Genomic DNA, 54,492 nt, shown 5'->3' with positions numbered 1-54,492 from the left:
ATCAGCCTGCGGCAGCGCGGCGGGGTTGCTGCCGCCGGCAGTGCGCGGCCGACTGTCCACCCGGGTGCCGGCTGGCTGTTCGACCTGGGCGAACGGGCGGCCGACCAAGCCCCACCGCAGCGGCTGCGCCTGCGCTGGTCGGGGCCGGCGGAGTTCAGCGCCGGATTCACCATCGACAGCAGCGACAACCTGCGCCAGTGGCGCCGCGGTGGCAGTGGCCAGCTGATGGCCTTGGCATCGTCCAACGGGGCCTTGACGCAACCGCTGGTGATGCTGGACGGCGCACCCGGCCGCTTCGTGCGGCTGGTCTGGGCCGACGCGGGCCACGCCCCGGTGCTGACGGGCGCCGATGCCATCGTCGACCAGCCCGAATCCGTGCAACGCGACGCCCTGACCGAGCTGCGCCTGAATGCCAGCGTCGCCGCACCGAGCGCCGGCGATGCCGCGGCGGCCCGCGCGCTGCAGATCGACCTCGGCGGCGTGCTGCCGCTGCGCCAGCTGGACCTGGCCTTGCCGGCCGGCACGCAGGTGATCCCGCTGCGCGTGCAGCAGCGTTCCCGCGACAACGAGCCCTGGCGCGAGGCAGCGCAGGCCGTGATCTACCGCATCGAGCGCGACGGTGCCGTCAGCCGGTCGCCGCCGGTGGCGCTGAACCTCCACACACGCTACCTGCGCCTGCTGCCCGACGGGCGCGCGCCGGCGATCGATGCCACCACCACGCCGGTGATCCTGCGGGCCGCGCTGGCACGTCTGGTGTTCGCGACGCAGGGCACGCCGCCCTACCGGCTGCTGGTGGGGGCGGCCGATGCCAAGGGCGCTACACCGGGCGCCTTGCCGATCGAGACCCTGGTGCCCAAGCTCGACGACGAACGTGCGCGTTTCGGCCGGGCCGAACTCGGCGCGTTCACCGAGCAGGCCGAGGTGGCGCAGCAGGTGGCACGCGACGAGGCCCTGGCCGCCTGGCGGCCCCGGCTGCTGTGGGCCGTGCTGCTGGTGGGCGTGCTGGGTCTGGGGCTGATGGTCTGGCGGCTGGCGCGCAGCCGCCCGTCTTGATCGTCAGGAAGCCATGGCCGACAAGCCGCCCACCGCTGCGCGCTACTTCGCCACGCCCGACGACTTTCGCGCGTGGTTCCAGCAGCACGCTGCCACCGCCACCGAGTTGCTGGTGGGCTTCCACAAGCGCGGCAGCGACACGCCCAGCATCAGCTGGCCGGAGTCGGTGGACGAGGCGCTGTGCGTCGGCTGGATCGACGGCGTGCGCAAGCGCATCGACGACGCACGTTATTCGATCCGCTTCACGCCGCGCAAGCCGACATCGACCTGGAGCGCGATCAACATCGAGCGTGTGCGCGTGCTCACCGAGCAGGGCCGCATGACGCCGGCCGGCCTGGCGGCGTTTGCCCATCGCAAGGACGCCAAGTCAGGCACTTATGCCTACGAACAAGCCAAGACCGCCGAACTGGACGCCAAGGACGTAGCGGCGTTCAAGAAGCACAAGGCGGCGTGGGCCTACTTCCAGGCGCAGCCGCCGGGCTACCGGCACCTGGTGATCTGGCGCGTCGTCAGTGCGAAACAACAAGCCACGCGCGAGCGCCGGTTGGCGCAGCTGATCGAGGCCTGCCAAGAGCAGCGGCGCATCGAATAGCGCGTCAAATCCCCGGCCATCCAGCGGACTGGGGTGCCGCGTCACACACCCAGGTACTGGGCCATCGCGGCGGTGTCGGCGGCCAGCGTCGCCGAATCACCGGCCAGCACGATGCGGCCCTTCTCCATCACCAGCGCGCGGTCGGTGTGCGCCAGCACGGCCTTGATGTTGCGGTCGACCACCAGCGTGCTGATGCCCGAGGCGCGGATCAGCGCGATCACGCGCCAGATCTCGGCGACGATCAGCGGCGCCAGGCCTTCGGTGGCCTCGTCCAGGATCAGCAGCTGCGGGTGCGTCATCAGTGCGCGGCCGATGGCCAGCATCTGCTGCTCGCCGCCCGAGAGCTGCTGGCCGCCATGGCCGAGGCGCTCGGCCAGGCGCGGAAAGGTGGCCAGCACGTGATCCAGCGTCCAGGTACTTTGGCCGTCAGAGGCCGGGCGTGACGCCATCACCAGGTTCTCACGCACGCTCAGGTTCGGGAAGATGCCGCGGCCTTCGGGCACATAGCCGATGCCGCGCCGCGCCATGCGCTCCGGCGGTTGGCCGGTGACGTCGTCGCCATGCCACTTCACGCGGCCCTGGCGCGTCGGCAGGTAGCCCATGATCGTGCGGATCAGCGTGGTCTTGCCCATGCCGTTGCGGCCGAGCAGGCCCAGCGCCGAGCCGGCCGGCAGCAGCAGATCGACGCCGCGCAGGATGTGGCTGTCGCCCAGGTAGGTGTGCAGGCCTTCGACCTGCAGCATCGGCGCGGCGGGTGCCATCTCAATGGTCTCCCAGGTAGGCCACTTGCACCTCGCGGTTGTTGCGGATCGCCTCCGGCGCGTCGCTGGCGATCACCTGGCCGTTGACCATCACCGTGATGCGTTCGGCGATGCGGAACACCGCGTCCATGTCGTGCTCGACCAGCGCGATCGCATGGCCAGGCTTCAGCGCCTGCAGCAACGTCAGCATGCGTTCGGTTTCTTCGGCGCCCATGCCGGCCAGCGGTTCGTCCAGCAGCAGCACGCGCGGGCGGGTGGCCAGGCACATCGCAATCTCCAGCTGGCGCTTGGCGCCGTGGCTCAGCGCGCTCGCCCGCTGGCCGGCTTGGGCGCTCAAGCCCGCGGCGGCCAGCGCTTCATCGGCGGCCGCGCGGCTGTCGGCGCAGGCGGCCGCGCCCTGCCACAGCGCCCAGGGTTTCGCGAACGCGGCCTGCGCGCACAGCCGCGCGTTTTCGAACACCGTGAACTCGCCGAAGATGGTGGTGCGCTGGAAGCTGCGGCCGATGCCGGCGCGGGCGCGCCGGGGCTGCGGCCAGCCGGTGATGTCGTGCCCGGCCAGCGAGATGCGGCCGGCCGATGCCGGCATCTCGCCCGAGAGCATGTTGATCAGCGTCGACTTGCCGGCGCCGTTGGTGCCGATCACCGCATGCACCTCGCCGATGCGGAAGTCCAGCGCCACGCGGTCGACGGCGGTGAGGCCGCCGAACTGGCGCGTCAGGCCTTCGCATTGCAGCAGCACCTGGCTCACTTTTTGGCGCCTCGTTGCAGCAGGCCGATCAGGCCCTTGGGCAGCAGCGCGACGAAGGCAATGATCGTCACACCCAGCGTCAGCTGCCAGTGATCGGCCAGCGGCCCGACCAGCGCAGCGGTGGACAGCAATTCCTTCAGCAGCACGAAGCTCACGGCGCCCAGCACCGCGCCGCGCAAATGCCCCAGGCCGCCGAGGATGATCACCAGCAGCACCGCACCCGACTCATGCCAGGACAGCATCTCCGGGTTCACGTAGCCGTCCTTGGCGGCGACCAGGAAGCCGGCCAACCCGGCCAGCGCACCGGCGATGACGAAGGCGGCCAGCTTGTACAGCGTGGTCGCGAAGCCGGCCGCGCGCATGCGCTGCTCGTTGACGCGGATGCCGGCCAGCGCATGGCCGAAACGCGAGCGCTGGATCAGCGCCAGCAGCGCATAGGTGCCGACCAGCAGCGCGCAGGCCAGCCACAGCATGTGGCGCTTGTTGTCGGCATCGATCAGCACGCTGCCGCCGATGGCCAGCGCCGGCCGCAGGTTCAGGTAGATGCCGTCGGTGCCGCCGCCCAGCTTGGTGTCGTGGAACACGAAGTAGGCCATCTGCGCGAAGGCCAGCGTGACCATGATGAAGTAGACGCCTTTGGTGCGCAGGCTCAAGGCGCCGACGAACAGCGCATACAGCGCGGCCGCCCCGGCGGCCAGCAGCATCAGCGGCAGCAGCGCGCCGGGCGCGTCGGCCGGCGAAGCCAGCACCGTGGCATAAGCGCCGATGCCGTAGAACGCCGCATGCCCCAGGCTCACCAGCCCGGTGGTGCCGACCAGCAGCTCCAGGCTCAGCGCAAACACCGCCAGCGTGACGACGCGCAGCAGCAGGTCCTGCAGATAGGGCGTCAGCACCAGCGGCAGCACTGCCAGCACGATGATGGCCACCGCCGCGAACAACCCACGCGGGGCCTGCATCAGTAGCCCCGCTTCATCAGGCCCTCGGGCCGCCAGACCAGGATGATGGCCATCAGCACGTAGACGCCGATGCCCGACAGTTCGGCGAAGAACACCTTGCCGAAGGTGTCGACAAAGCCCACCAGCAGTGCCGCGATCAGCGCACCGCTGATCGAGCCGATGCCGCCGATCACCACGACGACGAAGCAGATGATCAGCACATGCCCGCCCATGCCTGGGTACACGCTGGACATCGGCGCGGCGATCATGCCGGCCAGCGCGGCCAAGGCGACGCCGCCGGCAAAGACGATGCGGTACAGCCGCGTGATCGGCACGCCCAGCCCGCGCACCATGTCGCGGTTGCTGGCGCCGGCGCGGATCATCATGCCCAGGCGTGTGCGGTTGACCACCAAGTACAGCGCCAGCCCGATGACGATGCAGGCCGCCGACGCGAACAGCCGGTACACCGGGTAGGTCATCAGGCTGCCCAGCGCGATGCTGCCGGACAGCCAGTCGGGCGGCTTGACGCCATGCACGTCGTTGCCGATCAAGAGCGACCGGGCTTCTTCGAAGACAAGGATCAGCGCCCAGGTCATCAGGACCTGCTGCAGGTGTTCACGCTGGTACAGGTAGCTGAAGAAGGCCCATTCCAGCAGGTAGCCGAACAGCGCGGCGAGCAAGGTGCCGCAGACCAGCATCAGCACGAAGTTCTGGCCGAACAGCGGCGCCAGCGTGAACGCCAGGTAGGCGCCGATCATGTAGAAACTGCCGTGCGCCAGGTTGATCACGCCCATGATCCCGAAGATCAGCGTCAAGCCCGAGGCGACCAGGAACAGCAGCAGGCCGTACTGGACGGCGTTCAGGCACTGAACGGCGAAGGTGGCGAAGTCCAAGGCGGCGGCGTCAGGGGCGGTGGCCGCGGATTATCAGCGAGCGGGACGGCGGGCGCCCACATCTGGACACATTCGACCTGCGCCGTGCATCAGACTCCGCTAGGGCCGGCGACACCTGCCGCGCTGGAAATCCGTCCGTTCGACATCCCCCACTTCGGAGGCCCGTCCGATGACCCGCCCTTCCAGTCGCCGGCGATGGTGGGCCGGATTGCTGACCGCGCTGGCCGGCGCGGCCACCGGCACGCTGCGGGCCGAGGCCCTCAAGATCTCCTGCGGCGCGGTGGGCCAGGAACTGGAGTTGTGCCAGCAGGCCGCGCAGCAATGGGCGCGCAAGACCGGCCACACGGTGCAGGTGGTGGCCACGCCCAACGATGCCAGTGAGCGCCTGGCGCTGTTCCAGCAGGTGCTGGCGGCTCGCTCCGACAGGATTGACGTGTTCCAGGTCGATGTGGTCTGGCCCGGCCTGCTGGCTTCGCACCTGCTGGACCTGCGGCCGTACAGCCAGGGCATCGAGCAGACGCACTTCGCCAGCTTCGTCGCCAACAACACCGTGCGCGGCCGGCTGGTCGCCATGCCTTGGCTGGCCAACGCCGGGCTATTGTTCTACCGCAAGGACCTGCTGCAAAAGTACGGCGAGAGAGTGCCGCTGACCTGGGACGAACTCACCGCCACCGCGCGCCGCGTGATGGAGGCGGAGCGTGCCGCCGGCCATGCCCGCCTGTGGGGCTACGTTTGGCAAGGCCGGGCCTACGAAGGCCTGAGCTGCAATGCGCTGGAGTGGCTGGCCAGCCATGGCGCCGGCACGGTGGTGGCCGCCGACGGCAGGGTCACCGTGCGCAATGCCCATGCGGCGGCGGCACTGAAGACGGCCGCCAGCTGGGTCGGCAGCATCACGCCCAAGGCCGTGCTGAACTACGCCGAGGAAGAAGCGCGCGGCGTGTTCCAGGCCGGCAATGCCGTCTTCATGCGCAACTGGCCCTATGCCTGGGCGCCGGCGCAGGGCGCGGAGAGCGTGATCCGTGGCAAGGTCGGCGTTGCGGCGCTGCCCGGCGGCGCCGGCGGTCGGCCGTCGGCCACCTTGGGCGGTGAATCGCTGGCCGTGTCGCGCTACTCGCGTTACCCGGCGCTGGCGGCCGACCTGGTGCTGTACCTGACCAGTGCTGACGTGCAAAAGCAGCGGGCGCTGGTCGGCGCCTACAACCCGACCTTGCCGGCGCTGTACCGCGATGCCGACATCGCCCGCAGCGCGCCGTTCATCGCCGAGCTGGCCGACACCTTCACCAACGCCGTCGCCCGGCCCACGGCGGCCACCGGGCGGCGCTACAACCAGGTCAGCAACCAGTTCTGGAATGCCGCGCACGACGTACTGGCCGGCACGGCCACGCCGGACGAAGCGCTGGTGCGGCTGGAAGCCACGCTGCAGCGACTCGGGCGCAACGGAAAGTGGAACTGAAAGTGAGCGGCCTGGCACGCGATGGTGATGGCGTGGCGAGCGCCCCGCGCCCCGGTGCACGCTCCGGCCTGCAAGCCCAGCGCCGCCGCCAGGCGCGCTGGATGCTCGCGCCGTTGCTGCTGGTGCTGTCGCTGGTCGCGCTATGGCCACTGCTGCGCACGGTGGGCCTGAGCTTCACCGATGCGCAGCTGGGTTCGGAAACCCCGGCGCAGTTCGTCGGGCTTGAGCAGTACCTCGGCGAGTACGGCGTGCTGAGCGACCGCGACTGGTGGGGCGCCGTGGCCAATACGCTGCGTTTCGCGCTCGTCTCGGTGGCGCTGGAGACGCTGCTGGGCCTGGGCGTTGCGCTGCTGATCCACCGGCCGTCCCCCGTGCGCACACTGTTGCGCGCGGCGATGCTGCTGCCCTGGGCGATTCCGACGGTGGTCTCGGCCAAGATGTGGAGCTGGATGCTGCACGACCAGTTCGGCCTGGTGAACCACTGGCTGCAGAGGGTCGGGCTGATCGGCGAGCCGCTGGCCTGGACCGCGGACCCGGCGCTGTCCTTCGTCGCCATCGTGCTGGTCGATGTCTGGAAGACCACGCCGTTCATGGCGCTGCTGATGCTCGCCGCGCTGCAGGGCGTGCCGGCCGATTGCCACGAGGCGGCGCAGGTCGACGGCGTGCCGGCCTTCGCGGTGTTCCGCCGCATCACGCTGCCGTTGATGCTGCCCGGCATCGCCGTGGCGGTGGTGTTCCGCCTGCTCGATGCGCTGCGCGTGTTCGACCTGATCTACGTGATGACCGCCAACAGCCGGCAGACCCGCAGCATGTCGGTCTATGTGCGCGAGCAGCTGATCGATTTCCAGCTCACCGGCTACGGCTCGGCGGCGGCGACGGCGCTGTTCTTCGTCGTCGCGCTGACCACCATCGTCGTGCTGGCCCTGATGCGCCAGCGCGGCGGCGACAGCGGGAGCCCGGCATGAAGCGGCTGCTGAGCCAAGTCGGCTATGCCTTCGGAGCCGCACTGCTGCTGGCCGTCTCGGTGTTCCCACTGCTGTATGCGATCGGCAGCTCGCTGAAATCGCGCGACGCGCTGTTCGACCCGCGGCTGTGGCCGCAGCATCCGACCTTTGTGCACTACACCAGCCTGTTCCACGACCAGCCCTTCGGACGCAACCTGCTGAATTCGCTGCTCGTCGCCGGCGCGGTGGTGGCGCTGTCGCTGCTGCTGTCGCTGCTGGCCGCCTGGGCGCTGGGCCGGGTGTCGTTCCGCGGCCGCGGGCTGCTGCTGACGATGATCCTGTGCGCCTCGATGTTTCCGCAGGTGGCGGTGCTGGCCGGCATGTTCGAGCTGGTGCAGGCGCTGGGCCTGTACGACAGCCTGGGCGCGCTGGTGCTGGCCGACCTGCTGCTGACACTGCCCTTCACCACCTGGGTGCTGGTGACCTTCATGCGCCAGTTGCCCAAGGAGCTGGAGGAAGCCGCGGCGATGGACGGCATCGGCCCGCTGACGCTGGTGTTCCGCATCTTCCTGCCGCTGCTGTGGCCGGCGCTGGCGGCCACCGGGCTGCTGGCCTTCATCGCGGCCTGGAACGAATTCCTGTTTGCGCTGAGCTTCACGCTGTCGACGGAAGCGCGCACGGTGCCGGTGGCCATCGCGCTGATCAGCGCACCGTCGAAATACGAGCTGCCGTGGGGCGCGCTGATGGCCGCCTCGGTCATCGTCACGCTGCCGCTGGTGGCGCTGGTGCTGCTGTTCCAGCGGCTGATCGTGTCCGGGCTGACCCAGGGCGCGGTCAAGGGATGATGGTGTCTGAAATGAGCGTCCGTGTCGAGAGGCCACATGACCCCACGGCTTGAATTGCGCGACCTGCGCAAGGACTTCAACGGCCGACCGGTGCTGTCCGGCATCGACCTGGGCGTGGCGGCCGGCGAGTTCTGCGTCTTCATCGGCCCCTCGGGCTGCGGCAAGTCGACCTTGCTGCGCTTGATCGCCGGGCTGGACGAGGTCAGCGGCGGTGAGATCCGCATCGATGGCCGCGTCGTCACGCACCTGCCGCCGGCCGAGCGCGACCTGGCGATGGTCTTCCAGGGCTACGCGCTGTACCCGCACATGACGGCGTTGGAGAACATGGCCTTCGGGCTGCGCTACCGCAAGCTGCCGGCCGACGAGATCGAGCGCCGCGTGGCCGAGGCCAGCCGCATGCTGCGCCTGGAGCCGCTGCTGCAGCGCAAGCCGCGTGAACTCTCCGGCGGCCAGCGCCAGCGCGTGGCGATCGGCCGTGCCATCGTGCGCCAGCCGCGGCTGTTCCTGTTCGACGAGCCCTTGTCCAACCTGGACGCGGCGCTGCGCGTCAACACCCGCATCGAACTGGCGCGGCTGCACCGCGAGCTGGGAACGGCCAGCACGGTTTACGTCACCCACGACCAGGTCGAGGCGATGACCTTGGCCGACACCATCGTGCTGCTGCGCCCCGGCGCCGAGCGCGGCCCCAGCATCGCGCAGGTCGGGCCGCCGCTGGCGCTGTACCACCGGCCGGCCAATCTGTTCGTCGCCGGCTTCATCGGTTCGCCGGCGATGAACTTCCTGTCGGGTGAAGTGAGCGGCCTGAGCGAGGCCGCGGTGACCGCGCGGGTCGCTGGCGGCGCTTGCTGGACAGCGCGGGTGCAGCCGCAGGGCCTGGCGCCCGGTGCGCCGGTGACGCTGGGCATCCGGCCCGAGCATGTGCGCATGGGTACCGGTCCGGGCCGCGCCCGCGTGGTGCACGTGGAGCAGCTTGGCGAGCTGTGCCAGCTGTACCTGCGGCCCGAGGGCGGCGACGACGCAGCGCCGCCGCTGCTGGCCAAGGTGGCCGTGGCGCCGGCGGCGCTGGGCGATGCGCTGGCCTTCGACCTGCCGGCCGAGGCGCTGCATTGCTTCACCGCCGACAGCCAGGCGCTGCCGCGCGTGCTGGACTGAGCGCCATCGGCGACAGCGCCCACCACCCCGGACGCAAGGCCGGCGAGCGGGGCGTGGCCGCTGCCGGCCTCAGGACTTGCAGCCGCGGCCGGGGTCGGCGAGCGCCTTCACCGCCACGCCGGTGACCACGTTGTAGTTGCCCTTGGCCTCGCGGATGTAGAAATCCTGCACGGGATTGCGCGAGGTCGACATGCCGAACTTGCCGCGTGGGCTGCCGATCACCGTCTTGCCCATCGCATACAGCATCTCGGGGCGCTTGGTGAAATCGCCACCGACAGCGGTGAGGCCGGCGCCCAGCAGTTGCGCGGCGTCGTAGCCTTGCACCGCATAGACGTCGGCGTTGGCCTTGTAGGCCAGCGCGAAGCCCTTGCGGAAGGCGTTGTTGCGCGGCGTGTCGATGTCGTCGGCGTAGTGCAGCGTGGTGATCAGGCCTTGCGCGGCGGCGCCCTGCGCCTCTAGCGTGCCGTCGGTCAGGAAGCCCGAGCCCATCAGCGGCACGGTCTTGCGCAGGCCGGCGGCGTCGTAGTCCTTGACGAACTTGACGGCGCCACCGCCGGCGAAGAAGGCGAACACCACGTCGGGCTTCTGCGCGGCAATCTCGGTCAACAGCGCCTGGAATTCGACGTTCGGGAAGGGCAGCGACAAGTCCTTCACCACCTTGCCGCCGCCCTTTTCGAAGGATTCGGTGAAGCCCTTCACCGTCTCGTTGCCGGCGGCGTAGTTCCAGGTGATGGTCATCGCGCGCTTGTAGCCCTTTTGCGCGGCGACGACACCGGTGGCGTAGCCCGGCTGCCAGTTCGAGAACGAGCTGCGGAAGATGTTCGGCGCGCACTGCGCGCCGGTGATGGCGTCGGCGCCGGCGTTCGGCACGATCAGCAGCGTATTGCTTTCCTTGGCCGCGCGGGCCATCGCCAGCGCGACGCCGGAGTGCACGGTGCCCACCAGCACGTCGACCTGGTCGCGCTTGATCAGCTTGTTGACGTTGTCGGTGGCCTTGGCGGGGTCGGATTCGTCGTCGACCTTGAAGTACTGGATCTCGCGTCCGGCGAGCTTGCCGCCCTGTTCATTGACGTAGAGGCGGAAGCCCTTCTCGATGTTGTCGCCCAAGGCGGCGAAGGTGCCGGTATTGGGCAGCATCAGGCCGACTTTCAACGGTGCTTTCTGCGGCGCGCTCTGTGGTGCGTTCTGCGCCGAGGTCGACAGCGCCGCGGCCGCTGCGACGGCGGCCAGGGCCAGCTTGATCGGGGTGTGCATGGGGTTTGTCTCCAACGAAGATCAAACCCTTATTGTGGGCCTGCGCGGTGTGCGCTCAGACCATCGGCAACCCGACGTAGTTCTCCGCCAGCACCGTCATCGCGGCTTGTGAGCTGAACAGGTAATCCAGCTCGGCCTGCTGCATGTGCTGGCCGAAGCTGCTGGTGTCGGGAAACTTGTGCATCAGCGAGGTCATCCACCACGAGAAGCGCTCGGCCTTCCAGATGCGGGCCAGCGCGCGCTGTGAATAGGCGTCCAGCCCGCCGGCGCTGCCGCCGTAGTGTTCGCTGAAGGCCTGCCACAGGAAGCCGACATCGCTGGCCGCGAGGTTCAGGCCCTTGGCACCCGTGGGCGGCACGATGTGGGCGGCGTCGCCGGCCAGGAAGAGGCGGCCGAAGCGCATCGGTTCGGCGACGAAGCTGCGCAGCGGAGCAATGCTCTTTTCCAGCGACGGGCCCGTGGTCAGTTCGGCCGCGGTGGCGGCGGGCAGGCGGCATTTCAGCTCGTTCCAGAACGCGTCGTCGGACCAGTTCTCGACCTTGTCGTCCAGTGCGCATTGCACGTAGTAGCGGCTGCGCGTGTGGCTGCGCTGGCTGCACAGCGCGAAACCGCGCTCGTGGTGCACGTAGATCAGCTCGTGGTTGACCGGTGGCACATCGGCCAGTACGCCCAGCCAGCCGAAGGGATAGACGCGCTCGTGCAGGTTCAGCGATGCCGCCGGCACGCTGGCGCGGCAGACGCCGTGGTAGCCGTCGCAGCCGGCGATGAAGTCGCAACTCACGTCGTGGGTGACGCCGTCCAGTTCGTAGTGCACCTGCGGCTGCGTGCCGTCGAAGCCCGAGATGCGCACGTTCTGCGCTTCGTACACGGTGGGCAGGCCGGCGGCGGTGCGCGCGTCCATCAGGTCGTGCGTCACTTCCGTCTGGCCGTAGACCGTCACGCGCTTGCCGGTCAGGCCGTGCAGGTCGATGCGGTGGCGCTGGCCGCCGAAGCACAGCTCCACGCCATCGTGCGGCAGGCCCTCGCGGTGCAAACGGGCGCTGACGCCGGCCTGGTCCAGCAGCTCGACGGTGGTCTGCTCGAGCACGCCGGCGCGGATGCGGCCCAGCACGTAGGCGGCGCTGCGCTGTTCGATGACGATGTTGGCGATGCCGGATTTGGCCAGCAACTGGCCCAGCAGCAGGCCCGAGGGGCCGGCGCCGATGATCGCAACCTGGGTCTTCATGACTCGTCTCCTGTCGTTCTTGCCACAGGTCAAAGCGTAGGCGGTGGAGGGCAATGTCTCAATGGACAGAAGCGGCGAAGGCTTGAACAATTCGAACATGCGCAGCGCCAGCAAACATGCCCCCCCGGCCAGCCTGCCCAGCTACGCGCTGTATGGCGAGCATGGCCAGACCCAGGCGACAGACTGGTTGCACTGCGAATCGATTGCCGACCGCAGCCAGCACCATGCGTGGGAGATCCGGCCGCATCGGCACGAATCCCTCTTTCAAATTCTGCACATCGATACCGGCCGGGTCGAAGCCCGGCTGGAGGACCGCATCGAGGCCATGGCGGGCCCGTGCGTGCTGACCGTGCCGGCCTTGGTGCCGCACGGTTTCCGCTTCGCGACGGACATCGAAGGCACGGTGATCACCGTGCTCGAAAGCCACCTGGCGCATTTGCTGTCCGGCGCCGCCGGGCTGGCCGAGCGGGTGATGCGGCCGCGGCTGCTGCGCTGGCCGGTAGGGGATGTCGACTCGGGCGAGACGGCCGAAGACGCAGGGGCGCTGGCCGAGGCCGTGGTGGCCGTGCGCCGCGAGTTCCACGGCACGGGTGCCTGGCGCGACACCGCGCTGGATTCAGCGCTGCTGCGCCTGGCCGTGGTGCTGGGCCGGCTCGCGCCGCCGCCCAGCGGCGCGCCGGCAGCCGGCGGCGCGCGCGCAGTGGTGCATGTGCAGCGCTTTCGCGCGATGGTCGAGGCGCAGTTCCGCCAGCAGCCCAGCCTGGCCGCGCTGGCGCAGCCGCTGGGCATCACGGCCACGCAGCTGAACCGCGCCTGCCACCAGGTGCTCGGCCATTCGGCGCTGGGCGTGCTGCACAGCCGGCTGGTGCTGGAGGCGCAGCGCGACCTGGCCTACACCACGCTCAGCGTGAAGCAGATCGGGCTCGGGCTGGGTTTCGGCGACGCGGGCTATTTCACGCGCTTCTTCCAGCGTGAGACCGGGCACACGCCGAGCGCGTGGCGGGCGCTGGCGGCGCGTTGAGCTGGGGGCGGCTCAGGCGGCGCGGCGCAGGGAAGGGGTGTCCGGGTGCCGCGGGCGGTCGCCGACGCCATAGAAGACGAACAGGTCAACCCCTGCCGAGGGGTGACGGCGCTGCCGCCGACGGCGGCCCCTTGAGCTCGACGACATTGCCTTCGGGGTCGCTGAGGTAGATCGACGGTCCTTCGCCCTCCGCGCCGTAGCGCTGCTCCACCGTGCCGGCCTCGACGCCGTGATCCTGCAGGTGGCTGCGGACGGCTTGCGCATCGAAAGGCTCGACGCGCAGGCACAAGTGATCCAGGTTGCGGCCCTCGCGGCCCGGCGCCGCACCGCCGGCGCGACCCAGTTGGCTGTCCACCGGCACCAGGTCGATCATCGAGCGGCCGGCGCGCAGTTGCACCAAGCCGATGTTGTCCTGCCTGCGCTCGACCACGCAGCCCAGCACATCGGAGTAGAACTGCAGCATGCGCTCGAGGTCGACAACGCGCAGCACCAGATGGTCGATATCGCGGATCTTGATCGTCATGTCCGCGAGGGTAAGGGAGGGCTCAAACCCGTTCGAGGACCACGGCAATGCCCTGGCCGACGCCGATGCACATGGTGCACAGCGCATAACGTCCACCACTGCGCTGCAGCTGGTTGACGGCCGTGGTGGCCAGGCGTGCACCACTGGCGCCCAGCGGGTGGCCCAGCGCAATCGCGCCGCCGTTGACGTTGACGCGCGCGTCGTCATCGTCCAGCCCGAGCTGGCGCAGCACCGCCAGGCCTTGCGCGGCAAAGGCCTCGTTGAGTTCGATGACGTCGATCTGGCCCAGCGTCAGGCCGGTCAGCGCCAGCACTTTCTGCGTCGCCGGTGCCGGGCCGATGCCCATGATGCGCGGCGGCACGCCAGCGGTGGCCATGCCGACGATGCGCGCGCGCGGCGTCAGCCCGTTCTTCGCGGCGGCCGCTTCGCTGGCCAGCAGCAGCGCGCAGCTGCCGTCGTTGACGCCGGAGGCATTGCCGGCGGTCACCGAGCCGTCGGGCTTGACCACGCCCTTCAACTTGCCCAGCGCTTCCAGCGAGGTTTCGCGCGGATGTTCGTCCTGTTTCACGATCAGCGCCTCGCCTTTCTTCTGCGGAATCGTCACCGGCACGATCTCGGCGTCGAAGAAGCCGGCCTTCTGCGCGGCCACGGCCTTCAGCTGCGAGGCCAGCGCCATGCGGTCCTGCGCGGCGCGTTCGATGCCGAATTCCACTGCCACGTTTTCGGCCGTCTCGGGCATCGAATCGACGCCGTACAACTCCTTCATGCGCTTGTTGACGAAGCGCCAGCCGATGGTGGTGTCGTAGACCGCGTTGTTGCGCGAGAACGCGCTCTCGGCCTTGGGCATCACGAAGGGCGCGCGGCTCATGCTCTCGACACCGCCGGCGATCATCAGCTGCGCTTCGCCGCTCTTGATCGCGCGGGCCGCGCTGCCCAGCGCGTCGAGGCCCGAGCCGCAGAGGCGGTTGATCGTCGCGCCGGGCAGCGTGGCCGGCAGCCCGGCCAGCAGTGCGGCCATGCGCGCGACATTGCGGTTGTCCTCGCCGGCCTGGTTGGCGCAGCCGTACAGCACATCGGCCACCGCGTCCCAATCCACCTTCGGGTTGCGCGCCATCAGCGCCTGCAGCGGGATCGCGCCGAGGTCATCGGTGCGCACGGAAGACAGCGCGCCGCCGTAACGGCCGATGGGGGTGCGCACGGCGTCGCAGATGAAGGCTTGGGTGCTCATGGGGACCATCTCCTTGGGGCTTGATTCGGGTTCAGCGGCTCGGGTTCAACGGATCAACGTCAACGGGTCAACGGGTCAACGGCACGGCGCTCAGGCGCTGCAGTTCCTCGAAGGCCAGCCCGGCGACGATATCTCGTACCTGCGCCTTGCCGTCGACCAGCTCGATCACGGCCAGGTCCGTGTAGACCCGGCGCACGCAGGCCAGGCCGGTCAGCGGGTAGCTGCACGCCTCGACCAGTTTGCTCTCGCCCTGCTTGGTCAGGTGCTCCATCATCACCCAGGTCTGTTTGGCGCCGATGGCCAGGTCCATCGCGCCGCCGACCGCGGGAATCGCATCGGGCGCGCCGGTGTGCCAGTTGGCCAGGTCGCCGCCGGTCGAGACCTGGAAGGCGCCGAGCACGCAGACGTCGAGGTGGCCGCCGCGCATCATCGCGAAGCTGTCGGCATGGTGGAAGTAGCAGCCGCCCGGCAGCAGCGTCACCGGCTGCTTGCCGGCGTTGATCAGGTCGAAGTCCTCCTCGCCCTCGGGCGGCGGCGGGCCCATGCCGAGCACGCCGTTTTCGCTGTGCAGGATGACTTCGCGATCGGCCGGCAGGTGGCTGGCCACCAGCGTCGGCAGGCCAATGCCGAGGTTGACCACCGCGCCGTCGGGGATGTCGTTGGCGATGCGCTGCGCGATCTCGGCGCGGCTCCAGCGAGGCAATGCGGTCATGCGGCGTCTCCCGTGGCGATGCGACGTGGGATCTGCACCACGCGCTGAACATACAAACCCGGCGTCACGACGGTTTCGGGATCGATCTCGCCGAGTTCGGCCACCTCGAAAACGGAGGCCACCGTCACCCGCGCGGCCGCCGCCATGATGGGCCCGAAATTGCGCGCCGTCTTGCGGTAGGTGAGGTTGCCCCAGCGGTCGCCGCGCTCGGCCTGGATCAGCGCCAGGTCGGCGTGGATCGGGACCTCCAGCACGTGACCGCGGCCCTCAATGAAACGCGTCTCCTTGCCCTCGGCCAGCGCGGTGCCGTAGCCGGTGGGCGTGAAAAAGGCGCCGATGCCGGCGCCGGCGGCGCGGATGCGCTCGGCCAGGTTGCCCTGCGGCACCAGTTCCAGCTCGATCTGGCCGGCGCGGTAGAGCCGGTCGAAATGGTGGCTGTCGGCCTGGCGTGGAAACGAGCAGATGATCTTCTTCACCCGGCCGGCGGCCAGCAGCGCGGCCAGGCCACTGTCGCCATTGCCGGCATTGTTGTTGACGATCGTGAGCTCGCGCGCCCCTTGGTCGATCAAGGCCGCGATGAGTTCATGCGGCTGGCCGGCGGTGCCGAAGCCGCCAATCATCACGGTCGCGCCGTCGGCCACGCCGGCCACGGCGGCGGCGGGGGAGTCGCAGAACTTATTGATCATGGGTCATCCAGATTGTTCGTATACAGAACATCAGTTCTAATAAAGAACATTGTAGGCAGCAACACGTCTTTTGTCAGGCGCCGCACGCCGCGTCGTTCAAGTTCTTTCAGGGGATTGCCGAAGTGCCTGGCAAGCCTCTCACCGGCTGGCCTCACTCTCTTCTTGGAAACGACCATGGCGGCGACGACCATCGACATCGACAACCTGCGCGTGGGCATGTTCGTGCACCTGGACCTGGGATGGTGGGCGCATCCTTTTGCGCTGTCGAGTTTTCAGGTGTCCTCGCCGGACCAGATTGCGACGATTCGCGGGCTCGGCCTGAAGCGCGTGCGCTGGAGCCCTGAGAAGAGCCGGCCGCTCGACAACGGCCCATCCGGCCAGGAGCCTGGCGCGGACGCTGCCGGGATTGCGCTGGATGCACTGCTCGACGAGCCCGGCGCCGTACCGCAGACCACCGATCACGACGCCGCACGCCGCCGCGCCGCGCTGGCCGCGCAGCGCCAGGCCGATGCGGTGTGCGCTGCACAGTACGCCGAAGCCGGCCAGGCCTGGAAGGCGGCTGCCGAACAGGTGCTGACGCTGCCGCTGGCCGCCCGCGACACCACCGAGTGGCTGACCCGTTCTCTGCTGGACAAGATGATGATCGACGGTGAGCTGTGCATCCGCGTGCTCGCCGACAGCCCGGGCGAGCGTGCCGCCGCGCATGCGCTGAACGTCACCGTGATCTCGCTGCTGATGGGCCGGGTGTTCGGCTTCGGCGAGGTCGAAATGCTGGACATGGGGGTTGGCGCGCTGCTGCACGACATCGGCAAGCTGGAGCTGCCCGAGCGCCTGCGCCTGCCCGACGGCCAGTTCAGCCAGGCCGAGAACACGCAATACCGCGAGCACGTGGCGCATGGCATCGCCCACGGCCAGCGCATGAACCTGAACCCGGCCGCGCTGAGCGTGCTGGCCCAGCATCACGAAATGGCCGATGGTTCGGGCTTCCCGAACCGGCTGAGCACCGAACGCATGTCGGCCATCGCGCGCATCGTGGCGCTGGTCAATCGCTACGACAACCTGTGCAACCCGGCCGTGCCCTCGCATGCGCTGACGCCGCACGAGGCGCTGTCGCTGATCTTTGCGCAGGCGAAGTCGAAATTCGACACGACGATGCTGAATGCCTTCATCCGCATGATGGGCGTCTACCCGCCGGGCTCGATGGTGCAGCTCACCGATGACCGTTATGCCACGGTGATCAGCGTCAACTCCTCGCGCCCGCTCAAACCCCGCGTGCTGGTCTGCGACACGGCCGTGCCGGTCGAAGAGGCCTTGCTGCTGAACCTGGAAGAAGCCTCCGACCTGGGCATTCGGCGCAGCCTGAAGCCTTCGCAGCTGCCGGTGGCGGTGCAGAACTACCTGTCGCCGCGCCAGCGCGTGGTGTACTTCTTCGAGCCCGCGGTGGCGGACGGCGTGGCGCAGGCGGTGGAGGCGCTCGCCGCGTGAGTGCCGAGCCTGCATCCCCCGCGCCGGCATCGCCGGCCGCGGCGCACGACGCACCGGCTGCGGCCCTGCCGGCCTGGACGCAGCTGATCGCTGCGCTGGCCGATGCGGCCTGGCTGGTTGACGCCCGCAGCCAGCAGGTCTGCGCGGTCAATGCCGCGGCCGCCGGCTTGCTGGGCCGATCGGAGCAGGAGCTGATGGGCCTGTCGGCCACCGGCCTGATCGCCACGCCCGAAGACCTGGCCTTCTGGGACGACGTGGGCGCCGGCCCTGGCGCCAGCCGCTGGCTGGCGTCGGATACCGTGCTGGTCGACGCCAGCGGCCGCCTGGTGCGCGTGAACCGCCGCATCCAGGCGCTGAGCGCCACGCCCGCGGCCACGCACTACCTCGTCACCGTGCAGGACCGCACCGAACAGCAGCGCCAGCAGGACGAGCGCGAGGCGCTGCTGGCCGGCCTGCAGGCCACGCTGGAATCCACCGCCGACGGCATCCTGGTCACCGACCTGGCCGGCCGCATCACCGCCTTCAACCGCCGCTTTGCGCAGATCTGGGGTGTGCCCGAATCGCTGCTGACGCAGCGCAACGACGACGCCGTCTACGACTGGATGCGCCGCAGCGTCGTCGAGCCCGAGGCTTACCAGCGCCGGCTGGCCCTGATCCAGGAAGCCACGCTGCTGCAGGCCAGCGAGCGCGTCACGCTGTTGTCCGGCCAGGTGCTGGAGCGCGTGACGCAGCCGCAGAACTGCCAGGGCCGGCCAACCGGCCGCGTCTGGGCCTTCCGCGACCAGACCGAGCTGGAAGCCGCGAGCCGGCGCATCGCGGCGCTGGCGACCACGGACGGCCTGACCGGCCTGTTCAACCGCCGCCAGATCGGCGAAGCCCTGGCCGATTCGATCCACCAGGCGCGACGCGGCAGCGGCACGCTGGCGTTGCTGATCCTGGACCTGGACCGCTTCAAGCAGATCAACGACAGCCTCGGCCACGAGATCGGCGACCGAGTGCTGCTGGACACCGCGGAGCGCCTGAAGACCTGCCTGCGCCAGGGCGACCAGGTGGCACGCATCGGCGGCGACCAGTTCGCGCTGCTGGTGCAGCGCGTGGACAGCCGCGGCGCCGAAGCCGCGGCGCGGCGGGTGCTCGAAGCCATCTCGCGCCCCTGCGCGGTGGACGGCCTGCAGTTCACGATGACCTGCAGCGTCGGCGTGGCGTTGTTTCCGGTGGACGGGGATGAAGGCGACCAGTTGCTGCGCCATGCCGAAACGGCGATGCAGCGCGCCAAGCAGGGCGGTCGCGCCGGCTTCCGCTTCCACCAGCCGCACCACGACGCCGACCTGCGCCAGCGCATGCGCCTGGACCATGCGATGCGCCAGGCGCTGGCCAGCAACCGCTTCCGGCTGAAGTACCAGCCGCAGATCGACCTGGCCAGCGGCGCGGTGGTCGGCGCCGAAGCGCTGATCCGCTGGCGCGATCCGGAGTTGGGCGAAGTCCAGCCGGCCGAGTTCATCCCGGTGGCCGAAGACTCCGGCTTCATCGTGCCGATCGGCGACTGGGTGCTGGCGCAAGCCGTGCGCCAGGCCGCGCGCTGGCGCCAGGAGGGCCTGGTGATGCCGGTGTCGATCAATGTCTCGGCGCTGCAGTTCCAGCAAGCCGACTTCATCGACCGCGTGGCCGGCGTGCTGCGCGACAACGAACTGCCCGGCTCGCTGCTGGAGCTGGAGCTGACCGAATCGATCCTGGTGCAGGACGCGGACGAAGCACTGCAGCGCCTGTCGCAACTCTCGCTGCTGGGCGTGCGCCTGGCCATCGATGACTTCGGCACCGGCTACTCCAGCCTGGCCTACCTGAAACGCTTCCCGATCGAGCGGCTGAAGATCGACCGCAGCTTCATCCAGGGCATACCGCAGGACGACAGCGATGCCGGCATCGTGCGCGCCATCGTGCAGATGTCCAAGGCCTTGGGCATGAAGGTGGTGGCCGAGGGTGTCGAGACCGAGCCGCAGCGCGCCTTCCTGCTGGAAGCCGGCTGCGACCATTTCCAGGGTTTCCTGTACGCGCCGGCATTGGACGCCTTGAGCTTCGACGAACGCGTGCGCGGCCGCCCGCGCGGCGGCAAACCACAACTGAGCCTGGTGTCACGCTGAACCAGCGTGCTGGTTGCGGCCGCGCGGGCACGTGGTTTGCTGCGCCTTCGCAGACCCTTGCGGGCGCGTGGGCACTTGACCTACATTTTTCCGCTGGGCCACCCCTGCGCAGCTGGAAACATGTCCGCACTCGAAGCCATCGTCCGCGCGAAGTTTCATGCGCTGGACACCCCGACGTCGCTGGTCCTGCCGGGAGGCCAACGCATTGGCCCTGAAGATGCCCGCCTGACCGTGCACCTGAACGACATGCGCGCACTGGCGCATGTGGCCACCGGGCAGATCGGGCGCTTTGCCGAGGACTATGTCGAAGGCCGCGTCGATGTCGACGGCAACATGCGCGACCTGATGGCCAGCGCCGCGGGCCTGGTCGGCGACGACCCGACAGGCGGTACGCGCGCCGGCCCCTGGCGCTGGTGGCGGGGGCTGATGCGGGGCAGCAAGTCGCCGGGCCGCCACAGCGTGGAAACCGATGCGCGCCAGGTGCAGTTCCATTACGACGTGTCGGACGATTTCTACGCGCTGTGGCTGGACCCGCGGCGCGTCTACTCCTGCGCCTACTACGCCGATGCGCAGATGACGCTGGCCCGTGCGCAGGAAGCCAAGCTCGACCACATCTGCCGCAAGCTGATGCTGCGCGAAGGCGAACGTTTCCTGGACATCGGCGCCGGCTGGGGCGGCCTGCTGCTGTGGGCCGCCGAACACTACGGCGTGCGCGCCACCGGCATCACGCTGTCGCGCAACCAGCATGCGCATGTGACGCAGTTGATCGAAGAGCGCGGCCTCGCCGGCCGCGTGCAGATGCAGTTGCTGGACTACCGCGAACTGCCGGAAGACGAGCCTTGGGACAAGATCGCCTCGATCGGCATGTTCGAGCATGTCGGCGCGGCGATGCTGCCGATCTACTTCGGCAAGCTGTACCGGCTGCTCAAGCCGGGCGGGCTGCTGATGAACCACGGCATCACCGCCGGCGGCACGCGCAATGCGCAACTGGGTGCGGGCATCGGCGACTTCATCGAGCGCTACATCTTCCCCGGCGGTGAACTGCTGCATGTCTCGCATGTGCTGCGCGACATGGCCGACGCGCAGCTGGAGCCGCTGGATGTCGAGAACCTGCGGCCGCATTACGCCCGCACGCTGTGGGCCTGGTCCGACGGGCTGGAGGCCCAGCTCGGCCGGGCGCGCGAGATCACCTCGGAGAAGGTGGTGCGCGCCTACCGCCTGTACCTGGCCGGCTGCGCGATGGCCTTCGAGCAGGGCTGGATCTCGCTGCAGCAGGTGCTGGCGGCGCGGCCCTCGGGCGTCGTGGGAGAGGGGCCGATGCGGGGTGCACAATCGGCTTTCCCGTTCCAGCGCGGCTACATCTACCGACCATGATCTACAAGTTCAAGAGCAAGGCCGCGGGCGACCTGATCATGCTGGGGCCGAACGGCGATGCATTGCTGCGCGCCATCGGCCGCGAGCCGGCAGCCAAGGGCATCATCGAGCCGGCCGACATAGCGGCAGCGGTGCTGGGCATCGAACGCGCGATTGCCGCGGACGAAGCGGCGCGCGCCGAAGCCGAGCGCGAAGCCGCCGCCGAAGGGCGCACGTTGAAGGCCGCCGAGGGCGTGTCGTCGCGCCAGCGCCTGTGGCCGATGGTCGAGATGCTGCGCCGCGCGCAGTCCGCCAAGGAACCGATTGTCTGGGGAGTGTGAAATGAAGCTCTGGAGCAACAGCTGGGTCAATGGGGAATTCATTCCCGAGCGCTATGCCGCTGGCAAGCTGAGCGCCGATGGCGTCGGCTTCTCCGACAACATCAGCCCGCACCTGGCCTGGAGCGATCTGCCGGCGGGCACGCAGTCGCTGGTGCTGATCTGCCATGACTTCGATGTGCCCAGCCGCGGCGACGATGTCAACCAGCCCGACCGCGAGGTGCCCGCCGAGCTGCCGCGCGTGGACTTCTTCCACTGGGTGCTGGTGGACCTGCCGCCGAATGTGAGCGGCCTGGCCGAAGGCGAATTCAGCCAGGGCTTCACCCCGCGCGGCAAACCTGGCCCGGCCAGCCTGCATGGCGCACGCCAGGGCCTGAACGACTACACCGGCTGGTTTGCCGGCAACGCCGAGATGGCCGGCCAGTACTTCGGCTACGACGGCCCGTTCCCGCCGTTCAACGATTCGCTGGTGCACCACTATGTGTTCACGCTGTATGCCTTGAGCGTGCCGCGGCTGGCCGTGCAGAGCGCGTTCACCGGCGCCGAAGTGCGACAGGCCATGGCCGAGCAGGTGCTCGGCGCGGCCACGCATTCGGGCACCTACACGCTCAATCGCCGCTTGCGGGGCACGACGCCCTGAGACCCGCGGCTTGAGCGACGCCACCCGCATCATCGCCATCCGCCATGGCGAAACGGCCTGGAACGCCGCCGCACGGCTGCAGGGGCAGCTGGACATTCCGCTGAACGCCGTGGGCCGGGCCCAGGCCGCGCAACTGGCTGCTGCGCTGGGCGACGAAGGCATCGCCGCGGTGATCTGCAGCGACCTGGGCCGCGCGGCGGAAACCGCGCGTGCGCTGGCCGAACCGCTGGGCCTGCCGCTGCAGCTGGACGCGGCCTTGCGCGAACGCGGCTTCGGCACGATGGAAGGCCGCAGCTTCGAGGAGATCGACCGCGACTGGCCCGAGCTGGCCCGGCGCTGGCGCAGCCGCGACCCGGACTTCGCGCCGCCGGGCGGCGAGCGCTTGGCCGACTTCTACGCCCGCAGCGTGGCTGCCGCCGAACGCCTGGCGCTGGCCCATGCCGGCCGCACGATCGCCCTGGTCACCCACGGCGGTGTGCTCGACTGTCTGTACCGCGCCGCCGCCCGCATCGAGCTGCAGGCCTCACGCACTTGGCAGCTCGGCAATGCGGCGATCAACCGGCTGCTGCATTCGCCGGAGGGCTTCGTGCTGGTCGGGTGGAACGATCACCAGCATTTGCTGGGCTTGGGCCGGGACGAGCCTCGGGCCTGATGGCCGTGGGCGCGGTTCGCCGGCCGCCGCTCAGCGCGAGATGGCCCGCCAGGCGTTCTTGCGGGCGGCGATGGGTGTCAGATCGGTCTTGTCATCGGTGACGTTGGTACCGTCGTTGAAGCGGTTCTCGCGGATCAGGTTGTCGCCGGTCTGGACGAGCAGCGGGTGGGCCACGTTGGCCGTGCTCGACAACACCTCGTAAGTCCCTGCGCCGCTCTTGACGTTGACGACATAGCCGTACGACGACTGCGAGCAGTTGCTGCCGCCGCCCACGTTGGTGTTGAAGAACAGCCGGCCCAGCACGAACTTGGGATCGACGTTGACCTGCTGCCCGGCCGGCAGATCGAGGTGCCAGCCGCGCGAGGTAGCCCAGTCCACCGTGCCGGTGACCGCGCCCGAGCCGGTGTTCAGCGTCAAGGCGGTGGTGGAAGAGCGCACATTCGACATCGCCGTGCCTTCGGTGAAGGCGTAGACGCTCTGGATCGACGTGCCGCCGAAGTCGGTGCTGTCCAGCAGCCGGCCGGTGCCGACGATGATCACGGCCTTGCCGCCGATCCGCGTCAGCTGAGGCGCGGTGGTCACCGGTTGCGCGTCGTTCGATGCATTCTTCAGCACCGCGAGCAGGGTCGTGGTGCCGCTGGTGAGATCGAACTTCCAGACATTGCCCAACAGGTCGCCGCCGTAGACATAACGCACCGTGCCATCGTCCTCGCGATAGGCATTCAGCTGTGCCAGCCCGCTTTCGGCGCCCACGGCTCCCGCGGTGCTCGTGAACTCGGTGATCACCGCGCCGGTGGCGGCGTTCAGCATCCACATGCGGCCCTTGCCGTCGCCAATGCTCGCACCGTTGTCGTAGCCGGAGGTCACCAGCACGACGTAACCGTGGGTCGTCGACTTGATGATCAAGGGCTTGCCCACGGTGTACTCCACCTTGGCCGCGTAGCTGCTTTGCGCGGGCGAGGGGAAGGTCCACTTCACCTGGGCCGCGGCCTGGGTTTCGGTCAAGGACTTCGGGCTCGTGACGTCCAGCGCGTAGTAGCTGCGCCCGGCCGCCCCCATGCCGCCGGCGAGCATGCGGGCGGTGTCGGTGTAGCGGCCCAGCGCGGGTGTGGCATCGAGCTTGGTCTTGAACGAATAGGCACGATCGACCGTGGTGCCTATCGCCGACAGGCCGGCGTAGGGCACGAAGGCCCACTGCTCGGCCCCGTCGCTGGTATTGAAGGCGTGCAGCATGCCCTCGCCCGATGCGACGTAGACCACGCCGCTGCTGCTGTCCACCACCGGTTCGGCATTGATGACCGAGCCCATCAGGCTGCTGCGCTTGCGGTAGGTGCTGCCCTCGCCGCTGCGGTTGCCGCGCAGGTAGTCGACCACGCCGGCGTCGGTGTAGGTGGCGCTGCTGGGATTGACCGTGCTGCCGATGTTGCCGGCGGTGAAGCCCAGGCCGTTGCTGCCGTCGGAGGTGAAGACCACGCGGGTGGACCAGTCGCGGGCCTCGAGCAAGTCGTTCGCCGACCAGAGGGCGGTGGTGCTGATGACGCCAGTGGTGCGGTTGACGGCATTGGCCGTCAGGTCGCCCACCCAGCCGGCCGGGTCGTAGCTGGCCAGGTAGGCCTGGCCATCGCCGGCCAGCAGGTTGATCGTGCTCACCGCCACCGCGCTCTGCGCGCCGACCTGGCTCTTGATGTCGAGCAGTCCCGCCTTGATGCCCTGCGCCGTGGTCGTGACGTCGGTTCCGTAGTACATCTGGCCGCGGCCGTTGACCGTGGCGTGCCAGAGGTCATCGACCATGCTGGCCTTGTCGCTGACCGGCGTGGGCCAGGTCGGTGCCGGCGACGAGAACGCATCGGTGCGCGCTGGCCACAAGCTGCCCTTGATGCCCATGGTCAAGCCATAGGTGTTCAGGTGCAGGTTGGTGTTGGTGTCCGGGTTGGTGACCTCGGTGGAGCCGGCCGGCACCTTGCCGGCGCTCAGGTCGCTGCGCAGTTGCAGCGTGAAATAGGCCAGGGCCTTGTCGGCCAGCGAGCTGCTGGTGATGGTCTGGTAAGGCGCTGCCGCACCGTAGGTGGCCTGCGTGTAGCTCGGTGCCGCCGTGGCCGTGTCGTTGGCGAAACCGTCGGTCAGGATGAAGGCCGCATTGCGCTGGCAGGCGTACTGGACCAGGTTGGTGTTGTTCTTGAATCGGTCGTAGATGTAGGAGTACGTGGTGTGGGTCGGCGTGCCGCCGCCACGCTCGTTCAGATAGAAGATGCCGGCGACCGCGCGGCTGTTGCTCGAGGCCACGGTGCTGTCGGCATCGTAGACGCTCGGGTTGGAATTGGAATTGAATGCCACCACGCCCATGCGCAGGCCGGTCATGTCCTCCAGCGTGGCGCCCATCGCGGCGGCCAGCATCAGGCGGCGCTTGCGGTAGTAGGTGAACCAGTTCGCGAAGTTCTGGATCTCGTCGGCATAGACGCGGCCCGAGGGGAAGCTGTTGCCTGACTTGATTTCGTAGCGCTTGATCGTGCTGCCGTCCCACGCGGCCACGCAGGTGCTGCCGTCGATGGTGCAGCTTTCCTTTTTCCAGAAGGTGGCCGGGTAGTAGCTCACCGTGGCGGTGCAGGTCTTGTTCGTCGTGGTCACCGTGTACGGCAAGGTGCCCACGCTGCCGGTGGTGCAACCGGTGCTGGTGGCGCCGGTCGGAACGATCATGCCGGGCGCGAAACTGAACTTCCAGCCGCTGGTGGTGCTGGCCAGGTCGGCCGTCAGATTGATCGTGCCCGAGCCGAGCACCGGATGGGACTTGGCCGCGGTGGTCGATGCGTTCGAATAGCTGACGCTGGCGCCCGACAGGTAGGCCGGCGACCAGGCTGCATAGATCTTCGTCGAATCGTAGTAGAGCGGGTTGTAGTCGCTCGAGCGCAGCCACGCCATTTGCGTGGTAGGTGGAATGCCGCGCAGCGTGGTGTCGGCGAGCATGCGGCTGCCCGCGGCAACGCCGTTCGGAAACAGGTAGGCGAAGGCCAGGTTGGTCGAGTCGTTCAGCGTACCGACCCGGAATGCACCGCTCGGGTACAGCGTTGCGTCGGCGGTATTGCCCCAGAAGAAGCCGTTGTCGGTGCCGTCGATCACGATCTCGCCATCCATCGAGCCCGAGTCGTCCATGCCGAACAAGACGGTCGGCTTGGCCAGCACCGAGGCCTTCAGCGGTTGCTCTGCCAGATTGGTGGTGGCGGCATGCGAGGTGACCTGGAACAACAGGCCTGCCAGCGCGAGCACGGAAACGGTGATCTGTGAGGCGGCTCTCATGGGCTTGCTCCGGAAGGGAAAGGTGTCGTGCGGCGATCAGCGGTTGACCAGGGCCTGCGTCCAGGTCTGCGTGCCGCGCTGATCGGTGACACGCACGGTGATGCGGAACTGGCGCGAGTTCTTGGGCTGGTAGTCCAGCGGGTTGGCGCTCATGTCCTCGGCATCGGTCGTGGATGCCAGCTTGACCAGGCATTCACGCGACGCCACGGTGATCTCGCCGATCGTGCACAAGCGATCCACCGCGTAATTCACCGTATAGCGCTCGACTCCGCCGGCCACCGTGGGCGTGCCATCCCAGTTGATGGCGGGGATGCCGTTGGCATCGACAGGCTGCGTGGTGGCGAAATACCACCCACCGTTGTCGTCGTTCTCGCTGGCAAGTGCCTTCACGGCGGTGAAGGCGGTGTTCCAGCCCACTTCGGCAGCGTGCACCGAGGCGTCCTTGCTGGCCACATTGCCGGTGATCAGGTAGCTGGCCTCGGTCATGCGTGCCAGCGCCAGCGCGCCCAACAGCATCACCGTCATCAGGATCAGCACCATCAGCATGGTCATGCCGCGTTGCGAGCGCAAGGGGATTCGCTTCATGATGTCGCTCGCCTCACAAGCCGTAGATGATGTTGCGCAGCGGGGCGATGACGATCTGCGTGCGATAGCGGTAGCAGCGCCAGTCCGCGACATCGGGTTCGATCTCGTCGCCGAACAGCGTCGGCTTGGAGGTCGAAGCCTCGCATTGGTTGGTTTCCTTGTTGACCTTCTCGCGCTGCGCGCTGCGCATGACGATGCCGATGCGCACGGCCTTGATGCGCAGGATGTTGGTCTGGTCGATCGAGGCCCAGTCGGCGGCCGTGGCCTTCTGCCACGGCAGCACCAGCGGGCTGCGGCTGCCGTCCGTCGCGACCGTGGCCGCCGCCGAGACGCCGTATTCGACGTGGAAGGCCAGCACATTGCGCAGCAGCGTCGAGGTGGTGCCGTCGAGCACCCGGGTCATCTGCAGGGTGCCGCCGTTGACGCTGTAGCGGTTCCATTGCGGTGTGCCGATGAGCGTGACCAGCGAACTCTCCGGGTAGGTCGGGTTGACCGTGAAGATGCCCTGGTTGTACTGGCCGCCGGCATTGAAGGTCAGCGATTCCTTCACATCCACGGTCGGGGCCGCCGGCGTTGCGGTCACCGTTCGCAGCAGGCATGGCGTGCCGACGTTCGGCGAGGCCAGCAGCACCTGCTGACCTTGCGTGACCGGCAGGTAGTTCATCAGCGTCACGGTGCTGCCGTCCGATGTGCCGGAGGTCTTGACCGCGGCGCCGGCCGCCACGTCGCTGCCGTACATGATGTCCAGCACGTCGTTGCTGCCGACGCGGGTGACCTGTACCGGCGCGAAGTTGGCGTTGTCGGCGACAACCGAGGCATTCACGCTGAGATTCAGCTTGGTACACAGGTAGCCGAGGTTGCCGAAGAAGCCGAGGCCGCCATTCGCCACGTCGTTCTTGATCGATGCCAGTGCCGATGCCGTGTTGGCGGCGCCGCCGCCGACACCGATGCCCTGGCGCTGCGCCGCCGTGAAGTACTGGGCGCTGCTGACAGCGGCCAGGCTGACCAGCAGGCCGACCACCAGGCCGACCATCAGTTCGATGATCGACAGGCCGCGTGCCGTGTGTGCGTTCGCGCGGGGAGGGGCGATGAGTGTGTTCATGGCGGGTCAGCGGGGGTCGCTGATCACGGTGTGGGTGCGGGTTTCGGCTGGCGTCGTGCCGTCCTTGGAGGTCCACCGCCAGCTCAGGGTCACGGTCAGCCGGCCTGAGGCCGCGGTGGCCACGGTCGGGTCCACCACGTTGGGCAGACCTGAGGCCAGCACGCGGGCCCGCCAATCCGCCGTGTAGGCCAGCGCGGCAGCGCTTGCCGCGGAGCAGCCGCCGGGCGCCGGCAGGACATAGCAGACGGTGTTGCCGGCGCTGTCGATCAGGGCCGTGTTCAGCAACTCATCGGCCAATTGCGAGGCCACCAGGCGGTGCTGGGCCTCGGTGGACTGTGCGACCAGTCGGCCCTGGAACCCGGTCAGCGACAGCAGCCCGAAGCCCAGCACGGCCAGCGCGGCGATGCCGTCGAAAAGCCCCACGCCTCGTTGGCGCAAATGCAGTGTGTTCATGGGCAGCTCAGCTTGTTGCCGCACAGCAGGATGGCGCCACCGGCGTCAATGCGCAGGCGTGGGCAGCGCTGTTCACTGGAGCAGGTCACGCCGGCGATGCTCATGTCCGCCACGACATCGGTGCCGCGTGGCCGGGTCATGCCATCACTGCCGAAGTCGATGTTCAGCGCGTCCGCAGCGAGGCCTTGCGTGAATGTGCGGGTGCGCAAGGTCGCCGGTACGGTCTGGGTCATGTCGATCACCTGCGTGGCCGTCCCCGTGATCGACAGGCGCACCACGCCGTTGCGCTTGAGCGCCTCGCTCTGTGCATAGAGGGCTTCTGCCATCAAGGCATTGCCGCCCTCGCGCAGCCGCGAATTGGTGATGTAGTCGCCGAAGAACGGTGCCGCCATGCCCGTCAGCACGGCCATGATGACCAGCCCCACCATCAACTCGATGAGGGTCACGCCTCGACGGGTGTTCAGCTGTCGCATGACGTGCCTTTCAGGCTCCAGCACGTCGCGTTCGCGCCGTTGGGGTGTGCCGTGGTGGCGCGCGTGCCGGTGTTGGTGAGCGTGTAGGCATAGCCGACCATCGAACCCGTACCGGTGGCCGTCACCAGATAGGTCTGGCCGGCATTGGCCGTGGCGCAACTGAGCGTGAAGTTGCTGGCGGTTGGCAGCGTGGGCAGACAGACCCCCGCGCTCGCGGCCGTGTCGTAGCGCCCGGTGTCCTGGTAGGTCTGCTCCATGCGCGAGGAGTAGGAGCTCAGTGCGTCGAAGGCGGCTGGAACGCGCGAGCGCATCACGTAGGCCCGGTAGGAGGGCAGGGCGATTGAAGCCAGGATCGCCACGATCGCCACGGCGATCATGAGTTCCACGAGCGTGAAGCCGCGCTGGCGGTATGCAGACATCTTCTGGTTCCTCGTCCTGATCGCCAGCTGTCCATGGCGACATTGGTGAGTTCTTGCACTGTGGCGGGCGCTTGAACCGGTTTCTAGGAGCGGCATCGGCAACTTGCTTGCGCCGCTTGAGGCCGCACTGGAAATCAGATGTATCCCGCCCGACGGACGGTAGGTCTGGCGCACCCGAGTGGCGTCGAGTGGCCATTTGCGATCCGCGGCGGCCCGCGTTGACAGCGTCTGTGGCCCTGCCTATCCTGACCCGCACGGCCCGGCTGCGGCACGGCGACGCAGGCACTCGCCCTGCCATCAGTCTCGGGCCGGCCCGCCTTCTGCAGTCCAAGCAAGACAGCCATGAAAGACGCGCAAATCATCGTTCTGGCCACGCCGGTGTTCCTGGCGCTGATCGCCGTCGAGCTGCTGGTGGGGCTGGCGCGCGGCCGCAACACCTATCGCCTGCATGACGCGATGGCGAGCATCGGCCTGGGCATGCTGAGCCAGGTGGTGGCGCTGTTCACGAAGCTGCTGAACATCGGCCTGTACACGGCGGTGTTCGCCAGCGTCGCCTGGGTCCAGCTGCCGGCCACGTCGGTCTGGGTCTGGGTGGCGGCGCTGCTGCTCTACGATCTGCTCTATTACTGGAAGCACCGCTTCGGCCACCGCATGGCCATCGGCTGGGCCGCTCATGTGGTGCACCACCAGAGCGAGGACTACAACCTGTCCACTGCCTTGCGGCAAACCTCCACCGGCTGGCTGGCCGACTGGCTGTTCTACCTGCCGATGGCCGTGCTGGGCTTTCCGCCGCTGGTGTTTGCCGTGGTGGCGCTGGTCGACCTGCTGTACCAGTACTGGGTGCACACGCAGCAGATCGGCAAGCTCGGCTGGTTCGATCGCTGGTTCTGCTCACCGTCCAATCACCGCGTGCACCATGCCGTGAACGATGCCTATGTCGACAAGAACTACGGCGGCATCCTGGTGCTCTGGGATCGGCTGTTCGGCAGCTTCACCGAAGAGCGTGACGGCGAGCCCTGTGTCTACGGCACCCGCTCGCCGCTGCGCAGCTTCAACCCGCTGTGGGCCAACCTGGAGGTGTACGCGGCGCTGGCACGGGACGCCTGGTTCGCCGGCCGCTGGGCCGACAAGCTGCGCGTGTGCTTCAAGCCGCCCGGCTGGCGTCCGGCCGATGTGGCGGCGCGTTTCCCGAAGCCGGCTTTCGACATCCATCAGGTGCGGCGCTTCGATCCACCCACCGGTCCGCTCGAGCAGGCTGCCGCGCTGGTGGTCTTCGCGGGGGTGCTGGCAGCCACCGTGCTGCTGCTGTGGAATGCGCACACGCTGTCGCTGATGGCCGTGTTGCTCGGTGCGGCCGGCATCGTCGCGGCCCTGAGCGTGCTGGGGTGGCTGGGCGCGGGCCGGGGCCGCGCGCGTCGGGCGTCAGTCGCCGAACGAGCCGCCGCCGGCTGACTCAATCACCGAACAGGCTGCCCGTGGCAGCCTGGGGCGGTGCCACCCCCAGGTGTCGGTACGCCGCCAGCGTGGCAATGCGCCCGCGCGGTGTGCGCTGCAGGAAGCCCTGCATGATCAAGTACGGCTCGATCACGTCCTCGATCGTGCCGGACTCTTCGCCGATCGCCGCGGCCACGTTGTCCAGCCCCACCGGGCCGCCGTCGAAGCGGTGCACCACGGCTTCGAGCAGCTTGCGGTCCATCAGGTCGAAGCCTTCTGGGTCGACGTCCAGCATCTTCAGCGCCTTGTCGGCGATGTCGCGCGTGATCACGCCGTCGGCCTTGACCTCGGCATAGTCGCGCACGCGGCGCAGCAGGCGGTTGGCGATGCGCGGCGTGCCGCGCGAGCGGCGGGCGATCTCGAAGGCGCCTTCGGCCTGGATCGTCACCTTCAGCAGGCCGGCCGAGCGCTTGACGATGGTGCCCAGCTCGGCCGGCGTGTAGAACTCCAGCCGCGCGACGATGCCGAAGCGGTCGCGCAGCGGGTTGGTCAGCATGCCCGCGCGCGTGGTGGCACCGACCAGCGTGAAGGGCTGCAGATCCAGCTTGATCGAGCGCGCGGCCGGGCCTTCGCCGATCATGATGTCGATCTGGTAGTCCTCCAGCGCCGGGTAGAGGATTTCCTCGACCACCGGCGACAGGCGGTGGATCTCGTCGATGAACAGCACGTCGTTCTTCTCGAGATTGGTCAGGATGGCGGCCAGGTCCTTGGGCTTTTCCAGCACCGGCCCCGAGGTCTGGCGCAGGTTCACGCCGAGTTCGGCGGCGATGATGTGGCTCAGCGTGGTCTTGCCCAGCCCCGGTGGGCCGAACAGCAGCACATGGTCCATCGCCTCCTCGCGCTTGCGGGCGGCGCCGATGAAGATCTCCAGCTGTTCACGCGCCTTCACCTGGCCCACGTACTCCTGCAGCAGCTTGGGCCGCAGTGCACGTTCCAGCGCTTCTTCCTGTGGCGACTGCCGAGCAGCGGCCACTACGCGCGGTAAGGATGGTGCGCTGGCGAAATCGTCGGTCTGTATGCCCATACAGCGGATTGTCCACCCAGAACCGCTCAGCGCGACAGGGCTTTCAGCGCCAGCTTGATGCCTTCGCTCACGCCCACGTCGGGCGGCAAGGCCTTCAATGCCGCAGCGGCTTCGCGCTCGTTGTAGCCCAGTGCCATCAGCGCTTGCACGATGTCGGCTTGCGCGTCACTGGCCACCGTCGCGCCGGGAGCGCCGAGGTCGGGGCCGAGCTTGCCCTTGAGTTCGAGCAGCAGCCGCTCGGCGGTTTTCTTGCCGATGCCTGGCACCTTGACCAGCCGGCCGGCCTGCTGCTGCGTGACTGCCTGGCTCAGCTCGCTGACCGACAGGCCCGACAGGATCGACAGCGCCGTGCGCGGCCCGACGCCGGAGATCTTGATCAGCTGCCGGAAGGTGGCTCGTTCTTCGTGCGTCAGGAAGCCGTAGAGCAGCTGCGCGTCCTCGCGCACGACAAAGTGCGTCAGCAGCGTCGTGCGCTCCCCAAGCGGCGGCAGGTTGTAAAAGCTCGACATCGGCACATCGACTTCATAGCCGACACCGCCCACGTCGATGAGCACCTGCGGGGGCGATTTTTCCGCGATAACGCCTGTGAGCCGACCGATCATGGCCGGCGATTATCAGCGCCGGAACAGCCCCAGGCGCTGTGCTTCCAGCGCGGCCTCGGCACGCGAACTGACGTTGAGCTTGCGGTAGATCTGCTTGACGTAGTCAGCGATCGTGTGGCGTGACAGGCCCAGCTGCACACCGATCTCGGGCAGCGTGTAGCCCTTGGCCACGCGCAGCAGCACTTCGCTTTCGCGTTCGGTCAAGGACACCTCGGGCATCGTCGACACCGGCGGCTTGGGCTGGGAGGCAAAGTACTTGATGACCTTGCGCGCGATCGACGGCGACAGCGGCGGCTCACCCTGGCTGATGCGCTGCAGCTGCTCGGTGATCAGTTCGCGCGACTGCTCTTTCAGGATGTAGCCGTAGGCGCCGGCTTGCAGCGCCGGGAACAGGTGCTCGTCGTCGTCATGGATGGTCACCACCACCGATTGCGCATCGGGCTGCACATCGCGCAGCGAGGCGACCACGTCGGTACCGCTGCCGTCGGGCAGGCCGAGGTCGATCAGCGCCAGGTCGAAGCGCATCGCCGAGACATGGGCTAACGCGTCATGCACGCGTGAGCATTCGGTGATGTGGGCTTGGGGGAACACCTGCATGACCAGGCTCTTCAGCCACGCCCGTATCTCGTGCAGGTCTTCGAGCAGCAGGATGTTGTTCATGGCGATGGCAAAACTCCGGTTCGGGCCATCGTAGCAGTCACTTACGCTGCTGTGACGTGTCGATCGAGCGGTAGCGTGAGGCGTATCACGGTTCCGTAGCCTGGGCCTGATTCAACCAGGCACTGACCCTGCAACTGTTTCGCGCGACTCTTCATGCTGGCCATGCCGTGGCCCTTGTCGAGCTTGCCGTCGAGTTCCAGCGGAATGCCGTTGCCGTTGTCCTGGATCACCAGCTGGAAGTCGCCCTCGGCAATGCCGCAGCGCACCGAGCAATGCGACGCACCGCTGTGCTTGATGATGTTGCTGACCGCTTCGCGCAGGATGCGTGTGGTTTGCACGAAAGCCCGCGCCGACAAGGTGCCGGTCACGTCGTCGTCGGGCGGTGAACTCCATTCGCCTTCGACACCGGATTGCGCCAGTCGCGAGATGACCTCGGCGCGCCAGTCACCCAGCGCGTCGGACAGCCGCACCGGCTTGCCGGTGAGGCCGCGCACCGACAGCCGCATCTCTTCCAGCGCCTCGCGCGCGAGGGTCGAGATGCGCTCGTCGTTGCTGGTGTGCACGATGGTCAGCAGCTTCGCGCCCAGGTCGTCGTGCAGGTCGGCGGCAATGCGCTTGCGCTCCCGTTCGGTGACCTGCTCGACCTTCAACTCCGACAGCTGGGCGAAGTTGCGCTCGATCTGCGCGGTGGCCTCGCGGATGCGTATCTCCAACTCCGCGCGACCCTGCTCGGCCGACTCCAGCGCGCGGCCGTACTGCTGCACCAGGCGCAGGCCCAGCGCCAGGAACACCAGCGAAGGCACGAGCTGGGCGATGAAGCCGATGCGTGCATCGGCCTGCGCCTGCAGCGCCAGGAACTCGGTGGCCAGCGCCACGCCGACAACGGCCAGCAAGGGCCCCATCAGCCACAGCTGGCGCGGCCGGCGGCGGTGGCTGTCGACGAGGTAGAACGCGGCCGCGGCGGTGATTTCCAGCGACAGCAGCGTGAACCAGGCCGACGTCGTGCCATGCAGGCGTTGCGGGCCGGCGGCCAGCAGGCTGGCGCCCATCACCACGCATTGCAGCGGCAAGCCGATGTCCAGCCAGCGGAAGCGGCGATCGGCATAACGCATCAGGAACTGCACCGCGGCCAGCGTGATCAGGCTCATCAGCCCGGCCAGCAGCAGCTCGCTGCTGCGGTGGGACCAGGGCAGGTCGGTCAGCCACAAGCGCGACAGCACCAGCGCCCAGCCCAGCATCAGCGCGCCGAAGTAGGCCAGGTAGCTCTGCTTGCGGTTCAGCCAGCCCATCACGAACATGAAGCTGCCCATCAGCACCAGCGTGCCGCTGACGATCTCGGGCAGCCGGATTGCAAACGCCATGCGCCACTGGTGGCGCTGCGCCAGCACGTCGTGGGGTCCCAACTCGACGCGCGACAGCCCGCCGGCGCGCTGCGCCGAGCCCACTTCCGCGAGTGAAAAGCCGCGCACCAGCAGATCGATGGCGTTGCCCTTGGCCACCAGCATGCCCGCTGGTATCGGCACCAGCTGCGGCTGCTGGCAATTGCGCGACACCGGCTCGCTCATGCGGCCGCCGCGGTAGGCCAGCTGACCGTTGACCACCACGTCCAGCGCGCTGCAGGCCCGCTCGATGTACAGCGCGTACAGCGTGCCGCCGCCGGCCGCGCTCTCGACGTCGAAGTTCAGGCGGTAGGTGACGACACCGCTGTGATGCGGCCGCGAGATCGACCAATCGTCCGGCAAGGGCAGCAGGCGCGCCTGGGCCCAGTCGACGGCCGAGCCGGGTTGGGCCGTGGTGGTGAGCGCTTGCAGGAACACCAGTGTCTGCGCCTGGGCGGCAGGTGTGCACAGCAGCAGGACCATCAGCGCCAACAGCAGTTGACGCCAGGCCTGCCGAATGCGCTGCACCCTGCCCGCTGTCTCGGGCTGCGGGCGCATCGGCAAGGTGCAATCGGGCGGCACGGGCAGCACGGGCATGGCCGGCGATTCTGCCGGAAGCGATCTTGCGCGCCGGGCCCGGTATCGTTGGACAATTCGCGCCTGCCCGTACTTTCCGGCCCTGTGCCCACCGAATGCTTCGCCATACCTTCGATCCGGTCGACAACCCGCGCCTGTCCCACCTCTGCGGCGCGCTCGACGAGCACCTGCGCACCATCGAGATCGGCCTCGACGTGCGCATCAGCCGCCGCGAAGCCAGCTTCACGGTCGACGGCGAGCGCGCGGCGGGTGAGCGCGCGATCGAGTTGCTGAAGTCGCTGTACCAGCGCGCCGCGCGGCCGATTCCGGCCGAAGCGCTGCAGCTGGCGCTGGTCGAGGCGCGCAGCACGACGGGCGCCGATGCCGCCGCGCTGCACGGTGGCCACGACATCGTGCTGCACACCCGCCGCGCCGACCTGCGCGGCCGCACGCCGAACCAACTGCACTACCTGCAGCACATCCTGGGTCACGACATCACCTTCGGCATCGGTCCGGCTGGCACCGGCAAGACCTACCTGGCGGTGGCCTGCGCGGTCGATGCGCTGGAGCGCAGCAGCGTGCAGCGCATCGTGCTGACGCGCCCGGCCGTCGAGGCCGGTGAACGCCTGGGCTTCCTGCCCGGCGACCTGGCGCAGAAGGTCGACCCCTACCTGCGGCCGCTGTACGACGCGCTGTACGACCTGATGGGCTTCGACCGCGTGACGGCCGCCTTCGAGCGCGGTGCGCTGGAGATCGCGCCGCTGGCCTTCATGCGCGGCCGCACGCTGAACCATGCCTTCGTGATCCTCGACGAAGCGCAGAACACCACGCCCGAGCAGATGAAGATGTTCCTCACGCGCATCGGCTTCGGTTCACGCGCGGTGATCACCGGCGATGTCAGCCAGGTCGACCTGCCGCGCGGCAGCACCAGCGGCCTGGTCGATGCCGAGCGCGTGCTCGACGGCGTGCGCGGCATCGCGTTCACACAGTTCACGTCGGCCGATGTGGTGCGCCACCCGCTGGTGGCGCGCATCGTCGAGGCCTATGACAGGGCAAAGAAGCCGTCGTGAAACGGGAGTTGCGCCTGTCGTTGCAGTTCGCCGATGCACGCCACCGGGCGCAATTGCCGCGCCACCGCGTGCAGCGCTGGCTGCGTGCCGCGCTCGAAGGTCCGGCCGAACTGACGGTGCGCATCGTGGATGCCGAGGAAGGCCGTGCACTGAACCGCGAATACCGCAGCAAGGACTACGCGACCAATGTGCTGACCTTCGACTACCAGCACGAGCCGGTGATCGTCGCCGACCTGGTGCTCGCCGCGCCGGTGGTCGAGGCCGAGGCGCGCGAGCTGGGCGTGGACTTGGCCGCTCACTATGCGCATTTGCTGATCCATGGCGCGCTGCATGCCCAGGGCTATGACCATGAGCAGGACGACGAGGCGGCCTGCATGGAGGCGCGCGAAACCGAGCTGATGGCCGCCTTGGGCCTGCACGACCCTTATGCGCGCTAATGCGGCGCGCTGATCCGGTTCAGGCTTCGCGCAACAAACGCGCGGCGTCCAGTGCAAAGTAGCTCAGCACGCCATCGGCGCCGGCGCGCTTGAAGGCCAGCAGAGATTCCATCATCACCGCATCGTGCTCCAGCCAGCCATTGGCGGCCGCGGCCTTCAGCATCGCGTATTCGCCGCTGACCTGGTAGGCGAAGGTCGGCACGCGGAACTCGTCCTTCACGCGGCGCACGATGTCGAGGTAGGGCATGCCGGGCTTGACCATCACCATGTCGGCGCCTTCGGCGATGTCCAGCGCCACTTCGCGCAGCGCTTCGTCGCTGTTGCCGGGGTCCATCTGATAGACCTTCTTGTCGCTCTTGCCCAGGTTGCCCTTGCTGCCGACGGCGTCGCGGAACGGGCCGTAGAAGGCGGACGCGTACTTGGCGCTGTAGGCCATGATGCGGGTGTGGATCAGGCCGGCTTCTTCCAGCGCGCCGCGGATCGCGCCGATGCGGCCGTCCATCATGTCGCTGGGCGCGACGATGTCGACGCCGGCCTGGGCCTGCACCAGCGCCTGCGCGCGCAGCACCGCGACGGTGGCGTCGTTCAGGATGTAGCCGGTGTCGTCCAGCAGGCCGTCCTGGCCGTGGGAGGTGAACGGGTCCAGCGCCACGTCGGTCAGCAGGCCCAGCGTCGGGAAGCGGTCCTTCAGCGCGCGCACCACGCGTGGCACCAGGCCCTCGGGGTTGGTGGCCTCGCAACCGTCAGGGCTTTTCAGGGCCGGGTCGATCACCGGGAACAGCGCCATCACCGGCACGCCCAGTGCCACGCACTGTTCGGCCAAGGGCAGCAGCCGGTCCAGCGACAGGCGCTGCACGCCCGGCATGCTGGCCACGTCCTGGGCCTGGTTGTGGCCGTCGAGCACGAACACCGGAAAGATCAGGTCCGAGGGGTGAAGGCGGCTCTCGCGCACCAGTTCGCGGGTGAAGGCATCGCGGCGCAGGCGGCGTGGCCGGCTGACGGGGAAGGGTGGCGGGGTTTGCATCGGCAAAGCTCCAGAGGGCAGGTGCGCGCAGGCTTGGACCCGACCCAGATCAAGCGCTTGGAGGAGAACAAATCCTCGTTTGCCCTGACCGCAGACGGGTGTGCAAACCGGCCTGATCTGCTAATATTGACAGTGAATGATAGCCGCAAGGGTGTCATTCCCTGCTTTTCCTCCCTGAGCAGGTGCCTTACCGTGATGACAGCGTTAAGGCTTGCGACCCCGGCCTGTGGCCGGGGTTCTTTTTTTCTGGCCATCCCGGGCCGCCGCTGATAATCGTTTTCATGAGCAGCGCGTACCTCTGGGTCAAGGCTTTCCATATCGTCTTTGTCGCCAGTTGGTTCGCCGGCTTGTTTTACCTGCCGCGCCTGTTCGTCAACCTGGCGATGGTGCCCAACGACAGCCATGCCGAGCGTGAGCGCCTGCTGCTGATGGCGCGCAAGCTCTACCGCTTCACGAACCTGCTGATGGCGGTGGCCTTGGTGCTGGGCGGCGTGCTCTGGCTGGGCTTCGGCATCGGCCGCGGCGCGGCGCAGTACTGGCTGCATGCCAAGCTGTTGCTGGTGGTGGGAGTGATCGGCTACCAGCATGTCTGCGCCGTGCAGCTGCGGCGCTTCGAACAGCTGGCCAACCGCCGCAGCCACCGCTGGTACCGGGTGTTCAACGAGATCGGCGTGCTGCTGTTCACGGCCATCGTGCTGCTGGTGGTCGTCAAGCCGTTCTGAGCGCGTGATGCGCCCGCCCGGCCTCCAGCAGCGCAGCGCCGCGGTACCGCTGGCGGTGCTGTGGCTGGCGCTGGTGGTCTATGCCAGCCTGTTCCCGTTCGACAACTGGCGCTGGCCGCCGGGGGCGGGCCTGGCCGACCTGATGCGACTGCGCTGGCCGCGCTGGTGGGATCGTTTCGATGTCATGTCCAACCTGCTGGGCTACCTGCCGCTGGGCCTGCTGGTGGGCCTGGGCGCGCTGCGCGGCGGGCAGCACTGGGCGCTGGCGACCGGGCGGGCGGTGCTGGCCGGCGCCGGGGTGTCCTACCTGCTGGAGGTGACGCAACAGCTGCTGCCGCAGCGCGTGCCTTCGCTGATGGACTGGGTGCTCAACACCGGCGGTGCGACGCTGGGCGCCGTGGCGGCCCTCCTGCTGGTGGCCACCGGCCTGCCGGCGCGCTGGTCGCGCACGCATGACCGCTGGCTGGAGCGCGGCGGCACCGGGGCCGTGGTGCTGCTGCTGCTGTGGCCGGTGGCGCTGCTGATCCCGACGCCGGTGCCGCTGGGCCTGGGTCAGATCGGCGGCCGGCTGCGCGAAGTGGCGCTGGCGCTGATGGACGGCGTGCCCTGGGCCGAGCGTGCGGTCGACTGGCTGCAGACGGCGGCGCTGACGCAGCGCCTGTCGGTGCTGTCCGAAGGCCTGGCCACGGCGCTGGGCCTGCTGGCGCCGTGCCTGCTGGTGTATGCCGCGTCGCGGCCGGGCTGGCGGCGTGGGCTGCTGGCGATTGGCGCACCGCTCATCGCGCTGGTGGCGACCACGCTGTCCACCGTGCTGAACTTCGGTCCCGACCATGCCTGGGCCTGGGCCACGCCCGATGCGCTGGTGGCGCTGGTCACGGCGGGGCTGGTGGCCCTGTCGCTGGTGTGGATAGGCCCGCGCCTGGCCGGCGGCCTGGCCCTGGTGGCCTTGACCGGGCTGGTGATGCTGGTGCACCAGGCGCCGACCGACCCGTACTTCGCACAAAGCCTGCAAGGCTGGGAACAGGGCCGCTTCATCCGCTTCCATGGCCTGGCGCGCTGGGTGGGCTGGCTCTGGCCCTATGCCGCGATGGCCTGGCTGCTGGGGCGGCTGCGAGCCGTGGATTGAAGGCCGATCTCTACAATCCGGCCTCAATGAGCTACTACAAGCACCACGTGTTCTTCTGCCTGAACCAGCGGGCCAACGGCGAGGCCTGCTGTGCCCAGCATGACGCGCAAGCCGCCTTCGACCACTGCAAGTCCAAGGTCAAGGCCGCCGGCCTGACCGGCCCGGGCGGTGTGCGCATCAACAAGGCCGGCTGCCTGGACCGCTGTGCCGGTGGGCCGGTGGCGGTGGTCTACCCCGAAGCCGTCTGGTACACCTACGTCGACCAGGCCGACATCGACGAGATCGTCGAGTCGCATCTGCAGCGGGGCCAGGTGGTCGAACGCCTGCTGCTGCCGCCCGACGTGGGCCGCTGAAACCTCGTATCAGGGATGCCATGAACCGCGACACGCAACGGATCACGGTGGCCGGCCCCGCCGGTGCGATCGAGTGTGCGATCGACCAGCCGGCCGGCGCGCCGCGCGGCGTCGTCGTGCTGTGCCATCCGCATCCGCAGCATGGCGGCACGCTGGACAACAAGGTGGTGCAGACGCTGGCCCGGGCCTTCGTGCAATTGGGCTACCGCGCGGTGCGCTTCAACTTCCGCGGCGTCGGCGCATCGGCCGGCGCGTGGGACGAAGGCCGCGGCGAGGTCGACGACGCACTGGCGGCGATCGCTGCGCTGCGCGACCCCGCGCTGCCGCTGGCGCTGGGTGGCTTTTCCTTTGGTGGTTTTGTCGCCGCCGAAGTCACGCGCCGGCTGGCCGATGCAGCGCCTGTCGAGCGCCTGGTGCTGGTCGGCCCGGCTACCAGTCGTTTCGACCTGCCTGCCGTGCCGCCCGATACTGTGGTGGTGCATGGCGAGGCCGATGAAGTGGTCCCGCTCGCGGCCACGCTGGCCTGGGCACGGCCGCAGGTGCTGCCGGTGATCGTGCTGCCCGGCGTCGGCCATTTTTTCCACGGACAACTCACGTTGTTGAAGAACCAGGTCGTGCAGGCCTGGCACCGCTGAACTTTTCCCTCCATGAAACGACTGTTGATTTTTGTGCTGGCCATCGCCAGCGTGGCCACCGCTTTGGCCCAGGCCCCGCAGCCGCCCGAAGTGGCGGCGAAGAACTACGTGCTGATGGACGTCACCAGCGACCAGGTGCTGGCCGAACGCGCAGCCGATGCGCAGACCGACCCGGCGTCGCTGACCAAGCTGATGACGGCCTGGCTGGTGTTCGACGCGCTGAAGGCCAAGAAGATCACGCTGGAACAGACGCTGCCGGTTTCCGTGCGGGCCTGGAGCGAGCGCAAAGGCGGCGGCTCGCTGATGTTCATCGACCCGAAGATGACGCCCAAGGTCGATGAACTGCTGCGCGGCATGATCGCCATTTCCGGCAACGATGCCGCCGTGGCGCTGGCCGAAGGCGTGGCCGGCTCGCTGGACGTGTTCGTCGGCCTGATGAACCGCCAAGCCCAGGCCTGGGGGCTGAAGAACTCGCAGTTCAAGAACGTCACCGGCCTCACCGAGCCGGGCCACTACAGCAGCGCACGCGACTTGGCCGTGATCGCCGCGCATGTGCTGCGCGACTTTCCCGAGTACTACGCCAGTTACTACTCGATCCGCCAGTCCACCTTCAACAACATCAAGCAGGACAACCGCAACATGCTGCTGGGCCGCGACCCCACGGTCGACGGCATGAAGACCGGTTATACCGAAGCTGCCGGTTATTGCCTGATCGCCAGCGCGGTGCGCGAGATGCCCAATGGCAAGCGCCGCCTGCTCAGCGTGGTGCTGGGGACGGCTTCGCGCGAGGCCCGCGCCGGCGAAAGCCAGAAGCTGCTGAACTGGGGCTACAGCGCCTGGGACGGCGTGCGCCTGTTCGCGGCCGGCAAGGCCGCGGCCAGCGTGCCGGTGTGGAAGGGCAAGACGCCGATGGCCGAACTCGGCGCCATGGGCGCGATGGTCGTCACCGTGCCCAAGGGCGAGGGCGACAAGCTCAAGACCACGCTTGAGCGCAGTGACCCGCTGGTCGCGCCGCTGGCCAAGGGCCAGCGCGTCGGCACGATCAAGGTCAGCACGCAAGGTGGCGTCGCGGTGGCCGCGGTGCCGCTGGTCGTGCTGGAGCCGGTCGAGCAGGCCGGCCTGCTGGGCCGGGCCTGGGATTCGATCCGGCTGTGGATCAAATGATGCAGTCAAGGGATGCCCCGATGGCGCCGCGTTCGGCTAAGCTGCCATTCACTGTGCGTTGAGAAAGGTCCGCGATGCCCAGCCTGCCCGACACGCTCTGCCACCTGAACGGCCAGACCCTGCCGTTGTGCGACGCCAAGGTGTCCGTGCTCGACCGCGGCTTCCTGTTCGGCGACGGCATCTATGAAGCGCTGCCGGTCTACGGCCGCCGTCTGTTCCGCTTCGACGAGCACATGGACCGCATGGAGCGCAATCTTGCGAAGCTGCGCATCGGCAATCCGCACCGCCGCGAACGCTGGCTGGCGATCGCGCGTGAACTGATCGCTGCCCACCCGGCGGACGACCAGGTGGTCTACGTCGAGATCACCCGCGGCGTGGCGCCGCGCGATCACGTGATGCTGGAGGGCCTGACGCCCACGGTGTTCATGATGAGCAACCCGATGAAGCCGGCCACCGCCGAGCAGCGCCACCAGGGCGTGGCCTGCGTCACCGCGCGGGATTTCCGCTGGGAGCGCGGCGACATCAAGAGCATTTCCCTGCTCGGCAACGTGATGGCGCGGCAGATGTCGGCCGACAAGGGGGCGGCCGAGACCATCCTGTTCCGCGACGGCTGGCTGACCGAAGCCTCCAGCAGCAACGTCTGGGTGGTGCATGAAGGCGCGCTGCTCGGGCCACCGAAGAGCGAATACCTGCTCGAAGGCATCCGTGTCGACCTGCTGGCCGAGTTGTGTGAAGACTGCGGCGTGGCCTACAACCTGCGCCCCTTGTCCGAAGCCGACGTGCTGGCGGCCGACGAGTTGCTGCTCAGCTCCGCGACCAAGGAAGTGTTGCCCGTCACGCGGCTTGACGGCGAACTGGTCGGCCATGGCGCGCTGCGCGGCAAGCCCGGGCCGGTCTATGGTCGGCTGTACGAGGCCTATCAGCGCGCCAAGCGCGAACAATCGATCTGAGCACCCCCAAACCTGCCGCTTCGCGTCAGGCCCCCCGAGGGGGTCAAGCAAAGTGGCAGAGCCACATTTCCTTGAGAGACGCTCCCGAAAGATGCGCGAGATACCGCCCGAACAATCGCTGATCACCTACCCCAGCGCCTTTCCGATCAAGGTGATGGGAGCGCAGGCGGAAGGTTTTGTCGAGGCCATCATCGCCGTGGCACGGGCTTTCGACCCGGCCTTCGATGCCGCGACGATCGAATTGCGCCCCAGCAGCGGGGGCCGCTACGTCGGCATCACGATCACCGTCACCGCCACCAGCCGCGAGCAGTTGGACGAGCTGTACCGCACGCTGTCGACGCATCCGCTGGTCAAGGTCGTGTTGTGAATCTGCGCCGCGGTTGAATCCACGCGGGGATCGGTTGCCGTAGGCAGGGGGAAGGACAGCCCGCCATGCCGATCGCCGACAACGCGCCGCAATCCCGACAGGATCGGGTGGATTTGAATCCGGGCCCGCCGGTCCGGCGTATGCCCAACGTCGTGCCATTGCCGCGCCGAGCGGCGCTGGCGTCCACACGACGGAGAGTCCCGGATGAGCTGTGCTGCCCCGACCTTGCCGCGCCTGAGCCCGGCGCACCGGACCGCGCCATGAGGCCGGCCCTGACCCTGAGCGAGCCTTTCCTGTCGGCGGGCGCGGCGGCGCCGGCCTTGTTCGACGACGAGGCACCGGATGTCGCCGCTGACGCGGTCAACGACGAGGCCTTCGTGGCCGATGGCCTGGCGCGCCGCCAGCAGGCGCCGGAAGCCGACGAGGTGGCGCTGGTGGCCCTGATCGAGCGCATCGTCGACCGCGACGAGCGGGCCCTGGCCGCGCTGTACGACGCGACCAGCGCGCGCGTCTACGGCCTGGTGCTGCGCATCACGCGCCGTGCCGCGCTGGCCGAAGAGGTGGTCGAAGACACCTTCTGGCAGGCCTGGCGGCAAGCGTCGCGCTTCGAAGCGGCGCGCGGCAAGGTGATCACCTGGCTGCTGGCCATCGGCCGCTCCCGCGCGATCGACGCATTGCGCCGCGATGAGCGTTTCCAGCATGCCGAAATGCCTGAGGAGGGCGCGCTGGAAGACGATGCCCAAGCTGCCTTGCCGGCCCATGACCTGCTCCAAGCCACGCGCGGCGAGCAGCGCGTGCATGCAGCGATCGCTGGGCTGGAGCCCAAGGCGCGCCAGCTGATCGCGCTGGCTTTCTTCCGCGGCCTCACGCATGAAGAAATCGCCGCCCAGGCGGCCATGCCGCTGGGCACCGTGAAGTCCCTGATCCGGCGGTCGCTGCAGCAGTTGCGCCAACTGCTGGACGACACCCCCTCCCGCTGTTGACCCTCAGTCGCCTGCAGCCGAGCTCACCATGACCCACGAACGCCTGCCACCGCCGCGCCCCGCGCCCGATCCGCTCGACGACGACGAGTGCCTGGGGCTGCTGGGCGAAGCCTTCGCCGCCGCCTGGCGGCAGGACGCCGGCCGGCCTGCCATCCTGCGCGAACGGGTGCTCGACCGCGTGACGCGCAGCGCGCGAGCGAGCCGCGCCTTCATCACCGTGCGCCGCAAGGATGCACCGCCCGAGGAACTGGCCGATGGCGTCAGCGCGCGCACGCTGTACGAGGCGGCCAGCCGCCAGCTGCGGCCTGGCGAGCCGCGGCGTGTGCGCATCATCGAGCTCGCGCCGGGAGCGCGTTGGGTGCCGGACCTGCGCCGCGATGAACGCTCGGAGTGGCTGGCGCTGTCCGGCAGCCTGGCTGTCGGCGGCCTGAGCCTGGCCGTGCGCGACTTCCATCTGCTGCCGGTGGGCGACGACATGGCTTCGGTGGTCAGCGAGGGCGGTGCCCGGTTCTACCTGCGCGAAGCACCGCGGGCCGGTGATCGTGCCCTGCAGACCGTCACCGTGCGGGATGCCGACAGCGCTTGGGACGACTTCGCGCCCGGCATCAAACGCCGTGTGATGTGGACCGTCGGCGGTGAAGCTGCCTTGCTGTACCACGCGCTGCCAGGCGCGCAGGTGCCGCGCCACGGCCATGGCCACGACGAGGAGTGCCTGATGCTCGAAGGCGACATCTTCCTCGACGATGTGCTGCTGCGCCCGGGCGAATACCAGTTGGCGCCGGCCGGCTCGGTGCACGGCGGCGTCAGTACCGACACCGGGCTGTTGCTGTTCGCACACGGCGACCTGGAACTCGACATCCGGGCCGAGTGAATGGCAGCCCTGCGCGGGCCTGAGCGCCTGCGCGGGCGCCCAGCCGCTACAGTGCGGCGATGTCTGTTTCGATCGCCCCCCGCCTGCTGATGCTCGGCCGCCGGCCCTATGCCGAAACCGAGCAGGCGATGCGCGACTTCACGGCCGCGCGCGATGAGCAGACGCCCGACGAGATCTGGTTGGTCGAGCACGAGCCGGTGTACACCCAGGGCCTGGCCGGCAAGCCTGAGCATGTGCTGAACCCAGGCGGCATCCCGGTGGTCGCCACCAACCGCGGCGGCCAGGTCACCTACCACGGGCCCGGCCAGGTGGTCGCCTACCCGCTGATCGATCTGCGCCGCCTGGGCATCTACGTCAAGGAATACGTCTACCGGCTGGAGCACTGCGTGCTGAAGGTGCTGGAGGCGCAGGGCCTCACCGGCCACCGCGTTGCCGGCGCCCCCGGCATCTACGTGCGGCTGGACGATCCGCGCAGCCACGCCGCGCTGACCGGACCGGCGCCTGGGGACGACCCGTTCCGCGGGCTGGGCAAGATCGCCGCGCTGGGCATCAAGGTCAGCCGGCATTGCAGCTACCACGGTGTGGCGCTGAACGTGGCGATGGACCTCAGCCCCTTCGAACGCATCAACCCTTGCGGCTACCCGGGGCTGCGCACGATCGACCTCGCTACACTCGGCGTTTCTTCCAGCTGGGCGGCGATCGCGCAGCAACTGGGTGACCGCCTGGCCACCCACCTGAGCCCCTGACAGCCCCCAACTCCCCACCCCACGAGCAGCGCATGGCCACCGAAAACGTCGTCCACCAGGCCCAGACCGGCGAGCACTACGATGCCAGCGCCAAGCAGAAGGCGCAGGCCAAGACCGCGCGCATCCCGATCAAGGTGGTGGCCGCCGAAACGCTGAAGAAGCCGGACTGGATCCGCGTCAAGGCCGGCTCACCGAGCACGCGCTTCTACGAGATCAAGCAGATCCTGCGCGAGCACAAGCTGCACACGGTGTGTGAAGAAGCCTCGTGCCCGAACATCGGTGAATGCTTCGGCCAGGGCACGGCCACCTTCATGATCATGGGCGACAAGTGCACGCGGCGCTGCCCGTTCTGCGATGTCGGCCACGGCCGGCCCGACCCGCTGGACGGCAACGAGCCGGAGAACCTGGCCAAGACCATTGCCGCGCTGAAGCTGAAGTACGTGGTCATCACCAGCGTCGACCGGGACGATTTGCGCGATGGCGGCGCCGGCCACTTCGTCGCCTGCATCGAGCGGGTGCGGGCCTTGTCGCCGGCCACGCGCATCGAGATCCTGGTGCCGGATTTCCGCGGCAGAGACGATCGCGCGCTGGAAATCCTGAAGGCCGCGCCGCCGGATGTGATGAACCACAACCTCGAGACCGCGCCGCGCCTGTACAAGGAAGCCCGGCCGGGCAGCGACTATGCCTTCAGCCTGAACCTGCTGAAGAAGTTCAAGGCCCTGCACCCGGATGTGCCGACCAAGAGCGGGCTGATGGTCGGCCTGGGCGAGACCGACGACGAGATCCTGCAAGTCATGCGCGACATGCGCGCGCACGACATCGACATGCTGACCATCGGCCAGTACCTGGCGCCCTCGGGCCACCACCTGCCGGTGCGGCGCTATGTGCACCCGGACACTTTCAAGATGTTCGAGGCCGAGGCGGTGAAGATGGGCTTCACGCATGCCGCTGTCGGCGCGATGGTGCGATCGAGCTACCACGCCGACAAGCAGGCCGCCGAGGCCGGCGTCAGCAACGCGGTCTGACCCGCTTCAGGTCTCGGCCAGCAGGCGTTCGATCAGCGTTTGCAGGGCCGCGAAGTCGGGCTCACCGACATAGCGCTTGACGACCTCGCCGCGCCTGTTGATCAGCACCGAGGTCGGTGTGAGCTTGACCTCGCCAAAACGCTCGGCGATCTCGCCGGTGTTGTCGATCGCCACTGCAAAGGGCAGCTTGCGGCTTTCGGCGAAGTCGGCCACGGCCGCCGGCGCGTCGTATTCCATCGCCACGGCCAGCGTGTCGTAGCCGCGTTTGCGGTACTTCTCGTAGGTCGCCACGACCTGCGGCATTTCGTGAACGCAGGTCGTGCAGCTGGTGGCCCAGAAGTTGATCAGCACCACCTTGCCCTTGAGCTGCGCCAGGTTCAGCCGCGTGCCGTCGAGCACCGTGTAGTCGACGGCCGGCGCCACCGCGCGCGCCGCACCGGTGGCCAGCCAAACGCCGATACCCGCGCTCACCGCAACCAGGGCGGCCGCGGTGGCAAGATGGCGGCGAGACAGCTTCATGAACGGAGGCCTTGCGATGAGGCGAAGGCAGTTTACGCCAGCCCTGCTGGCGCTCGGGGGGGTGAGCCCCTCACCGTCATGGGCTGCGAACCTGAGCGAGAGCGATGCCGCTGGTGGTGTGCGGGCGGCGCTGGAACGTGGTGCGCTGGCCGCCATCGGTCTGCTGGGCCGGACCGACGGTTTCTTCGGCAACCCGAAGGTGCGCATTCCCTTGCCCGGTGTGCTCGAGGACGCTGCCGGGCTGCTAAAGGCCACCGGGCAGCAGAAGAAGGTCGACGAACTGGTGCTGGCGATGAACCGCGCCGCCGAAGCAGCGGTACCCGAGGCGAGGACCTTGCTGGTTCAAACGGTGAAGGCGATGTCAGTCGAAGATGCGCTGCAGATCGTGCGTGGGCCGGACAACGCCGTCACAGCCTTCTTCGAGCGCAAGACCCGATCGCCACTGGGCGAAAGATTCCTGCCCATCGTCACACGGGCCACCGAGCGTGTGGCGCTGGCGCGCAAGTTCAACGCGGTGGCCGGCAGGGCGGCGAAGATGGGGCTGCTCAAGGGCGATGACGCGAATGTGGAGCGTTACGTCACCGGCAAATCGCTCGACGGGCTCTACCTGATGATCGGCGAGGAAGAGCGCAAGATCAGACAGGACCCGGTGGGCACCGGCAGCGCCATCCTGCGCAAGGTGTTCGGGCGCTGAACCCTGTTCCGCTGAGCCCTGTTCATCAGCGCCGACGCGACAGCTCGATGATCAAAGCCGCGGGCAAGGCCTGCGCCAGGCCGTCCAGGCCAACCTTGGCGATCGCCGTGTCACCAGGCGCCACCGGTTCGAAGCCATGGCCCTGCGCAGCGATTTCGATGAAAGGCGGTGCGCCCGCTTCGCTGAGCAATGCGCGGCGCAACCGGTCCAGCGGTGCGCCGGCCAAGGTCGAGGCATAGACCACCGCGTGGGGCAGGCCATCGGCGCAGTAGTCGCGTGCGGCATCCACCGAGGTCACGTAGTCCACCATCAGGTCCAGGCCCTGCACTGCCAGCCGCACCTGGTTGCGGATGTCGCGGTCGGGGGCCATCACCAGCACCTGGCGGCCGGCCAGCAGGCGGGCGTCGGACGAGGTGGCCTGCACATCGGCGCCAGGCATGATCACCAAGCGCTCGAACAGCAGGGTCAGGGTCGTCTGCAGGCTGGTGGTGTCCAGCATCAGCTTCACGCCCAGCGCATCGGCGGCGAACTGCATCAAGTGCCAGGTCAGCGGCTCGCGGGCATCGGCGGCATGCGGCCGGCGTGAGAAGCGGCAGATCAGCACCGCTTGCGCCGCCGTGGTTCGGGTGTCCAGGCGCAGTTCGGCAGGGGTTAGCGCGCATTCGCTGCACCAGTCCAGCATCGCGCGCAGCAGCGTGCTGATGAGGCTGGTGTCGCCCATCACGGTGGCGTTGGACAGCGTGTCTTCGAATACGACGCTGGCCGCGCCGGCGGCCTGCCGGTGTTCGTCCAGCAACTCCAGTAGCGTGTGCGTCAGGTCCAGCGGCTCCTGCACCTGGCGCACCAGGCCGGAGGCCAGGCGGGCCAGTTGCTGGCCGAGGATGCCGATGCGCCGTGCATGCGCCACTTCTTCGGCGAGGGTTCGCAGTTCTTCGGCTGACAGGCTGTGGCCGGCGACCAGGTCATTCACCCGCTCCAGCGCACGGGTCAAAGGCGCTGCCACCTCTGCGGCCACCTGGCCCACGATGTCGTGCAACGTGGCGGTGCGGGCCGGTGAATCGGTGGTCTTCATGCCAAGCTCCATCGGAGGGCGATCAGAAAGTGGTGAACGGGGATGCCGATGCTGGGTTCGCGACAGGGGGGTGTCCACCCCGTGCGTCCGGGGGGCATGTGCGAAGCCGTTAAATATGTCACGAATCGAAAGGATGGCGCTGTCGAGATAATCAGCCCCCCATGTTTGCCGGTCGCCACCGTTCCGCCCTGGGTCTGGCCTTGAGCCTGGCCACGCTGCTGGCATGCTCTCCGGCGATCGACTGGCGCGAGATGCAGCCTGAAGGCGCGCACCTGCGCATGGCCATGCCCTGCCGGCCGGCAAGCCACCAGCGCAGCGTGGCACTGGCCGGCGCACCGGTGGCGATGACTTTGCTGGCCTGCCAGATCGAAGGCGGGACCTTCGCGGTGGCTTTCGCTGAACTGGACGACCCGGCTCGTGTCGGGCCGGCCTTGGTGGCCTTGATCGAGGCAGCCCGTTCCAACGTGCGGGGGCAGGCCGTGACACTGTCGCCGGCCCAGGTGCGGGGCATGACGCCGCAGCCGGCGGCGCAGCAATGGCGCATGAACGGCACCTTGCCTGACGGCCGAGCGGTGGTGTCGCAGGGGGTGGTGTTTGCGCACGGCATGCGGGTCTACCAGGCCACGGTGGTGGGTGAACGGCCTGGCGACGACGCGGTCCGCAACTTCCTGGATGCGCTGGCGGTGCAACCGTGAGCGACGGTCCAGACGCGAGCGGGGGCTCGCTGCCTGGCCGGCTTGCCGCCACGATGTTCCTGGCCTTCGCCTTTGCTTATTTTTTCTCGGCGCTGCTGCGTGCTGTCACTGCCACGCTGGCGCCTGTCTTCAGCGATGAGTTGCGATTGAGCGCCGGCGAGTTGGGGCTGCTGGCCGGCGCGTATTTCCTGGGCTTTTCAGCGATGCAATTGCCCTTGGGCAGTGCGCTGGACCGCCATGGACCCAAGCGGGTCTTGTTGGTGCTGTTGTCGGTCGCGGTGATCGGCTGCGCCGCGTTCGCGGCATCGACCAGCTTCGTGCATCTTCTGCTGGCACGCCTGTTGATCGGCCTGGGTGTGTCGGCCTGCCTGATGGCGCCCTTGACCTGCTACCGCCATCACCTGGGCCAGGCCGCGCAACTGCGCACGAACTCGTGGATGCTGATGACCGGCTCGCTGGGCATGCTGTCGTCGACCCTGCCGGTGCAGTGGCTGTTGCCGGTGTTGGGCTGGCGCGGCCTGTTCGCTGCCGTGGCGGGCCTGCTGCTGCTGGCCATGGTGCTGATCCACGCGCTGGTGCCGGCGGATGGTGCCCGGTCGCCGGCGCCGGCGCCGGCGACAAGCGGCTACCGCGACGTGTTCATGCACCCGGTCTTCGTGCGCATGGCGCCGCTGGCCTTCTTTTGTTACGGCGGCCTGCTGGCCCTGCAATCGCTGTGGATCGGCCCCTGGCTCACGCAGGTGGCGCAGCTCAGTGCGGGAGACGCGGCGCGGGGCCTGTTCGCTGTCAACCTGAGCATGCTGCTGGCCTTTCTGGGCTGGGGCCTGGTGATGCCGCGTCTGGTGCACGCTGGTTGGACCGCCGAGCGCATCATCGGTCGGGCTTGGCCGCTGGGCGTTTTGTGCCTGGGCTTGATCATCGGCCTGGGGCCGGCCGCAGGGGCCTGGGGCTGGGCGCTATGGTGCGTCTTGACCAGCGTGGTGTCCTTGAGCCAACCCGCGGTGGGGCAGGCGTTTCCGCCGGCGCTGGCCGGTCGGGCGCTGTCGGCGTTTAACCTGGTGATCTTCGCGGGGGTGTTCGCGTTGCAATGGGGCATCGGCTTGTTGATCGATGGTCTGCGGCTGGCAGGCTGGTCGCCGGTCGTGGCCTTCCGTACCACCTTCGGCTTGTTGCTGCTGTGCTGCCTGGTGTCGTTTCTGTGGCTGCGTTGGTACGGTGCCTCCCGCGGCGACACGACGCGCGCCACTGCGGCAAGCTCATAATCGTTGCCGCCCTCCCTCATCACCATGCCCCATCTGCTCGTCATTGCCCACACCCCGCTGGCCAGCGCATTGCAGGCCGTGGCAGCGCACCTGTTTCCGGAAGCAGCTGCCGGCATGGCCGTCTGCGATGTCGATGCGGACCAGGCGCCCGAGGCCGTCGAACAGCAGGCCGCAGCCTTGCTTGCATCCTTCGGTGAGGCCGAAGTGCTGATCCTCACCGATGTGTTCGGCGCGACGCCCTGCAACGTGGCCCGGCGGCTGGGCGACAGGGTGGGCGTCCGGGTGTTGGTGGGGGTCAACGTGCCGATGCTGTGGCGGGCACTCGGGCATCTTCAGGAGCCCTTGGACAAAGTGGCTGCGCTGGCCGTGGCCGGTGCCACGCAGGGCGTGATGCAGCTCGCCAACTCACGCCCGCAGAACCAGGCCCAGAAACCTGCGAACCATGATCCGGACATCCATCAGCATCAGCAATAAGCTCGGCTTGCATGCCCGCGCATCGGCCAAACTCACCAAACTTGCCGGAGGCTTTCAGTGCGAAGTGCACATGAGCCGCAATGGCCGCCGCATCAACGCCAAGAGCATCATGGGCGTGATGATGCTGGCCGCCGGCATGGGGGCCGAGATCGAGATCGAGACCGACGGCGCGGATGAGGAGGCGGCGATGGCCGCTCTGCGCACATTGATCGACGACAAGTTCGGCGAGGGCCAGTGAGCGTGCGGAATCGGCCCCGGCCGGGCTGAGGATGTACCCCTTGGTTGGCGGACCACGCAGTCTGAGCTGCCGGCGCCGTGTGCCGTTCAACGGCCGAGGAAGTGGCGGCGATAGCGCGCAGGAAGATCGGCCAGGCGCATCATCATCGGCAGGTCGGCCGTGTTGAAGTCGGGATCCCAGGCCGGCGGTCCCAGCACCTTCGCGCCGCAGCGCAGGTAGCCCTTGATCAAGGCGGGCGCCTCGACCTCATGATGGCGCTCCAACTGGTCCACCGGCAAGGGCAGCCGCGGCCGAACCTGGTACTCAACATCTGCCAGATGAGTCTGGCGCAGGCGCTCCCACAGGCTGGCAGCCACATGGCCGCCGTCCCGCATGCCGACGCTGGCGCAGCCGATCATCGTGTGCAGGGCATTGCGGTGCATGAATTCCGCCAGCGCCGCCCACAGCGCAAGGATCACACCGCCGCTACGCCAATCCGGATCGACGCAGGACCGGCCCAGTTCCACCATGCCGCTGCGCAGGCTGCGCAGCCTGGTCAGGTCGAACTCGGTTTCGCTGTACAGCCCGCCCGCGCGCACCGCTGCCCAGGGCGTCAGCACGCGGTAGGTGCCGATGACGCGACCCGGGCGGCGGTCGTCATCGGTGGTGCGCACGAGCAGGTGTTCGCAGAAGCGGTCGAACACATCGGCATCGTGCCCTGGTGGCGTGCCGGCCATCGGCGCCAGCCGCGCACCCATTTCGTCCGCGAACACGCGGTAGCGCAAGCGCTGCGCGGCGCGCACTTCGTCAAGATGCCGCGCCCAGACCACCTCGATGGCGGCTTGCGCGTGTCGCTGCGGCGTGGCGGTGAAGCCGGTGATCGGCAATGTGGGGGTCGGCAGTTCCATGGCGGGCCGTTGGCGGTGGCAACAGACCCCGATGCTGTTCGGCGGCGGTGACGCAGCCGTGAAAGTCGCATGACCGTTCGATGATGGCGGCTGCCAACGGCGCTGAGGCGATCGCCTGAATTGCACTGCTAAAGTCAGCGCATGAGCATCCAAGTCTTCGGGCTCCCGGTATCGCGCGGCATTGCCATCGGCCGGGCCGTGCTGGTCGCTTCCAGCCGCGTCGATGTGGCGCACTATTTCGTCGAGCCGGAGCGCGCCGAGGAGGAAATTTCGCGATTGCGCCATGCCCGCGATGCCGTGGCCGGCGAGTTGACGGCGCTCAAGCGCGACCTGCCCAGCGACGCACCGGGCGAACTGGCGGCACTGCTGGACGTGCACCTGATGCTGTTGCACGACGAAACGCTGGCCGACGCCACCAAGCACTGGATCCAGGATCGTCACTACAACGCCGAATGGGCCGTCTCCGCCCAGACAGAAGTGCTGGCGCGACAGTTCGACGAGATGGAAGACGAGTACCTGCGCGAGCGCAAGGCCGACATCGAACAGGTCGCCGAACGACTGCTCGGCGCGCTGGCCAAGGAACACCCCCGCATCCCGCTGGCCGGCGGCGCCCGCGACTTTGCCGGCGAAGACCCGCTGGTGCTGGTGGCCAACGACATCGCCCCCGCGGACATGCTGCAGTTCAAAGGTAGTGTGTTCACCGGCTTTGTCACCGACGTCGGTGGACGCACGTCGCATACCGCGATCGTTGCGCGCAGCCTGGACATTCCTGCCGTCGTCGGCGCGCGGGAGGCCAGCCGACTGGTTCGACAGGACGACTGGCTGGTCATCGATGGCGACGCCGGAGTCGTGGTGGTCAACCCTTCACCGATCGTGCTCGAGGAATACCGCTTCCGCCAGCGTCAGAGCGAACTTGAGCGTGCGCGACTGGACCGCTTGCGGCACATGCCCTCGGTCACGGTGGACGGCCAGGCCGTCGAGTTGCTGGCCAACATCGAACTGCCCGGTGATGCATCGGCGGCCCTGGCGGCCGGCGCTGTGGGTGTTGGGCTGTTTCGCAGTGAGTTCCTGTTCATGAACCGCGACGGCAGCCTGCCGGACGAGGACGAGCAGTTTGAAGCTTATCGGGCCGCGGTCCAGGCCATGAATGGATTGCCGGTGACGATCCGCACGGTCGACATCGGGGCGGACAAGCCGCTGGACAGGCTCACCGTGCACGAATTGCGGCACGAGCACGCGCTCAATCCAGCGCTGGGTTTGCGTGCCATACGCTGGAGCTTGTCGGAGCCGGCGATGTTCCGCCAGCAGCTGCGGGCCATCTTGCGTGCCAGCGCCTATGGCAAGGTCCGGCTGCTGATCCCGATGGTGGCCCATCGCAGCGAGATCATTGCAACCGTCGAGGCGCTGGCGAGGGCGAAACAGCAGCTGAAGGACAGGGCGCAGCCTTTCACCGAGGTGGAGCTTGGCGCGATGATCGAAGTGCCTGCGTCGGCGATGACGCTGCCGATGCTGCTGAGGTACTTCGATTTCGTCTCGATCGGCACCAATGATCTGATCCAGTACACGCTGGCCATCGATCGTGCGGACGAAGCGGTCGCCCATCTTTACGACCCCTGGCATCCCGCTGTGCTGCGCCTGATCGCCGACGTGATCGGCACTGCTATCAAGGCCGGCAAACATGTGAGTGTGTGCGGGGAGATGGCGGGTGACGTCGCCTTCACGGAATTGCTGCTGGCGATGGGCCTGCGCAGCTTCTCGATGCATCCGGCGCAGCTGTCGCTGGTCAAGCAGCGCATCCTTCGTGCAGACAGCATGCGGCTGGCGTCCAACCTCGGCACCGTCCTGGCCAGCGACGACCCGGCAACAGAGTGGCAACGCCTGGCTGTCCGCGCGTCTGATCGCCGCGCAGCCACCAACTGAGGGCGATCGCGCGCAACACTTGCGCGCAACCGGCAAATCGCTGCTATAGTCGTGGGCTTCGCTGCTTCGACACCTTATTGGTTCTCAAGGCAGAGAGCAGCGAAGAAAGCCAGAGCGCTTTACACGGACAAAAAGTCGTGCAAGAATCTAAGGCTTCGCTCAGCAAGAAGGCGCCAACAAACGGCGCAGACAAGCAAAGCGAAAAGATGGTTGACAAGGTTTAAATACTCGCGTCATAATCCCATCTCTGTGCTGACAGTGAGTCAGCTACGCCGAAAGGCGATGCTCTTTAACAACAAACAGCCGATAAGCGTGGGCGTTTGAAGGCGAGTGCCAAAGAGGCTAGCGGGTAAAACCGTGAATCTCGATGGTCTTCTGACCTTAAACGCTCATGGAAGTGAAGTTCACTTCAATTCTTTGAGCAAAATTTCAAGATCGAACTGAAGAGTTTGATCCTGGCTCAGATTGAACGCTGGCGGCATGCCTTACACATGCAAGTCGAACGGTAACGCGGGGCAACCTGGCGACGAGTGGCGAACGGGTGAGTAATATATCGGAACGTGCCCAGT

At 68.2% G+C, this 54,492-nt stretch carries 57 protein-coding genes and 1 rRNA gene (1 of these 58 only partly in view); 34 read left to right on the top strand and 24 right to left on the bottom strand.

What is annotated here, in order from left to right:
- Window positions 1-1,053, top strand: the 3' portion of a protein-coding gene (locus VLK61_RS24850) for a DUF3999 family protein (protein WP_325425028.1). The gene continues 453 nt to the left of window position 1, outside the view; the window shows 1,053 of its 1,506 coding nt (coding positions 454-1,506); its start codon lies beyond the left edge, outside the window; it ends in the stop codon at window positions 1,051-1,053.
- Window positions 1,054-1,066: 13 nt separating this feature from the next.
- Complete coding sequence (locus tag VLK61_RS24845) at window positions 1,067-1,645, top strand: YdeI/OmpD-associated family protein (RefSeq protein WP_325425026.1); 579 nt, start codon at window positions 1,067-1,069, stop codon at window positions 1,643-1,645.
- 41 nt (window positions 1,646-1,686) lie between these two features.
- On the opposite strand, the gene VLK61_RS24840 is transcribed toward VLK61_RS24845, so the two are convergent.
- From VLK61_RS24840 to VLK61_RS24825, 4 genes are read right to left on the bottom strand one after another with little or no spacing between them, the layout of a single operon-like run.
- Window positions 1,687-2,388, bottom strand: a complete 702-nt coding sequence (locus tag VLK61_RS24840; RefSeq protein WP_325425181.1) for an ABC transporter ATP-binding protein — start codon at window positions 2,386-2,388, stop codon at window positions 1,687-1,689.
- A 19-nt stretch (window positions 2,389-2,407) separates the two neighbouring features.
- A complete protein-coding gene (locus tag VLK61_RS24835) occupies window positions 2,408-3,154 on the bottom strand; it encodes an ABC transporter ATP-binding protein (protein ID WP_325425024.1) in 747 nt (248 codons plus the stop codon).
- Complete coding sequence (locus VLK61_RS24830) at window positions 3,151-4,110, bottom strand: branched-chain amino acid ABC transporter permease (RefSeq protein ID WP_325425022.1); 960 nt, start codon at window positions 4,108-4,110, stop codon at window positions 3,151-3,153. Before VLK61_RS24830 ends, VLK61_RS24835 begins: the two co-directional genes overlap by 4 nt.
- Window positions 4,110-4,982: a branched-chain amino acid ABC transporter permease gene (locus tag VLK61_RS24825; protein WP_325425020.1), complete on the bottom strand. Its 873-nt coding sequence runs from the start codon at window positions 4,980-4,982 to the stop codon at window positions 4,110-4,112. The genes VLK61_RS24830 and VLK61_RS24825 overlap by 1 nt, the downstream gene beginning before the upstream one ends.
- A 169-nt stretch (window positions 4,983-5,151) precedes the next feature.
- Between VLK61_RS24825 and VLK61_RS24820 the strand changes: the two genes are divergently transcribed.
- The 4 genes from VLK61_RS24820 to VLK61_RS24805 are packed head-to-tail and all read left to right on the top strand — an operon-like array spanning window position 5,152 to window position 9,376.
- The gene (locus tag VLK61_RS24820; RefSeq protein WP_325425018.1) at window positions 5,152-6,435 is read left to right on the top strand and encodes an ABC transporter substrate-binding protein; all 1,284 of its coding nucleotides are present in this window, start codon (window positions 5,152-5,154) and stop codon (window positions 6,433-6,435) included.
- Between the two features lie 2 nt (window positions 6,436-6,437).
- Window positions 6,438-7,400, top strand: coding sequence for a carbohydrate ABC transporter permease (locus VLK61_RS24815; protein ID WP_325425016.1), 963 nt, complete (start codon window positions 6,438-6,440; stop codon window positions 7,398-7,400).
- Window positions 7,397-8,224 (top strand): carbohydrate ABC transporter permease, encoded by an 828-nt coding sequence (locus VLK61_RS24810; RefSeq protein WP_325425014.1) that lies wholly within the window; start codon window positions 7,397-7,399, stop codon window positions 8,222-8,224. Before VLK61_RS24815 ends, VLK61_RS24810 begins: the two co-directional genes overlap by 4 nt.
- A gap of 36 nt (window positions 8,225-8,260) precedes the next feature.
- On the top strand, window positions 8,261-9,376 hold the full coding sequence (locus VLK61_RS24805; protein ID WP_325425012.1) for an ABC transporter ATP-binding protein: 1,116 nt from the start codon (window positions 8,261-8,263) through the stop codon (window positions 9,374-9,376).
- A gap of 69 nt (window positions 9,377-9,445) precedes the next feature.
- On the opposite strand, the gene VLK61_RS24800 is transcribed toward VLK61_RS24805, so the two are convergent.
- Both VLK61_RS24800 and pobA read right to left on the bottom strand, forming a co-directional pair.
- The gene (locus tag VLK61_RS24800) at window positions 9,446-10,630 is read right to left on the bottom strand and encodes an ABC transporter substrate-binding protein (RefSeq protein WP_325425010.1); all 1,185 of its coding nucleotides are present in this window, start codon (window positions 10,628-10,630) and stop codon (window positions 9,446-9,448) included.
- A gap of 55 nt (window positions 10,631-10,685) precedes the next feature.
- Window positions 10,686-11,855, bottom strand: a complete 1,170-nt coding sequence (pobA, locus tag VLK61_RS24795) for a 4-hydroxybenzoate 3-monooxygenase (protein WP_325425008.1) — start codon at window positions 11,853-11,855, stop codon at window positions 10,686-10,688.
- Window positions 11,856-11,937: 82 nt separating this feature from the next.
- On the opposite strand from pobA, the gene VLK61_RS24790 reads away from it, so the two are divergent.
- On the top strand, window positions 11,938-12,876 hold the full coding sequence (locus VLK61_RS24790; RefSeq protein ID WP_325425006.1) for a helix-turn-helix domain-containing protein: 939 nt from the start codon (window positions 11,938-11,940) through the stop codon (window positions 12,874-12,876).
- 85 nt (window positions 12,877-12,961) lie between these two features.
- Here the strand turns inward: VLK61_RS24790 and VLK61_RS24785 are convergent, their stop codons facing one another.
- The 4 genes from VLK61_RS24785 to VLK61_RS24770 all read right to left on the bottom strand — a co-directional run bounded on the left by VLK61_RS24785 (window position 12,962) and on the right by VLK61_RS24770 (window position 16,025).
- Entirely contained in the window at window positions 12,962-13,399 is a 438-nt protein-coding gene (locus VLK61_RS24785; protein WP_325425004.1) for a VOC family protein, read from the bottom strand.
- A 22-nt stretch (window positions 13,400-13,421) separates the two neighbouring features.
- A complete protein-coding gene (gene pcaF / locus VLK61_RS24780; protein ID WP_325425001.1) occupies window positions 13,422-14,627 on the bottom strand; it encodes a 3-oxoadipyl-CoA thiolase in 1,206 nt (401 codons plus the stop codon).
- A 67-nt stretch (window positions 14,628-14,694) separates the two neighbouring features.
- Window positions 14,695-15,339, bottom strand: a complete 645-nt coding sequence (locus VLK61_RS24775; protein ID WP_325424999.1) for a 3-oxoacid CoA-transferase subunit B — start codon at window positions 15,337-15,339, stop codon at window positions 14,695-14,697.
- Entirely contained in the window at window positions 15,336-16,025 is a 690-nt protein-coding gene (locus tag VLK61_RS24770; RefSeq protein ID WP_325424997.1) for a 3-oxoacid CoA-transferase subunit A, read from the bottom strand. Before VLK61_RS24770 ends, VLK61_RS24775 begins: the two co-directional genes overlap by 4 nt.
- 174 nt (window positions 16,026-16,199) lie before the next feature.
- On the opposite strand from VLK61_RS24770, the gene VLK61_RS24765 reads away from it, so the two are divergent.
- The 6 genes from VLK61_RS24765 (at window position 16,200) to VLK61_RS24740 (ending at window position 22,631) form a co-directional block, all read left to right on the top strand.
- Window positions 16,200-17,510 carry an HD-GYP domain-containing protein gene (locus VLK61_RS24765; RefSeq protein ID WP_325424995.1) on the top strand — a complete coding sequence of 437 codons (1,311 nt, stop codon included), beginning with the start codon at window positions 16,200-16,202 and terminating at the stop codon, window positions 17,508-17,510.
- Window positions 17,507-19,648, top strand: a complete 2,142-nt coding sequence (locus VLK61_RS24760) for a putative bifunctional diguanylate cyclase/phosphodiesterase (RefSeq protein WP_325424993.1) — start codon at window positions 17,507-17,509, stop codon at window positions 19,646-19,648. The genes VLK61_RS24765 and VLK61_RS24760 overlap by 4 nt, the downstream gene beginning before the upstream one ends.
- A 120-nt stretch (window positions 19,649-19,768) precedes the next feature.
- Window positions 19,769-21,022, top strand: coding sequence for a class I SAM-dependent methyltransferase (locus tag VLK61_RS24755; protein WP_325424991.1), 1,254 nt, complete (start codon window positions 19,769-19,771; stop codon window positions 21,020-21,022).
- Complete coding sequence (locus VLK61_RS24750; RefSeq protein WP_325424989.1) at window positions 21,019-21,342, top strand: DUF1840 domain-containing protein; 324 nt, start codon at window positions 21,019-21,021, stop codon at window positions 21,340-21,342. Before VLK61_RS24755 ends, VLK61_RS24750 begins: the two co-directional genes overlap by 4 nt.
- Before the next feature lies 1 nt (window position 21,343).
- Window positions 21,344-21,979 carry a YbhB/YbcL family Raf kinase inhibitor-like protein gene (locus tag VLK61_RS24745; protein WP_325424987.1) on the top strand — a complete coding sequence of 212 codons (636 nt, stop codon included), beginning with the start codon at window positions 21,344-21,346 and terminating at the stop codon, window positions 21,977-21,979.
- Between the two features lie 10 nt (window positions 21,980-21,989).
- Window positions 21,990-22,631 carry a histidine phosphatase family protein gene (locus VLK61_RS24740; RefSeq protein ID WP_325424985.1) on the top strand — a complete coding sequence of 214 codons (642 nt, stop codon included), beginning with the start codon at window positions 21,990-21,992 and terminating at the stop codon, window positions 22,629-22,631.
- Window positions 22,632-22,661: 30 nt separating this feature from the next.
- Here VLK61_RS24740 and VLK61_RS24735 read toward each other — a convergent pair whose 3' ends face one another.
- The 6 genes from VLK61_RS24735 to VLK61_RS24710 are packed head-to-tail and all read right to left on the bottom strand — an operon-like array spanning window position 22,662 to window position 28,954.
- Window positions 22,662-25,922, bottom strand: coding sequence for a pilus assembly protein (locus VLK61_RS24735; protein ID WP_325424983.1), 3,261 nt, complete (start codon window positions 25,920-25,922; stop codon window positions 22,662-22,664).
- Between the two features lie 36 nt (window positions 25,923-25,958).
- A complete protein-coding gene (locus VLK61_RS24730) occupies window positions 25,959-26,507 on the bottom strand; it encodes a pilus assembly PilX family protein (RefSeq protein ID WP_325424981.1) in 549 nt (182 codons plus the stop codon).
- A gap of 13 nt (window positions 26,508-26,520) precedes the next feature.
- Window positions 26,521-27,609 (bottom strand): PilW family protein, encoded by a 1,089-nt coding sequence (locus VLK61_RS24725; RefSeq protein WP_325424979.1) that lies wholly within the window; start codon window positions 27,607-27,609, stop codon window positions 26,521-26,523.
- 6 nt (window positions 27,610-27,615) lie between these two features.
- Window positions 27,616-28,062, bottom strand: coding sequence for a pilus assembly protein PilV (locus VLK61_RS24720; RefSeq protein ID WP_325424977.1), 447 nt, complete (start codon window positions 28,060-28,062; stop codon window positions 27,616-27,618).
- Window positions 28,059-28,535 carry a pilus assembly FimT family protein gene (locus tag VLK61_RS24715; protein WP_325424975.1) on the bottom strand — a complete coding sequence of 159 codons (477 nt, stop codon included), beginning with the start codon at window positions 28,533-28,535 and terminating at the stop codon, window positions 28,059-28,061. Before VLK61_RS24715 ends, VLK61_RS24720 begins: the two co-directional genes overlap by 4 nt.
- Window positions 28,523-28,954 carry a type IV pilin protein gene (locus VLK61_RS24710; RefSeq protein ID WP_325424973.1) on the bottom strand — a complete coding sequence of 144 codons (432 nt, stop codon included), beginning with the start codon at window positions 28,952-28,954 and terminating at the stop codon, window positions 28,523-28,525. The genes VLK61_RS24715 and VLK61_RS24710 overlap by 13 nt, the downstream gene beginning before the upstream one ends.
- Window positions 28,955-29,296: 342 nt before the next feature.
- Between VLK61_RS24710 and VLK61_RS24705 the strand changes: the two genes are divergently transcribed.
- Window positions 29,297-30,406 (top strand): sterol desaturase family protein, encoded by a 1,110-nt coding sequence (locus VLK61_RS24705; protein WP_325424971.1) that lies wholly within the window; start codon window positions 29,297-29,299, stop codon window positions 30,404-30,406.
- A 1-nt stretch (window position 30,407) separates the two neighbouring features.
- Here VLK61_RS24705 and ruvB read toward each other — a convergent pair whose 3' ends face one another.
- From ruvB to VLK61_RS24685, 4 genes are read right to left on the bottom strand one after another with little or no spacing between them, the layout of a single operon-like run.
- Window positions 30,408-31,472, bottom strand: a complete 1,065-nt coding sequence (gene ruvB, locus VLK61_RS24700; RefSeq protein ID WP_325424969.1) for a Holliday junction branch migration DNA helicase RuvB — start codon at window positions 31,470-31,472, stop codon at window positions 30,408-30,410.
- Between the two features lie 26 nt (window positions 31,473-31,498).
- Window positions 31,499-32,074 (bottom strand): Holliday junction branch migration protein RuvA, encoded by a 576-nt coding sequence (gene ruvA / locus VLK61_RS24695; RefSeq protein ID WP_325424967.1) that lies wholly within the window; start codon window positions 32,072-32,074, stop codon window positions 31,499-31,501.
- Between the two features lie 12 nt (window positions 32,075-32,086).
- Window positions 32,087-32,734, bottom strand: a complete 648-nt coding sequence (locus VLK61_RS24690; protein ID WP_325424965.1) for a response regulator transcription factor — start codon at window positions 32,732-32,734, stop codon at window positions 32,087-32,089.
- A 41-nt stretch (window positions 32,735-32,775) separates the two neighbouring features.
- Window positions 32,776-34,710, bottom strand: coding sequence for a sensor histidine kinase (locus tag VLK61_RS24685; RefSeq protein WP_325424963.1), 1,935 nt, complete (start codon window positions 34,708-34,710; stop codon window positions 32,776-32,778).
- A gap of 95 nt (window positions 34,711-34,805) precedes the next feature.
- Between VLK61_RS24685 and VLK61_RS24680 the strand changes: the two genes are divergently transcribed.
- Both VLK61_RS24680 and ybeY read left to right on the top strand, forming a co-directional pair.
- On the top strand, window positions 34,806-35,759 hold the full coding sequence (locus VLK61_RS24680; protein WP_325424961.1) for a PhoH family protein: 954 nt from the start codon (window positions 34,806-34,808) through the stop codon (window positions 35,757-35,759).
- A complete protein-coding gene (ybeY, locus tag VLK61_RS24675; RefSeq protein ID WP_325424959.1) occupies window positions 35,756-36,196 on the top strand; it encodes an rRNA maturation RNase YbeY in 441 nt (146 codons plus the stop codon). The genes VLK61_RS24680 and ybeY overlap by 4 nt, the downstream gene beginning before the upstream one ends.
- Window positions 36,197-36,215: 19 nt before the next feature.
- Here the strand turns inward: ybeY and hemB are convergent, their stop codons facing one another.
- Complete coding sequence (gene hemB, locus VLK61_RS24670; protein ID WP_325424957.1) at window positions 36,216-37,220, bottom strand: porphobilinogen synthase; 1,005 nt, start codon at window positions 37,218-37,220, stop codon at window positions 36,216-36,218.
- Between the two features lie 281 nt (window positions 37,221-37,501).
- Between hemB and VLK61_RS24665 the strand changes: the two genes are divergently transcribed.
- The 11 genes from VLK61_RS24665 to lipA all read left to right on the top strand — a co-directional run bounded on the left by VLK61_RS24665 (window position 37,502) and on the right by lipA (window position 46,162).
- Window positions 37,502-37,942: a CopD family protein gene (locus tag VLK61_RS24665; RefSeq protein WP_325424955.1), complete on the top strand. Its 441-nt coding sequence runs from the start codon at window positions 37,502-37,504 to the stop codon at window positions 37,940-37,942.
- 7 nt (window positions 37,943-37,949) lie between these two features.
- Window positions 37,950-39,068, top strand: coding sequence for a VanZ family protein (locus VLK61_RS24660; RefSeq protein WP_325424953.1), 1,119 nt, complete (start codon window positions 37,950-37,952; stop codon window positions 39,066-39,068).
- Window positions 39,069-39,094: 26 nt separating this feature from the next.
- The gene (locus VLK61_RS24655) at window positions 39,095-39,421 is read left to right on the top strand and encodes a (2Fe-2S) ferredoxin domain-containing protein (RefSeq protein WP_325424951.1); all 327 of its coding nucleotides are present in this window, start codon (window positions 39,095-39,097) and stop codon (window positions 39,419-39,421) included.
- Between the two features lie 20 nt (window positions 39,422-39,441).
- Complete coding sequence (locus VLK61_RS24650; RefSeq protein ID WP_325424949.1) at window positions 39,442-40,056, top strand: alpha/beta hydrolase; 615 nt, start codon at window positions 39,442-39,444, stop codon at window positions 40,054-40,056.
- A 12-nt stretch (window positions 40,057-40,068) separates the two neighbouring features.
- Window positions 40,069-41,220: a D-alanyl-D-alanine carboxypeptidase family protein gene (locus tag VLK61_RS24645; protein WP_325424947.1), complete on the top strand. Its 1,152-nt coding sequence runs from the start codon at window positions 40,069-40,071 to the stop codon at window positions 41,218-41,220.
- Between the two features lie 74 nt (window positions 41,221-41,294).
- A complete protein-coding gene (locus tag VLK61_RS24640; RefSeq protein ID WP_325424945.1) occupies window positions 41,295-42,170 on the top strand; it encodes a D-amino acid aminotransferase in 876 nt (291 codons plus the stop codon).
- A 91-nt stretch (window positions 42,171-42,261) separates the two neighbouring features.
- The gene (locus VLK61_RS24635) at window positions 42,262-42,537 is read left to right on the top strand and encodes a DUF493 family protein (protein ID WP_325424943.1); all 276 of its coding nucleotides are present in this window, start codon (window positions 42,262-42,264) and stop codon (window positions 42,535-42,537) included.
- A 260-nt stretch (window positions 42,538-42,797) separates the two neighbouring features.
- The gene (locus VLK61_RS24630) at window positions 42,798-43,520 is read left to right on the top strand and encodes a sigma-70 family RNA polymerase sigma factor (protein WP_325424941.1); all 723 of its coding nucleotides are present in this window, start codon (window positions 42,798-42,800) and stop codon (window positions 43,518-43,520) included.
- 28 nt (window positions 43,521-43,548) lie between these two features.
- Complete coding sequence (locus VLK61_RS24625) at window positions 43,549-44,391, top strand: cupin domain-containing protein (protein WP_325424939.1); 843 nt, start codon at window positions 43,549-43,551, stop codon at window positions 44,389-44,391.
- Between the two features lie 59 nt (window positions 44,392-44,450).
- A complete protein-coding gene (gene lipB, locus VLK61_RS24620; protein ID WP_325424937.1) occupies window positions 44,451-45,137 on the top strand; it encodes a lipoyl(octanoyl) transferase LipB in 687 nt (228 codons plus the stop codon).
- Between the two features lie 32 nt (window positions 45,138-45,169).
- Window positions 45,170-46,162 (top strand): lipoyl synthase, encoded by a 993-nt coding sequence (lipA, locus tag VLK61_RS24615; protein WP_325424935.1) that lies wholly within the window; start codon window positions 45,170-45,172, stop codon window positions 46,160-46,162.
- Between the two features lie 6 nt (window positions 46,163-46,168).
- Here lipA and VLK61_RS24610 read toward each other — a convergent pair whose 3' ends face one another.
- Window positions 46,169-46,681, bottom strand: a complete 513-nt coding sequence (locus VLK61_RS24610) for a TlpA family protein disulfide reductase (RefSeq protein ID WP_325424933.1) — start codon at window positions 46,679-46,681, stop codon at window positions 46,169-46,171.
- Between the two features lie 16 nt (window positions 46,682-46,697).
- Here VLK61_RS24610 and VLK61_RS24605 point away from each other — a divergent pair, with 16 nt between their 5' ends.
- A complete protein-coding gene (locus tag VLK61_RS24605; RefSeq protein WP_325424931.1) occupies window positions 46,698-47,375 on the top strand; it encodes a DUF4197 domain-containing protein in 678 nt (225 codons plus the stop codon).
- 25 nt (window positions 47,376-47,400) lie between these two features.
- On the opposite strand, the gene VLK61_RS24600 is transcribed toward VLK61_RS24605, so the two are convergent.
- Complete coding sequence (locus VLK61_RS24600; protein ID WP_325424929.1) at window positions 47,401-48,447, bottom strand: hypothetical protein; 1,047 nt, start codon at window positions 48,445-48,447, stop codon at window positions 47,401-47,403.
- Between the two features lie 161 nt (window positions 48,448-48,608).
- Here VLK61_RS24600 and VLK61_RS24595 point away from each other — a divergent pair, with 161 nt between their 5' ends.
- Genes VLK61_RS24595 through VLK61_RS24580 form a run of 4 tightly spaced genes read left to right on the top strand, consistent with a single transcriptional unit; the run spans window position 48,609 to window position 51,116 of the window.
- A complete protein-coding gene (locus tag VLK61_RS24595; protein WP_325424928.1) occupies window positions 48,609-49,142 on the top strand; it encodes a hypothetical protein in 534 nt (177 codons plus the stop codon).
- 53 nt (window positions 49,143-49,195) lie between these two features.
- Window positions 49,196-50,404, top strand: a complete 1,209-nt coding sequence (locus VLK61_RS24590) for an MFS transporter (RefSeq protein WP_414636856.1) — start codon at window positions 49,196-49,198, stop codon at window positions 50,402-50,404.
- Between the two features lie 24 nt (window positions 50,405-50,428).
- The gene (locus VLK61_RS24585) at window positions 50,429-50,878 is read left to right on the top strand and encodes a PTS sugar transporter subunit IIA (protein WP_325424926.1); all 450 of its coding nucleotides are present in this window, start codon (window positions 50,429-50,431) and stop codon (window positions 50,876-50,878) included.
- On the top strand, window positions 50,847-51,116 hold the full coding sequence (locus VLK61_RS24580) for an HPr family phosphocarrier protein (protein WP_325424925.1): 270 nt from the start codon (window positions 50,847-50,849) through the stop codon (window positions 51,114-51,116). The genes VLK61_RS24585 and VLK61_RS24580 overlap by 32 nt, the downstream gene beginning before the upstream one ends.
- 86 nt (window positions 51,117-51,202) lie before the next feature.
- Here VLK61_RS24580 and VLK61_RS24575 read toward each other — a convergent pair whose 3' ends face one another.
- Window positions 51,203-52,003 carry a GNAT family N-acetyltransferase gene (locus VLK61_RS24575; protein WP_325424923.1) on the bottom strand — a complete coding sequence of 267 codons (801 nt, stop codon included), beginning with the start codon at window positions 52,001-52,003 and terminating at the stop codon, window positions 51,203-51,205.
- A 141-nt stretch (window positions 52,004-52,144) separates the two neighbouring features.
- Between VLK61_RS24575 and ptsP the strand changes: the two genes are divergently transcribed.
- On the top strand, window positions 52,145-53,923 hold the full coding sequence (gene ptsP, locus VLK61_RS24570; protein ID WP_325424921.1) for a phosphoenolpyruvate--protein phosphotransferase: 1,779 nt from the start codon (window positions 52,145-52,147) through the stop codon (window positions 53,921-53,923).
- A 437-nt stretch (window positions 53,924-54,360) separates the two neighbouring features.
- Window positions 54,361-54,492 (top strand): 16S ribosomal RNA (locus tag VLK61_RS24565); the annotation flags it as partial.

The sequence above is a fragment of the Aquabacterium sp. genome, assembly GCF_035476535.1.
Lineage (GTDB): Bacteria > Pseudomonadota > Gammaproteobacteria > Burkholderiales > Burkholderiaceae_C > Pseudaquabacterium.
Note: the sequence above shows the minus strand (reverse complement) of the source record. Positions and strands in the feature narration are given on the sequence as shown.

Bases quoted from the DNA above. Each gene is read 5' to 3' on its own strand.
- VLK61_RS24750 (WP_325424989.1), top strand. From the start codon at position 21,019: ATGATCTACAAGTTCAAGAGCAAGGCCGCGGGCGACCTGATCATGCTG.
- VLK61_RS24665 (WP_325424955.1), top strand. From the start codon at position 37,502: ATGAGCAGCGCGTACCTCTGGGTCAAGGCTTTCCATATCGTCTTTGTC.
- VLK61_RS24775 (WP_325424999.1), bottom strand. From the start codon at position 15,339: ATGACCGCATTGCCTCGCTGGAGCCGCGCCGAGATCGCGCAGCGCATC.
- lipA (WP_325424935.1), top strand. From the start codon at position 45,170: ATGGCCACCGAAAACGTCGTCCACCAGGCCCAGACCGGCGAGCACTAC.
- ptsP (WP_325424921.1), top strand. From the start codon at position 52,145: ATGAGCATCCAAGTCTTCGGGCTCCCGGTATCGCGCGGCATTGCCATC.
- VLK61_RS24650 (WP_325424949.1), top strand. From the start codon at position 39,442: ATGAACCGCGACACGCAACGGATCACGGTGGCCGGCCCCGCCGGTGCG.
- lipB (WP_325424937.1), top strand. From the start codon at position 44,451: ATGTCTGTTTCGATCGCCCCCCGCCTGCTGATGCTCGGCCGCCGGCCC.
- VLK61_RS24690 (WP_325424965.1), bottom strand. From the start codon at position 32,734: ATGAACAACATCCTGCTGCTCGAAGACCTGCACGAGATACGGGCGTGG.
- VLK61_RS24755 (WP_325424991.1), top strand. From the start codon at position 19,769: ATGTCCGCACTCGAAGCCATCGTCCGCGCGAAGTTTCATGCGCTGGAC.
- VLK61_RS24655 (WP_325424951.1), top strand. From the start codon at position 39,095: ATGAGCTACTACAAGCACCACGTGTTCTTCTGCCTGAACCAGCGGGCC.
- VLK61_RS24625 (WP_325424939.1), top strand. From the start codon at position 43,549: ATGACCCACGAACGCCTGCCACCGCCGCGCCCCGCGCCCGATCCGCTC.
- VLK61_RS24635 (WP_325424943.1), top strand. From the start codon at position 42,262: ATGCGCGAGATACCGCCCGAACAATCGCTGATCACCTACCCCAGCGCC.
- VLK61_RS24580 (WP_325424925.1), top strand. From the start codon at position 50,847: ATGATCCGGACATCCATCAGCATCAGCAATAAGCTCGGCTTGCATGCC.
- VLK61_RS24725 (WP_325424979.1), bottom strand. From the start codon at position 27,609: ATGAACACACTCATCGCCCCTCCCCGCGCGAACGCACACACGGCACGC.
- VLK61_RS24820 (WP_325425018.1), top strand. From the start codon at position 5,152: ATGACCCGCCCTTCCAGTCGCCGGCGATGGTGGGCCGGATTGCTGACC.
- VLK61_RS24575 (WP_325424923.1), bottom strand. From the start codon at position 52,003: ATGGAACTGCCGACCCCCACATTGCCGATCACCGGCTTCACCGCCACG.
- VLK61_RS24745 (WP_325424987.1), top strand. From the start codon at position 21,344: ATGAAGCTCTGGAGCAACAGCTGGGTCAATGGGGAATTCATTCCCGAG.
- VLK61_RS24630 (WP_325424941.1), top strand. From the start codon at position 42,798: ATGAGGCCGGCCCTGACCCTGAGCGAGCCTTTCCTGTCGGCGGGCGCG.
- VLK61_RS24585 (WP_325424926.1), top strand. From the start codon at position 50,429: ATGCCCCATCTGCTCGTCATTGCCCACACCCCGCTGGCCAGCGCATTG.
- pobA (WP_325425008.1), bottom strand. From the start codon at position 11,855: ATGAAGACCCAGGTTGCGATCATCGGCGCCGGCCCCTCGGGCCTGCTG.
- VLK61_RS24710 (WP_325424973.1), bottom strand. From the start codon at position 28,954: ATGTCTGCATACCGCCAGCGCGGCTTCACGCTCGTGGAACTCATGATC.
- VLK61_RS24720 (WP_325424977.1), bottom strand. From the start codon at position 28,062: ATGAACACACTGCATTTGCGCCAACGAGGCGTGGGGCTTTTCGACGGC.
- VLK61_RS24845 (WP_325425026.1), top strand. From the start codon at position 1,067: ATGGCCGACAAGCCGCCCACCGCTGCGCGCTACTTCGCCACGCCCGAC.
- VLK61_RS24785 (WP_325425004.1), bottom strand. From the start codon at position 13,399: ATGACGATCAAGATCCGCGATATCGACCATCTGGTGCTGCGCGTTGTC.
- VLK61_RS24805 (WP_325425012.1), top strand. From the start codon at position 8,261: ATGACCCCACGGCTTGAATTGCGCGACCTGCGCAAGGACTTCAACGGC.
- VLK61_RS24660 (WP_325424953.1), top strand. From the start codon at position 37,950: ATGCGCCCGCCCGGCCTCCAGCAGCGCAGCGCCGCGGTACCGCTGGCG.
- VLK61_RS24730 (WP_325424981.1), bottom strand. From the start codon at position 26,507: ATGAAGCGAATCCCCTTGCGCTCGCAACGCGGCATGACCATGCTGATG.
- VLK61_RS24680 (WP_325424961.1), top strand. From the start codon at position 34,806: ATGCTTCGCCATACCTTCGATCCGGTCGACAACCCGCGCCTGTCCCAC.
- VLK61_RS24640 (WP_325424945.1), top strand. From the start codon at position 41,295: ATGCCCAGCCTGCCCGACACGCTCTGCCACCTGAACGGCCAGACCCTG.
- VLK61_RS24645 (WP_325424947.1), top strand. From the start codon at position 40,069: ATGAAACGACTGTTGATTTTTGTGCTGGCCATCGCCAGCGTGGCCACC.
- VLK61_RS24715 (WP_325424975.1), bottom strand. From the start codon at position 28,535: ATGCGACAGCTGAACACCCGTCGAGGCGTGACCCTCATCGAGTTGATG.
- VLK61_RS24810 (WP_325425014.1), top strand. From the start codon at position 7,397: ATGAAGCGGCTGCTGAGCCAAGTCGGCTATGCCTTCGGAGCCGCACTG.
- VLK61_RS24735 (WP_325424983.1), bottom strand. From the start codon at position 25,922: ATGAGAGCCGCCTCACAGATCACCGTTTCCGTGCTCGCGCTGGCAGGC.
- VLK61_RS24600 (WP_325424929.1), bottom strand. From the start codon at position 48,447: ATGAAGACCACCGATTCACCGGCCCGCACCGCCACGTTGCACGACATC.
- VLK61_RS24605 (WP_325424931.1), top strand. From the start codon at position 46,698: ATGAGGCGAAGGCAGTTTACGCCAGCCCTGCTGGCGCTCGGGGGGGTG.
- VLK61_RS24800 (WP_325425010.1), bottom strand. From the start codon at position 10,630: ATGCACACCCCGATCAAGCTGGCCCTGGCCGCCGTCGCAGCGGCCGCG.
- VLK61_RS24685 (WP_325424963.1), bottom strand. From the start codon at position 34,710: ATGCCCGTGCTGCCCGTGCCGCCCGATTGCACCTTGCCGATGCGCCCG.
- ruvA (WP_325424967.1), bottom strand. From the start codon at position 32,074: ATGATCGGTCGGCTCACAGGCGTTATCGCGGAAAAATCGCCCCCGCAG.
- VLK61_RS24770 (WP_325424997.1), bottom strand. From the start codon at position 16,025: ATGATCAATAAGTTCTGCGACTCCCCCGCCGCCGCCGTGGCCGGCGTG.
- hemB (WP_325424957.1), bottom strand. From the start codon at position 37,220: ATGCAAACCCCGCCACCCTTCCCCGTCAGCCGGCCACGCCGCCTGCGC.
- VLK61_RS24595 (WP_325424928.1), top strand. From the start codon at position 48,609: ATGTTTGCCGGTCGCCACCGTTCCGCCCTGGGTCTGGCCTTGAGCCTG.
- pcaF (WP_325425001.1), bottom strand. From the start codon at position 14,627: ATGAGCACCCAAGCCTTCATCTGCGACGCCGTGCGCACCCCCATCGGC.
- VLK61_RS24610 (WP_325424933.1), bottom strand. From the start codon at position 46,681: ATGAAGCTGTCTCGCCGCCATCTTGCCACCGCGGCCGCCCTGGTTGCG.
- VLK61_RS24590 (WP_414636856.1), top strand. From the start codon at position 49,196: ATGTTCCTGGCCTTCGCCTTTGCTTATTTTTTCTCGGCGCTGCTGCGT.
- VLK61_RS24830 (WP_325425022.1), bottom strand. From the start codon at position 4,110: ATGCAGGCCCCGCGTGGGTTGTTCGCGGCGGTGGCCATCATCGTGCTG.
- VLK61_RS24840 (WP_325425181.1), bottom strand. From the start codon at position 2,388: ATGCTGCAGGTCGAAGGCCTGCACACCTACCTGGGCGACAGCCACATC.
- VLK61_RS24705 (WP_325424971.1), top strand. From the start codon at position 29,297: ATGAAAGACGCGCAAATCATCGTTCTGGCCACGCCGGTGTTCCTGGCG.
- VLK61_RS24765 (WP_325424995.1), top strand. From the start codon at position 16,200: ATGGCGGCGACGACCATCGACATCGACAACCTGCGCGTGGGCATGTTC.
- ruvB (WP_325424969.1), bottom strand. From the start codon at position 31,472: ATGGGCATACAGACCGACGATTTCGCCAGCGCACCATCCTTACCGCGC.